A 57,040-nucleotide genomic window follows, 5' to 3' on the forward strand; every position below is an offset into this window, starting at 1 on the left:
GAATATACAAGTTTGGCAGAGTGCACTTTTGGGTCGTGGCTATCCCAAATACATGGAATTTCTGCGCCAAATAACGACCAAAATAACCGGAAAATTCGCGCGGAACCCCTATGAATTGTGTGCAAACCTTGCTGTTCCAGCGCGGAATCTGCCGGCCATATTGAAAATGGAAAATCTCTTCGACCGTATTTTTGATTTGAGTAGTATTGTAACCTCGAACAACCAGTCCATCGTCAGCCTGCGCGCAGAAAATAGAAGAAAGCATAAATAAAATTGCTACGATACGTCCAAGCATTCTATCCATGCTATCCCCGAACAATACCTACCAGTCCTACAGGAACAATCTGCGAATACTTTATCATCATGAAGCGTCCTCAGATAGGCCTGTCACGACCAATAGGCGGCGTAATATTGCAAGATCAGAACGCTCTTTATCTTGATAAGAATCAAAAATATCGTGCTTCGCGCTTACTTTCGGCTAGAGCGGTTCACTGAACTCCGGATCGAGAGGTGACACTGAAGGCGTCTTGTGATTCACCGTTTTCCTTGATGGAGACGGTGATGGCATGGGCATTGAGTGATGATCTTCGGGAGCGGGTTCTGGAAGCCGGAACTGGGGGAGCGTCAGCCCGTTCGATTGCGGCGCGGTTCGGTGTTGGGATTTCGACGGCGATCCGCTGGCTGCGTCGGGAACGCGAGAGCGGCGAGCGGACGCCCCGTCGGCAGGGCAAGCCTCGCGGGTCACGGCTGGACGCCCATGAAATCTTAAGTCTCTGAAAAACAGGGAAATTTGGTGGACCTGACGCGATTCGAACGCGTGACCTTTGCCTTCGGAGGGCAACGCTCTATCCAGCTGAGCTACAGGTCCATGTGGGTTCAGATAACTGCTTCGGCGAAAGATTGCCAGCCCTCTTTTTGAAAGTTCCGCTGCTCGGGTGGATGATCGGGAGAAGGTCATGGAAAAATTCCGGTCTGGACGGTGGCCTGCCATGCGGCGGCAGCGATATCGCCTCCCGATGGCAGGAGTCGGCCTGATTCTGTCAGCCATGCAATGACATCCTGTGCGGCTCCCCGGTGATCCCGGCTAAGAAGATGATGCGCGCCGGGCAGTTCGTCGATCCGGGTATCGTGCGGGAGTTTCCGGAGCAGGCGCGCCGTGAAAGGCGGCAGGACAAACTGGTCATGGCCACCAAAGACAATGAGCAGTGGCGTTCGGACGCTGGGAGCGGCGTCATAGGCGGCCCGCATCAGCAGGGTCAGGCCATAGAGCGGGTGGATTGTTGAACTGTGCAGGGTGAGAGGATCAAAATACATCCGGCGCAGGGCCTTGATGTTGTCGCTTGCAACCCGGTGACCGGGCACGGCCGATCCGTCGAGTTTCCAGTGCGGGGCCAGTATATCCATGCCCCTCAGAATGCTCTCCCAGGGCTGACCGATATCGAGCGCCGCAGGGGCAAGCAGGATCGTGCTGCTGATATGGGGCGTGTCTGTTGTGGCCAGCAGCAAGGCTATGGCGCCCCCCATGCTTTCCCCCATGACGTGAATGGAGGTGTCGGGATAACGGGCGTGCAGCCAGAGCACCTGTTCGCGGGCGTCCCGCACCAGCCTTGCCGTGCTGCTCCATCCGCCCCGGTCCGCTGTCTGTCCGAAACCGCGAATGTCAGGGGCGGCGAGTGTGAACCCTGCGGAGGTGAAGGTCGGGGCAGCGAGCTCCCACGCGTCCCGGCTGTCGCCGTATCCATGCAGGGCAAGAATGATGCCGCGCGGTTTTGGTGTGGTGGCCGGATAGAGGCGTAGCGGAATATGGGCGCCGTCCGACATGTCGAGTGTCAGCGTCGGCGGGATCAGGGCCGTTTCCTGCGGCGTTGGATGCAGGTCCGCCCTATGTGGCGCCGTGCAGCCCTGGAGTGCCAGCAGGCAGAGCACTGTGCAGGAAAGACGCGCGAGGCGGTTTGAAACGGAAGGGAATGAGCCTATCATCGCGCGGATTTTAGAACGTCCGCTCCTTCGGGGCGAGAAGGGAGACATTCGTGCAGCCAGAAAAGCCTGATTCGGGAAAGCCCCATCTGGTCCTGATCGACGGATCTGGTTTCATCTTCCGCGCGTTCCATGCCCTGCCGCCGATGAGCAGCCCGCAGGGCGTGCCGGTCAATGCGGTTTATGGCTTTACGAACATGCTGTCGCGTCTGCTGCGGGACCATGTGGGCACGCATCTGGCCGTGATTTTCGATGCTGGCCGCGTGACGTTCCGCAACGAGATCTACCCTCAGTACAAGGCGCACCGTCCGGAAGCCCCGGAAGACCTGCGCCCGCAGTTCGGTCTGATCCGCGAGGCCACGGCTGCCTTCAATGTGCCCTCGATCGAGCTTGAGGGCTGGGAGGCGGATGACCTGCTCGCCGCCTATGCCAAAGCGGCCGTGGAAGCGGGCGGATGCTGCACCATTATTTCGTCCGACAAAGATCTGATGCAGCTTGTGCGCCCCGGCGTCGAACTGATGGACCCGATGAAGCAGAAGCCGATCCGCGAGGCCGAGGTCGAGGCCAAGTTCGGCGTGCGGCCCGATCAGGTCGTGGATGTGCAGGCGCTGATGGGAGATTCGACGGACAATGTTCCCGGCGTTCCCGGTATCGGTCCGAAGGGCGCGGCGCAACTCGTCAACGAATACGGCACGCTGGAGCAGATCCTCGCCGCAGCCCCCGGCATGAAAGCCTCCAAGCGGCGCGACAATCTGATCGAACATGCCGATGCTGCGCGCATGTCCCGCAGGCTGGTGCTGCTGGACGATAACGCGCCGATGCCGCAGCCGATCAGCGAACTGGGATGTCGCGAGCCCGTGCGCGAGACGCTGCGGGACTGGCTGGAAGAAATGGGCTTCCATTCCACTATCCAGCGCATGGGCCTTGGTCTGGCCGCCAAACCGCGTCCGTTCACGCGCCAGATCGTCCGGCCCGAGGACAAGGCAACAGAACGGGATGAGGCTGCGGCCGTCACGATCCCCGACGCTTCTTATGGTCCGTATGAGACTGTGACGGACATGGACGCGCTGGATCGCTGGATCGCGGAGGCCCGGGCCGCGGGTGTGGTGGCCGTCGATACCGAGACGGACAGTCTCAATGCGCGTCAGGCCAATATGGTGGGGCTGTCGTTGTCGGTTGCGCCGGGGAAAGCCTGCTATGTGCCGTTCCTGCACGAGACCGTTCGCGACCTTTTAGAAGAAGATTCGATCGGAGAAGCCGCCGTCCGCCAGATGGATCGTACCGAGGCGCTGGAGCGTCTGAAGCCGCTGTTGCAGGATGCCTCCGTCCTGAAGGTGTTTCAGAACGCGAAATATGACCTGACCGTCTTTCGCGGTGCGGGCGTTCCCGAGATCACACCCATCGACGATACGATGCTGATGTCCTACGCCCAGTCCGCCGGTGAGCACGGGCAGGGCATGGATGAACTGTCGGAACTGCATCTGGGGCATACACCCGTCACCTATGATTCCGTGACGGGGACGGGGCGTAAGCGCATTCCGTTCGCGCAGGTGGCGATTGATACCGCGACCGCTTATGCCGCCGAGGACGCGGATGTGACGTTCCGTCTGTGGCAGGTGCTTCGTCCGCAGTTGCGCACCCGTCAGGCACTGGCGCTGTATGAGGAAATCGAGCGTCCGCTGAGCCGGATCCTGACGGATATGGAAGATGTCGGCATCAAGGTGGATGCGACCGAACTGCGCCGCATGTCCGTTGATTTTGCCGAGCGTATGGCGACGATCGAGCAGGACATCCATGAACAGGTGGGGCGGAGCTTCAATGTTGGTTCGCCCAAGCAGCTTGGCGAAATCCTGTTCGATGAAATGGGCCTGCCCGGCGGCAAGCGGACGAAAAGCGGAAGCTGGGGCACGGATTCCGGGGTTCTGGAAACGCTGGCCGAGCAGGGGCACGAGCTGCCCCAGAAGATCCTGGCCTGGCGTCAGTTGGCCAAGCTGAAATCCACCTATGCCGATGCGCTGGTCCAGCAGATGGATCAGGACACGCAGCGGGTTCATACGTCTTTCCAGATGGCCATCACCACGACGGGCCGCCTGTCTTCCAACGAGCCGAATCTTCAGAACATTCCCATTCGCACCGAAGAAGGCGCGCGCATCCGCAAGGCGTTCATCGCGGCCCCCGGCTGCGTTCTGCTCTCGGCGGATTACAGTCAGATCGAACTGCGTCTTCTGGCGCATGTCGCGAAGATCGAACCGCTGCTTGAGGCATTCCGTCTGGGGCAGGACATTCATGCCCGCACGGCGTCCGAAGTGTTCGGTATTCCGCTTGAAGGCATGGACCCGCTGACACGTCGCCGGGCCAAGGCTATCAATTTCGGCATCATTTACGGCATTTCAGCCTTTGGTCTGGCACAGCAGCTTCAGATTTCGGCAGGTGAGGCGCGGTCCTATATCGACGCCTATTTCGCCCGCTATCCCGGCATCCGTGCCTATATGGAACGGACCAAGGAAGAGGCGAAGAAATACGGTTATGTCACGACGCCGTTCGGGCGCCGCTGCTATGTGCCGGGTATTACCGAGAAGAACGGTGCCCGTCGTGCCTATGCCGAGCGGCAGGCCATCAACGCACCGCTTCAGGGCGGGGCGGCGGATATCATCAAGCGTGCCATGGTCCATCTGGCGCGGCGTCTGCCAGCCACGGGGCTGAAGGCGAAAATGGTTCTTCAGGTGCATGATGAACTGCTCTTCGAAGTCGAGGAGCAGGATGCAAAGGCGCTGGCGGATTTCGTTCGCACGGAAATGGAAGGAGCCGCCAAACTTGACGTGGCCCTTGAAGTAGAAACCGGTATCGGCCCAAGCTGGGCTGACGCACATTAAAGACAGGAAGGTCATGCAGACCAATCACGAACGCCGCAAGCGGGTCGGCAATCGCATCATCTGGGGCGTTCTCGCCGTGGCGGCCGTTCTGGGATATGTCGGCTTTCATCTGGCGTCCAATGGTGGTCCGGGCCTTCTGGTCCAGTCCAACGGCAATGAGGTCGGCGGCAGCTTTCGTCTGGACTCGCTGGGTGAGAGCACCGTCACTGAAGGCGATTTCCACAACACCTGGATGCTCGTCTGGTTCTTCGATGCCAACTGCCCCGAGGAAAAGTGCAAGCCCGTGCTGAAGAGCATGGAGCAGGCGCTGGTCACGCTGCGACCCGAAGGCATCCGCGTTTCGCCGCTGGCCGTGTCGCTCAATCCGTTCGACGAGGCTGATTCGCTCAAGGAATATGTCCTTCCCGTTGCGCCGCATGTCATGCCGTTCACGGGCACGCCGAACATGATCAAGGCCATGACGGCCGAATATCATGCGCCGCTCCAGAAGGAGGGGGACCATTTCGTTCCCGCGCCGCAGATCGTCATCATGGACCCGAATGCGCGGTATGCCGGCACCATTCCGGCTGACGGCAACGCCGAGGCGCTGATCGCGCGTCTGCGTGAACTGGCGAAGCGGCGCTGAATGACGCGGAGGGCGGTGCGTCTTGCGGCGGGGCTGTTTCTGGGGCTTGGCGCTTCTCAGGCACTTGCCGGAGAGCAGACCCCGCCTGACTGGAACGGCATCACGCTCGGCAGCCCCCATCGCGGAGGCACGCTGCATCTGACGGCGGATGGTCCGGGCGGGACGCTGGACCCGCAGATCAATTACGGCACCCAGTACATGCAGGTGTTCGTCAACATGTACGACCCGCTGCTGACCTTCCGTCTGGCACGGGGCACAGCGGGTCTGGAGGTCGTGCCGGACCTTGCCGATGCCCTGCCGCAGATCAGCGCGGACGGGCTGACATGGCGCCTGCATCTGCGGTCCGGGCTGCATTTTTCAAACGGGGCTCCGGTGCGTGTCGAAGACGTGGTGGCTTCTTTCCGCCGGATCTATCGTGCCGGGAGCCCGACTGCCGCCTCGTTCTATGGCGGCATCGAAGGGGCCGGGGACTGTCTGGCCAAGCCAGACCGCTGCACGCTGCCCGGCGTTGAAGGGAATCCGGAAACCGGCGAGATCGTCTTTCATCTGACGAAGCCGGATGGCGAATTCCTCTACAAGCTCGCATTCCCGCACGCCGTGATTCTGCCGGCTTCAACCCCGGTTCATGATATGGGCGGCACAACGGTTCCCGGGACCGGGCCGTATCGCATCACGCAGTATGACCCGGGACACGGGATGGTTCTGGAGCGCAATCCGTACTTCCACGTCTGGAACCCCCAGGCCCAGACCGACGGCTTCGTGGATCGCATCGAATACGATTTCGGCCTGTCGGACGAAGCGCAGATCACGGCGGTCGAGCAGGGGCGTTATGACTGGATGCTGGACGCCAAGCCTTCCGACCGGCTGGGAGAACTGGGCGCGAGTTACACGTCCCAGGTCCATATCGAGCCGTTGCTGGGCCTGTACTATCTGTCGATGAACACGCATGAAAAACCGTTTACGGATGTGCGTGTGCGTCGCGCCGTCAGTATGGCTGTCAGCAGGCATGCCATGACGATCCTGTTTGGAGGCAGCGCGATCGCGGAACCGCTGTGCCAGATGGTGCCGCACGGTATTCCCGGTGCCGATCTGGGGCTGGACTGCCCCCAGGATGTGGAGCGCGCGCGCCGCCTGATCCGGGAGGCAGGGGCCGAAGGCGCGTCCGTGACGCTGGTGGTGCCGAACCGGGCCATGGAACTCGGGATGGGAACCTATCTGCGCAATGCCCTGCAATCTGCCGGGCTGAACGCGCAGCTTCGGCCGATTACAGCCGGTCTTGCGGCGTCCTACGAACAGAACACCGCAAACCACGTCCAGATCGCCCTGTCGTACTGGTTCGCGGACTATCCCTCTGCTTCGACTTTCCTCGACGATCTGTTCGGTTGTGATAACTACCACCCGAACTCGGCGGTCTCGCCAAACTACACAGGGTTCTGCGACCAGCACGTCCAGGCCCTGTTCGAACAGGCGAAGGCCCAGACGGACCCGGCAAAAGCCGCCCCGATCTGGCAGGATGCGGGACGTGCCATCATGGACCAGATGCCGGGCGCGCCCATGATCCAGATGCGCACCGTGGATTTCGTCTCAAAACGGCTTGGAAACTATTACTCGACGCTTCTGAGCCACATGCTCTTTTCACATGTCTGGGTGCAGTGACACAGGGTTTGCTTGAAAACCGGTTTTGTCCCGAAGAAAAGCGGCCAGCCTGTCGGCATCATGACGGTTGATGCGGCTGCCTGTGAGATGTGCCACGCCAATGGCCGGAAAGCCCCAGATCTGCCCTTCCCGAGCGAGCACATCCGGCCGGCGCGAATGCTTTTTTCGCAAAACCGGCAGCCCTTGGGCCAAAACCTCAAAAGTCCCAAGACCAATGACGAGGATTATGCGGGGGCACAGGGCCTTCGCAATTGCTTCGCATTTCTCCAGTGAGAAGCGTTCAAGCTCTTTGCGGACTGGACGTGTAATCTGTTGCCAAGTAGCCATTGAAGACGCACGAAAGAAAACAAGATTTATCCCGGTGCATCGGTCCAGATCTTCGACGCTGAAGATTTTGCGGATTGCGCGCGCCAGCGGCCACGGCGCTGCTGCAAATTCAAACCGGGATGGTCATGAGGTATGCTGACCTTCGGCAAAACCGTCCAGCGCATCCTGAGTGCGCCCACCCGGCTGGAAGCCGATGAAAAGAATATCGGGACAGGGGCGCGGGGGACCGTAGAGAATACGGTAGCCCAGCGCAGCCTGTCCCATTTCGGGAGCAAGCCTTGCATACAAGGCTTCGGTGTCCCGGTAGATCTTCTGGGCCAGCAGTGCCGGTCCATGCGTCACAGTCCGATATCGCTGCGGAAGATCTTGTCGTCCCACTGGATTGCGGACGCGCCTTCATAGGCCAGCTTCCGGGCCTCTTCGGGCGTGGCGGCCTTCGCGCAGACCGTCAGGACACGACCGCCATCCGCGACCAGAACGCCATCCACCAGTTTCGTGCCCGCATGGAACACCGAAACACCCGGGACTGCTTCGGCCCGTTCAATCCCGCTGATGCGGCCACCTTTTTTCGGGGAATCCGGATAGCCGTTGGCGGCCAGTACCAGCGAGATCGAGTGTTCATCGGAGAATTCTGCGGCCGCATGTTCGAGACTGCCCTGCGCCAGTGCGGCGAGGATCGGCAGCAGGTCTGATTTCAGGCGGATCAGCAGGGCCTGCGCTTCCGGGTCACCGAAACGGACATTGTATTCGATCAGCTTCGGCCCTTCGCTCGTCAGCATCAGTCCGGCAAAGATCACGCCCCGGAATGGCGTGCCACGACGGAGCATTTCGGTCAGCATCGGGCGGACCATGATGTCGAGCGCCTTTTCCTGCATCTCGCGCCCGAAAGCCGGGGGGGGCGAGATCGCGCCCATGCCGCCGGTGTTCGGGCCGGTATCGCCGTCTCCGAGACGCTTGTGATCGCGCGCCGCACCGATCAGAACAGCCTTGTCATCCGAGCAGAACGCGAAGAGTGAGACTTCCTCGCCCACCAGACACTCCTCGATCACGAGCGGCATGCCGAGCCTGCGAATGGCGTCTTCGGCTTCTTCCACGCTCTGGGCTACGACGACGCCCTTGCCCCCGGCCAGACCATCTGCCTTGATGACGATGGGCGCGCCGCGACGACGCACGAACTCGATGGCCGGAGCTTCGTCTTCAAAGCGTTCCCAGCGTGCCGTCGGAATGTCGGCCGCGTCCGCCACGTCCTTCGTAAACGCCTTGCTGCCTTCCAGCAGGGCCGCAGCCCTTGTCGGGCCGGCGCACGGAATACCGGCTTCGGCGCAGGCATCCGCCAGACCGGCCACCAGCGGCGCTTCCGGACCGGGCACGATCAGGTCGATCTTCTGCTCCTGCGCGAACCGGACCAGACCTGGAACGTCATCGGCTTTCAGCGGAACGAGCGTCGCAACGGACGCCATGCCGGGATTGCCCGGAGCCGCATAAAGGGCAGTCAGGCTCGGCGAGCGCGCAAGACATGTAGCCAGGGCATGTTCACGCCCTCCGGACCCGACCAGCAAAACGCGCATTCCGCTTATCCTTTATTCTGCACTCATGGGCTTCGTTTGACGGCGTGCGTAGCATAGACTGGCGGCATGATGGAGAGTGATGGCGCGTCGATCCGCGGGAATGTTCCGCAATATTCGGTTTCCGAGATTTCCGGGGCGATCAAACGCACGCTGGAGAGCGGATTCGGCCGCGTGCGTGTGCGCGGTGAGGTCACGGAACTCAAGCGTTATCCGTCCGGGCATGTCTATCTGTCGCTCAAAGATGAAGGCGGAAAAATTGCCGGTGTGATCTGGCGGGGCAGTGTCTCACGCCTCGGTATGGCGCCCGAGAACGGCAACGAGGTCATCGCGACCGGACGTGTCTCGGCCTACGGTGAGCGCTCCAGCTACCAGCTTGTCATCGACCGCATGGAGTTCGCGGGCGAGGGGGCTCTGCTCGCCAATATCGAGCGACTGCGTCGCAAGCTTCTGGAAGAGGGTCTGTTCGAGCCCGAGCGCAAAAAAGTTATCCCGTTTCTGCCGTCTCTCGTGGGTGTCATCACGTCGCGCTCCGGTGCGGTGCTGCACGACATCATCACGACGATCAGCCGACGCTTCCCGCGGGATGTGCTGCTCTGGCCAGTTCCGGTGCAGGGTGAAGGCGCGGCCGCGCAGATCGCTGCGGCCATCGAAGGCATGTCCGTCCGTCGTCCGCGCGCGCCGGATGTACTGATCGTCGCGCGTGGCGGTGGCTCTCTTGAAGACCTGATGGCGTTCAATGACGAGCGCGTCCTGCGTGCCGTGGCGAATTGCCCGGTGCCGATTATTTCCGCTGTCGGACATGAAACCGACACGACGCTGATCGACCTCGTCTCGGACCGCCGCGCCCCCACACCGACCGCTGCCGCTGAAATGGCTGTGCCCCTGCGCTCGGAAATGATCGCGGATATGGCGCACCGCAATGCGCGGCTGACGGGTGCGCTTACCCGTATCATCCAGACGGCCCGCGCCCGGCTGGATCAGGCCACCGCCCGTCTGCCGGATCTGCCCGGGCTGCTGGATTCCGCCCGGATGCGTCTGGACGATCGTGGCCAGCGGCTCGATCTGGCGCTTCCGTCCTTCGTCATGCGCGCCCGCAACAGGCTCGATGCGCCGGGAATGCACCTGCCATCGCCGGAGCTTCTGATCGGGCGCAGTCGCGCGCGGTTGCAGGTTCTGCGTCTGCCCGCGCCAGAGCTTCTCGTCAGCCGCGCCCGTGCCCGCCTGACGGCGCCGACGACCCATCTTCCCAGTCCGGAACTGCTGATCGAGCGTCGCCGGGCTGCCCTGCGTCTGCTTTCGGGCGAACTGGATACGGCCTGGCAGCGCGCGCTTCAGATTTTCCAGCTCCGGACTGAACGCCAGCGCCTGTCGCCCGATATCCTCAGAAGTGCCATCCGCCTCCAGCGGGCCCGGCTTCAGGGGCTGGGCAGTCATCTTGAAGCCGTCTCGCCCCGCGCCATTCTCAGTCGCGGCTATGTCCTCGTGCAGGATGTGAACGGGCAGCCCGTCACGAGTGCCGAGGCCCGTCCCGTTGCGGATCGTGTCGTTCTGTCTTTCGCTGACGGTGATCGTGGGGCAAGACTGGACAGCCTGTCGCCGCAGGGCGATCTTGGATTGTAAATCTTTCATCCACCTGATCTGTGATCCGGAGTCTGCATGCGTTCGTTCTGGTTGAGTCTCGTTGCCCTGCCAATTCTTGCAGCCTGCGCCCAGCAGCCCGCGCGCCCCGTGCGTACTGCCGGTCCTGTTACTCACGCGAAGATCCCGCCGCAGGATTTTGCACCGGGACTGGTGGACGAAACCCCGGAGGACGGGAAGAAAAAGCTGTTCAATGACCCATCCGCTCCCCTGGACACGCCGCTTTGCGGAAGTGCGCTTCAGGAACAGGCCCGGACAGGTGCGGCCGTCTATCCGCAAAGTCTGGCGAGCACGAGTTCCTGTCCGCGCAATGCCTGCTTCCAGCCTCTAACCGGGACCTATATCGCAGCAACAGGGGCACAGAGCGTCTGCCGTTAGTCAGGCATTGTAACACCGAATAAAAAGGGCCGGTCGGAATATCCCGACCGGCCCTTTTCATGAAAGAGGAAAACGCTGAGCAATCAGCGCTTCCACCAGCCCACGCGACGCTTCGGCGGCGCGATTTCATCGATATTGACCGGCTGCAGAACATTGCCATCATCGGCCGTGGCTGCCTCGGGCTTGGCCTTGGCCGTCCGACGGGCCCTGGTCCGCTTTGGCTTGGGAGCCTCCTCCGCGACCGTTTCTTCGGCGATGACTTCCGCAGGAGTGGATGGAGCCTCGAGGGCAGGCTCAACGACAGGAGCCACAGCGTCCTCAGCCTTGGCCTTGGAGGCGCGGCGTGTCCGTGTGCGGCGCGGTTTCGGAGCCTCTTCCACTGCTTCCGCTTCGCTGGAAGAAGATGCAGGGCTGGCTTCGACGACCGGAGTTTCCACTGCTGTCTCGGCAGGAGTGGCTTCAGATGTCTTCACCCGTGCCGGACGACGACCCCGACCCCGGCGGGGCTTGAGAGCCTCTTCGGCAGCCGGTTCTTCCGTCACGACCGCCGTTTCGATAACGGGTGTCTGTTCGATCTCGATTTCCGCAGGCACGCTGATACCGGTTTGCAAAGCCTGCGTCGTTCCTTCGAACTCCGCCTGTTCAATCACATCGAAGATATCAAAGCTGCCGCCGAACGGATCAGCGGGGGTCGGACCAGTGTAACGACGGGTGACGGGACGCTCGTCGCGTTCCTCACGGCGGCGTGGCGAACGTTCTGCGGAAGCGCTGGAGCGCGGCTGTGCCACGTGACGGTCTTCGGAAACTGGCTCTGCGGACGACATGCCGTCACCTTCCGTCTCGCGAACCACGCGCTTGAAGCGGGTGCGGCGCCGACCGGGGATGATGCCGTTTTCTTCGGCGGGGTCGGCTGTCGCAGGCTCGCGTTCCTCGTGAACGGGCGCGTCGTGCTCCTGATGTGCGTCGGCGGACTGCATGTCACCAGTCTGTTCGCGCCGGCCGCCCCGACGGCGCCGACGGCGCCGACGGCGACCGCCATTGCCCTCTTCGTCGCTCTCTGAAGGCCCGACATCTTCGATGATTTCCGCATCGACAACCGGAGTCTCCGATCGCAGGGCCAGGGGGGCCTGCTCCTCGACGATTTCGATCGTACGCACCGTCTCAGGGGCCCGTTCCACAGTCCGCTCGGGCGCGGCGGTCTGGGGCTTCAGGCGTTCAATGCGCATGTCGGTGGCGGCCAGGTTCTCTTCGGTGCGGAAGATCACCTGCATGCGGTGATGGCGTTCGATATCGGCCAGCCAGGAGCGCTTGTGATTGAGGATGTAGAGCGCGATGTCGGAGCCCACATGCACTTCGATCTCGGCCGAACGCTGACGCGCGCCTTCCTCGTCGATGGCGCGCAGGACGTGCAGGGCCGAGCTTTCCGTGCCCCGGATGAAACCCGTGCCCTGACAGTGGGGGCAGGGCGTCAGTACGGCTTCGGCGATGGATGGTCGCAGACGCTGACGGGACATTTCGAGCAGGCCGAAATGCGAGATATGCCCGACCTGGATGCGGGCCCGGTCGGAGCGCAGGGCTTCCTTGAGGCGCTTCTCCACCTGAGCGTTGTGACGGCGGCTTTCCATGTCGATGAAATCGATCACGACCAGGCCGGCCAGATCGCGCAGACGAAGCTGACGGGCGACTTCCTCGGCGGCTTCGAGGTTCGTGCGCAGGGCCGTTTCCTCGATATTGCGCTGTGAAGTGGACTTGCCGGAGTTCACGTCCACGGCCACAAGGGCTTCGGTCTGGTTGATGACCAGATAGCCTCCCGAAGGCAGACGGGCCGTCGGCGAGAACATTGCGTCCAGATGGCCTTCGACATTATAGCGTGCGAACAGGCTCTGGCCACGGTTCTGCCAGAGCTTCACCTTGTTGGCGTTGCTTGGCATCAGCAGGCGCATGAACTCGCGCGCGCTCTTCCAGGCCGCTTCACCATCCACCAGGATGTCTTCGATGTCCTTGGAATACAGGTCACGGATGACGCGCTTGATGAGGCTTGCTTCCTCATAGACCAGCGTCGGCGCAACCGAGGACAGGGCGTGGGAGCGGATGTCGTCCCAGAGCTGGAGGAGATATTCGCAGTCGCGTGTCACTTCCGCGGCCGGACGGCCTGCGCCGGCGGTACGAACAATCATCGCCATGGATTTCGGCAGATCCAGCTCCGCGATCACGTCGCGCAGGCGGCGGCGGTCGGAATCGGACGTGATCTTGCGCGAGACGCCACCGCCACGCAGGGCGTTTGGCATCAGGACACAGTAGCGGCCGGCGAGGGAGATATAGGTGGTCAGGGCCGCGCCCTTGTTGCCACGCTCTTCCTTGACGACCTGCACCAGCAGTACCTGACGACGGCGGATGACTTCCTGGATCTTGTAATTGCGCAGGAAACGGGCCGTGCGGCGCGATGACGCGCTCTCCTCACCCGTGTCGTGCTCGCCGCCGACGGTCTCGGGGGCGCGACGGTCCTGGTTGTCGCCGTCCTCGCCGTCTTCGGCAACCGTTTCGGTCTCGGCATCATCGGAAGACTCACCGCGCTCGGCGATTTCCTCTTCCTGGAGCGCGAGGAGCTTTTCGCGGTCTGCGACAGGGATCTGGAAATAGTCGGGATGGATTTCGCTGAAGGCAAGGAAGCCGTGGCGATTGCCGCCATATTCAACGAAAGCGGCCTGAAGGCTCGGCTCTACGCGAATGACCTTGGCAAGATAGATATTGCCCTTGAGCTGCTTCTTGGTCGATGTCTCGACGTCGTAATCTTCGACGCGGTCACCATCCATGACCACAACACGCGTTTCTTCCGCATGTGTGGTGTCGATGAGCATACGCTTGGTCATGGAATACTGAACTCCACGACGCTCCACAATGGCTGCCTTGGCCGGGTGGAACGTCAGATCGTGTGGGGTGGAGGGAACGGCGCAGTCCGAACGCACAGCGGCGGGACACGTTGGGTCCCGTTCCGGTGAGGTCGTTCGCTGCAAGCACGCTGAGTGACATTCGTCCCCTGAACAGACGGCCGGTCCAGAGTCTGGAGCCGGATGAAAAACCTTGTCCGGACGACCCTGAGGGCCATACCGGAGTCCTTTGATCGTCACTTCGATCCGGTCAGGACAGCGTGAGGAAGGCAACTCGCGCATCTGTCAAACGACGGGACGTCATGACGGGAACAGGAAAAGGCGGGAGCGGCACGGGAAAGGCTTGAGCCCGTGGCCGGTCGGACCGTACTTTTACATGTCCCTGCGTCGCAGGATGACCGAAAGCGCTGCCTGTGGCAAGCGTGCCATTTCCCATCCCGGCGTCCTGCGCCTTCACGGCATTGGGAAAGGCGGTTTTCGGGACGTCTGTGCCATGTTCCTGACAGGGTCTGATGCTGTATGATCGCTTCTGCCATTCATCGCACGGATCGGGACACAGACAATGCTGACGCGACGTACATTGACCAGCGCCCTGAGCAGCGGTTTCTGCGCTGGTGTGTCGGGTGCTTCCCTTCTGGCGCCCCGGACTGCCCTGGCCCGCCACGCGACACATGCAAAACTTCATGCGCCGGCCATTCATAAAGGGGCAGCCCCTCCGAAACCACTGGTGATGCTGGATCCTGGGCATGGAGGCAAAGACCCGGGGGCGATCGGGATTTCCGGCACCTATGAAAAACATATTGCCGAAGCCGCAGCCTCGGAACTGAGCCGTCAGCTTCTGGCCTCGGGGCGTTACCGGGTGGCGATGACGCGCTCTGAAGACCGTTTCATTCCGCTGGAGGGGCGCGTCGAAATGGCGCAGCGACATCAGGCCCATCTCTTTATTTCCATGCATGCCGACGCTCTGCATGACAGGAATGTACGGGGCGCAAGCGTCTATACACTGTCAGGCGGGGCATCCGACGCCCAGACGGCGTCTCTCGCACGGACGGAGAACAGCGCGGACCGCTTCGCCGGACCCGCCTTTCACGGCATGTCGCCGGATGTACAGCAGATTCTGGCAAGCCTCGTCTCGGAAGAGACACGCCGGGGTTCCGCACATATGGCAGCCAGCGTAGTGAACTCGTTCCGAAACAGAATCGGGCTACTGACCCATCCGGCCCGCCATGCGGCGTTCGTGGTTCTGAAATCCTCGGAGATCCCCTCCGTTCTGGTGGAGATGGGTTTCATGTCCAACCGGCTGGACGAAGCGGCCCTGCGTCACGCCGTACATCGTACCCAGGTCGCCAGCGCAATGAAAACGGCCATAGACCGTTATTTTGCAACGAATGTGGGCGTCATGACAGGCTGACCCAATGTTTTTGCATTGGAGGCTTTATGTTCATGCGGGTTGCGCATGGCGCAAGAATCGGTCATTGAACGCAGCCATGACGTTTCTTTCGATCCTCTCGCTTCGACTTATCGGCCCCTGAACGCCTTATTCTAGGCGGACAGCGCTCCGTTGCGTTCAGGGGATAACAGACCGAAAGCCACCCTGAACCAGACGAGACGATCTCCATCATGACTTTCCATCACCCGTCCTTCGGTAGCGTCGCCGACGACCGCGTCATCATTTTCGATACCACGCTGCGCGACGGCGAGCAGTCCCCCGGCTTTTCGATGAACCTCGAAGAGAAGCTCCGCATGGCCCATGCGCTGAGTGCTCTGGGTGTGGACGTGATCGAGGCCGGGTTCCCCGTGGCGTCCGAAGGCGATTTCGAGAGCGTCCGCCGGATTGCCGAGGACGTTCGTGGATCGGTGATCTGCGGTCTGGCCCGTAGTGGCGGCAAGCGCGATATCGAATCCTGTGGCGAGGCGCTGAAGAAAGCTGAGCGTCCGCGTATTCACAACTTTATTTCCACATCTCCGCTGCACATGAAATACAAGCTGCGGATGGAGCCGGAGACGGTTCTGGACATTATTGCCTCGGGCAACCAGAAGGCCCGGCAGTACACGGATGATGTGGAATGGTCGGCCGAAGACGGTTCGCGAACCGATCCCGATTTTCTGTGCCGTTGCGTCGAAATGGCGATCCGCAATGGCGCGAACACGATCAACATCCCCGATACGGTCGGCTTTGCCACACCGGAAGAAATGCGCGCGATCTTCACCATGCTGCGTGAGCGCGTGCCGGGTGCGGATCAGGTGATTTTCTCCGCGCATAACCACAACGATCTGGGTCTCGGCGTCGCCAACACGCTGGCCTCTGTCGAAGGTGGCGCCCGTCAGATCGAATGCACGATCAACGGCATCGGCGAACGCGCGGGCAATGCGGCGCTTGAAGAAATCGTCATGGCTCTGCGGACCCGTCACGACCAGTACGGCAAGACGACCGGGATCGAGACGACGAAGCTGCTGGGCATGTCCCGTATGCTGGCGACGATCACGGGTTTTGACGTGCAGCCGAACAAGGCCATCGTCGGACGTAATGCATTCGCGCATGAAAGTGGTATCCATCAGGACGGGATCCTGAAAAACGCCGCGACCTACGAAATCATGACGCCGGAGAGCGTGGGCTGGAACAAGACCTCGCTGGTCATGGGCAAGCATTCCGGCCGCGCGGCGTTCCGTGACAAGCTGGCGCAGCTCGGCTACCCGCCGCTGGAGGACGAGGCCCTGAACGCCGCCTTCGCGCGTTTCAAGGATCTGGCCGACAGCAAGAAGGTCGTGTTCGATGACGATATCCGCGCGCTCGTTGATGATGAGAGCCGCGATCACGAGCGGGTCCATCTGATTTCGCTGGAGCTGGCGTCCGGCACGAAGCAGAAATCCCACGCCAAGCTCGAAATCAGCGTCGATGGCGCCATCCAGTATGCGGCCGTCAGCGGCAACGGACCGGTCGATGCGGCTTTCCGCGCCATTGGCGAAGCATTCCCGCATACGGCCGAACTGGCGCTGTTCTCGGTCGCCAATGTCACCGAAGGCACGGATGCCCAGGCGCGCACGACGGTCCGTTTGCAGGAAAACGGCAAGCTCGTGGACGGGCAGGGGGCTGATGCCGATACGGTGGTGTCTGCTGTCCGCGCCTATATCCATGCGCTGAACAAGCTGCTGACCAAGCGTGAGCGGACGGAGCCCGAAGCGCTGTCCTGATCCTTAGGAACGGGGCTCTTTCACGAAACAGGCATGCGGGGAGACCTGCATGCCTGTTTTTTTATGCGGATATAAACAACTAAATATAATAGTTTATATAAGAAGTAGACAAACATATAACGATCGGTATGGTCCCCTTATCTGTGGAATAAGGGATCGTCATGCCGCATTCATGGCTTTATACGCTTTCAGGACTGCTGGTTGGTTTTCTGGTGGGAATGACCGGTGTGGGCGGCGGTTCCCTGATGACACCGCTGCTGATCCTGCTTTTTGGCGTCAAACCTCAGTTAGCTGTGGGGACGGATCTTCTTTATGCCGCCATCACCAAGATCTTCGGCACGCTTCTTAATCGTCATCATGATGTTGTACGATGGAGAATCGTTTTTATTCAGATGGCCGGCAGCCTCCCCGCAGGATTCCTGTGCCTGATTTTTCTGCGTCACTTCGGTCCGAGTCCGTTTGTCTCAAAGCTGATTACCGAAGTGCTGGGCGTGGCGCTCCTGCTGACGGTTCCCGCCATCCTGTTCAAGCCATGGTTGCAGGCATGGTCCGTCGCTGCGGGGACACTCCGCCCACGGACGGTCGATGCGCTGACGGTTTTTCTGGGTGTCGTACTGGGCACGCTGGTGACGCTCTCGTCGGTGGGGGCAGGGGCCATCGGAATGGCGGCGCTGACGGTGCTTTATCCACGGGTGAGTACGAGGGAACTCGTGGCGACGGATATCGCTCATGCTGTTCCGCTGGCGCTTCTGGCCGGTGGCGGGCACTGGCTTCAGGGCGCGGTTGATACCGTTGTGCTGGTGGAGCTGCTCACGGGGTCTATTCCGGGCATTCTGCTTGGGACGCTGCTGGCGGGACGTCTGCCGGAGGATGCACAGAGATGGTTTGTGGGCATCCTCCTGGCGATCATCGGTCTGAGAATGATCTGAGACCGATGGTTTCAGACGTCAGGTCTCAGTAACCGTAACCGCCCTGATAGTTCTGGGCCGGCTGCTGCTGATAGCCACCCTGCTGGGAATATCCGCTGTTGGCCGGACACTGGCAGTTCGTGTTGGGCGGGCACTGGTACTGGGGCTGCATGTACTGCCCCTGCTGCCGCTGATAGGCGCCTTGCTGGCCGTTGTAATAGCCCTGCTGCTGGCCGTTGACATAACCGCTCTGATAGCCAGGACGGTTGGGCGTGGTGATCGCGCCCGCGCCCGCGCCCAGAACGCCGCCCGCCAAAGCGCCGATGGCCGCGCCACGGCCACCGCCGGCGAGAGCGCCGATGGCCGCGCCGGCGCCACCACCCAGAAGGCCGCCTCCCAGTGCGCGCGAGCCTGGGTTATAATTCCCTTCACATCCCCCCAGAGCCATGATCGTGGTGAATGCTCCGACCAGCGCCGTACCGCGCAGGGCAGAATGGGAAAAAGCGGTCCTCATAGTCCGAATCCTTGATCGTCTTTAACGGAAGAGAGCGCTGCTTATAGCTCAATATCCGTTGCGTGGGCGGTTGGGCGTTGTCGCTGCACCAACTGCCGCACCTGTGCCTGCTCCGGCAAGTGCCCCGATGGCCGCACCTGTGCCGCCGCCGGCCAGCGCGCCAATGGCCGCGCCGCCGGCACCGCCGATCAGGGCGCCCGATCCGGCGCGTGCGCCACTGTCATACGGGCTGCCACAGCCTGTAAGGGCCACACCGCAAAGCGCCAGAGCTGCCAGAAAGCGGGGTGTTGTGAAGGTTTTCATGACAAAATATCCTGTTTGACATTCCGCTCCACAGTCCGACGACCGGCACGCGGGAACGGTTTATCGAATCTAGATACATAGAACGTGACGGAAGGGTGGCAGGATCGGGGCGCACGATTATTTTTTTCCATGTCACCGATGGGATCTGTACGATTCATTAAGATGGGGTCATTAAGATCAGGCGCATTATATTGACACTCCGGGCCTTGCTGAACCTGTCGTGTCTGGTTAAGTCCACCCGCGGGGAGCCGCCCCGCAATCACGATCCGCCATCTGTCCCCCACACAGAGCCGCGCCAGGAGTTTTGGATGTTCTCTCGTCTGCTGGGTCTCATGTCTGCCGACATGGCCATCGACCTCGGCACTGCCAACACGCTCGTTTATGTCAAGGGGCGTGGTATTGTCCTCGATGAACCCTCGGTTGTGGCGATTGCCGAAGTGCGTGGCAAGAAACAGGTTCTTGCGGTTGGTAACGAAGCCAAGCAGATGGTCGGCCGTACGCCTGGAAACATCACGGCCATCCGTCCGCTGCGCGATGGTGTGATCGCGGATTTCGAAGTCGCGGAAGAAATGATCAAGCATTTCATCCGCAAGGTTCATAATCGCCGCGCTTTCGCCAGCCCGCAGATCATCATCTGCGTGCCCTCCGGCGCTACAGCGGTGGAACGCCGCGCAATTCAGGAAAGTGCCGAGAGCGCGGGTGCGCGCAAGGTGATGCTGATCGAGGAGCCCATGGCGGCAGCCATCGGCGCGGGCCTTCCGGTCACGGAACCTTCGGGCAGCATGATCGTGGATATCGGTGGCGGCACGACGGAAGTGGCCGTGATTTCGCTTGGCGGCATCGTCTATGCGCGTTCGGCGCGCGTGGGTGGGGACAAGATGGATGAAGCCATCATCTCCTATATCCGCAAGACCTATAATCTTCTGGTCGGCGAGAGTTCGGCAGAGCGTATCAAGATCGAACTCGGCTCGGCCATGATGCCGGATGATCCCGCGAACCCCGACGGTCCGCTGACGGAAATCAAGGGTCGTGACCTCATCAACGGTGTGCCGCGCGAAGTGATCGTCAGCCAGGCCCAGATTGCCGAGAGTCTGGCTGAACCTGTCATGCAGATCGTTGATGCCGTGACGACCGCGCTTGAGAACACGCCACCCGAACTGGCTGCCGACATCGTGGACAAGGGCATCGTCCTGTCCGGTGGCGGCGCGCTGCTGTATCGTCTGGACGAAGTGCTGCGTCTGTATACCGGTCTGCCCGTGACGGTTGCGGAGAACGCCCTGTCCTGTGTGGCCCTCGGAACGGGACGGGCGCTTGAGGAAATGCGTCGTCTGCGCAGTGTTTTGAGCAGCATGTACTGAGGACTTGGCTGACGCCGGATGTTATCCATCCATGCCCGGCAGGTGCTTGCAAAGGCGGTCCTGCCTCTCCTGATTCTGCTGGCGGTCGGGCTTGTCCTTCTCGGACTGGTTCGTCGTCCTGCCGTTGACGGGGTGCGTCTGATGGCGACGGATTTCATGGCACCGGCCTATCATGGACTGGTCTGGCCGCAGGAGCGGGTAAAAGTCTGGTTGACGGATCTGCGCGGCGCAACGGATCTGGCGAGGGAAAATGCCCGTCTGCGGGACGAAAACCGTGCCCTGCGGCACTGGTATGATGTTGCCGTGGCGCTCGCGGCGGAAAATGGCCGCCTCAAGAAAAGTCTGCACTGGATCCCCGAGACGGTGCCCCAGTATGTGACCGGTCGGGTGACGCGCGACGATGGCGGCCCCTATTCCCGCGCCGTTCTGCTGGACGTGGGCAGCGGGCATGATGTCCGGGTCGGGGATGTCGCGCTGGATGCCGCGGGGTTGCTGGGGCGTGTCACGGAGGTCGGGCCCCATACGGTCCGCGTCCTGATGATCAATGACGACGCGAGCCGCATTCCCGTTACGCTCGGAAGCTCGCATGGCGATGCGATCATGGCCGGGGATGATACGGCATCGCCGCGCCTGATTTTCTATCCGCAGGACCATCATCCTGTTGAAGGCGAGCGCGTGGAAACCCGCGGCCAGAGCACGATGCCGGCGGGGCTGCCTGTGGGCACGGTCCATTACAGTGCGCCCAACCGGCCGGTTGTGGTGCCGGATGCGGATCTGGACCGGCTGGATATCGTCCGCGTGTTCGATTACGGCGATGACGATTCGCAAGCCCCGGATGCCCCCGGACGCGTGCGCGTGAAGAAGCAGCCCCAGAACCCTCTGACTGGTCCCCTGCCGTTCTCATGGCTGCCCAGCCTGTCGGACATGTCGGGACGGGGAGGGCAGTAAGCGCCATGGTCGCCGAAAACTCCACGCCGCATCTGCATTCCGCCGTCGAGCCGAAACAGACTTTCCGCCGTGCGCTCGACAGGGTGGCCCGAACGGCTATGCCCTCTCTGTTCATCGTGTTTTCCGCGATCCTGCTGTCCGCGCCGTTCGGGATCCCCGGACAGGCGCAGCTCCAGTTCGGGATCGCGATGTGTACGGTCTGGTTCTGGACCTTCAGCCGTCCGCGCTCCATGCCGGCGCTGGCCGTTTTCCTGTGCGGACTGGTGGTGGAGATCTTCAGCTTCGGGCCGCCGGGAACCGTGCTGCTGTCCCTGCTGGTGATCTACGGTGTGGCGCATCACTGGCGTTATGGCCTGTCGCGTCTGGGCTTCATCGCGGGCTGGCTGATCTTCAGTGTTTTTGCCGCCCTTGCCTCCTTTTTCCAGTGGGCGCTCGTATGCCTGCATGCCCTGGCGCTCCTTTCTCCTGTACCCGGCCTCTTTCAGGCAGCGCTGACAATCGGTATCTATCCCAGTCTGACCGCGCTGTTTGTCTGGGGACGTCGCACATTTGCCAATCCCGATCAGGCCTGACAGCGTCTTTCGTGTTCCGCACGCCCTGTGCCCGTGCGGAGAGCCGCTTTCTTTTCCGGATTCTGAATTCCTGCGCTGATGTTTTTCCGAAACAACCCTTTCCGGCCGCGGATACGCCACAAGCACCAGGCTGAGCCCGTGCGATCGGGGCGTGGCGTCTTCACGCGCCGGGCGCTGCTGGTCATGGCGGTGCAGGCCGGGGTTCTGGGAGTGTTGGGGCGGAGGCTCTACACACTTCAGGTCGTGGACGGGGGGCATCTGCGCCAGCTTGCCGAGCGTAACCGGACCAGCAAACGCCTGCTCGCTCCGGCGCGAGGCACAATCCATGACCGTTTCGGTGTGGCGCTGGCAGATAACAAGGTGAGCTGGCGCGCGCTTCTGATGCCGGAAGAAACGACCGATATTCCGGCCGTCATCGAGCGTTTTTCCCAGATTGTACCGTTGGACGAGCATGACCGCGCGCGTATCGAGCGTGATCTGCGCCACGTCCACAAATACGTCCCCGTCACGCTGCACGAATTCCTGTCCTGGGACGACATGGCGCGCATTGAACTCAATGCGCCCTCGCTGCCGGGCGTATTGGTCGATGTCGGATCGACGCGGCTTTATCCGTTCAAGGACCTGACGGCCCATATTGTGGGCTATGTCGCCCCTCCCAACGAAGAGGACGTGGCCCGGGACACGACGCTCTCGCTTCCGGGCATGCGCGTCGGACGTGCCGGGATCGAGCAGACGCAGGAGGCCGTGCTGCGCGGAGAGCCAGGCTCCGTTGAGATGGAAGTCAACGCGGTCGGTCGTGTCATTGGCGAGATCGATCGCGTGGAAGGCCAGCAGGGCGAGGATGTCCGCCTGACGCTGGATTCCGTGCTCCAGCAGCAGGTGCTCAACCGCCTTGAAGATCGTGTGGCCAGTGCGGTGGTCATGGACTGCCGCAATGGCGAGGTGATGGCGATGGTCAGCACACCGTCCTTCGATCCGTCGCTGTTTGACTCCGGTGTCAGCCACGCGCAGTGGAATGAATGGGCGAATGACCCGCGCACGCCGCTGGTGGACAAGGCCGTGTCCGGTCTTTATCCGCCCGGTTCGACCTTCAAGCCCGCCGTGGCCCTTGCAGCCCTGAAATCCGGTTCCGTTACGGCGCAGGACCGTTTCAACTGTCCGGGATATTACGATCTCGGCGGGGTGCGCTTTCATTGCTGGAACCGCTGGGGCCATGGCCTCATCAACATGCGCGAAGGTCTGAAATATTCCTGCGATGTCTATTTCTACGAAGTGGCCCGCCGCTGCGGCATGGACCCGATCCAGGCCGTGGGCAATGCGATGGGGCTGGGCGTCAAGCTGGGGATCGAACTGCCGCATGTCCGCTCCGGTGTCATTCCTACGCCGGAATGGCGGCAGAAGCACGGTTTCCACTGGAACGGTGGCGACACGGTCAATGCCGGTATCGGGCAGGGCTTCGTGCAGGTCACGCCTCTGGAACTTGCGACCTATGCCTCCCGTATCGCATCGGGCCGAAACATTCAGCCGCATCTGAGGCGGCCGACCAGGGGCCAGCTTTCCGCCATGGCACCGGACGAAACGGTGCCAAAGGTCGATCTGTCACCGGCATTTCTGGATGTCGTGCGCGGCGGTATGTTTGCGGTCGTCAACGAACCGCATGGCACCGCCCCCAAGGCACGTCTGGATCTGCCGGGCATCCAGATGGCCGGAAAGACAGGCTCGGCGCAGGTCCGGCGCGTGTCGCGGGCACTGCGTGAATCCGGGCATTTCAATTCCATGAGCCTGCCGTGGGAATACCGTCCCCATGCGCTGTTCATCTGCTTTGCGCCATACGATAACCCGAAATATGCCGTCGCGGTGGTGGTGGAACATGGCAATGCAGGCGCGGACGAAGCCGCTCCGCTCGCCAAACTCATTATGACCGATACCCTGCTGCGCGATCCGGCCAGCGACGTCCGGCCTGCCGCTCCACAACCACCTGCGGAGACGCAAACGCCGTCCGTCCCTGTCGAAGCAAGCGCTTCCGCTCCCACGGATAGTCCCGTTGCAGACGATCAGTCGGAGCGGGGAGCGACGCAATGAAACGCAACGGCCTGAACACGTTCGGCTTTCTCAAGTCCGACCGGCGGCTCCTGCGGGCCGAACCCGATTTCCGCCCGATGGCACGTCTGCTTCAGGTCAACTGGCTGTATGTCCTGCTGGTCTGTGTGCTGGCGGGTGTGGGCTATATCGCGCTCTATTCCGCGGGCGGTGGCTCGGCAAAGCCGTTTGCCGGGCCGCAGATGGTGCGGTTCGGCTTTGGGCTGGTGATGATGATCGCTGTTTCGCTCGTCAGTCCGCGTATTTTGCGCATGGCGTCGGTCCCGCTCTATCTGCTCTCGGTCACGCTCCTCGCCCTCGTGCTGCGGATGGGGCATGTGGGGAAGGGGGCTGAGCGCTGGATCAATCTGGCGGGCATGCAGTTCCAGCCTTCCGAATTCGCCAAGATCGGCCTCGTCCTGATGCTGGCGACCTGGTTTCATCGCATTGGCAACGAGCGGATGGGCAATCCGCTGCGCCTGATCCCGCCCGCGCTCCTGACATTGCTGCCGGTTCTGCTGGTGCTCAAGGAGCCCAACCTCGGAACGGCCACCATCATCGGCCTCATCGGAGCGACGATGTTCTTCGCGGCCGGGATGCGGCTGTGGCAGATCGCGCTGCTCGTGGCGCCGCTGCCGTTCATGGGAAAGTTCATCTACAGCCATCTGCACGACTACCAGAAGGCCCGGATCGACACCTTCCTGCACCCCGAACATGACCCGCTCGGTGCGGGCTACAACATCATCCAGTCCAAGATCGCGCTCGGATCAGGCGGTGTGTGGGGCGAGGGATACCTGCATGGCAGTCAGGGACAGCTGAATTTCCTGCCGGAAAAACAGACGGACTTCATCTTCACCATGATCGGGGAAGAATGGGGTTTTGTCGGCGGGATCGCCGTCATCACCCTGCTCGGAACGCTCGTCATGGGGGGGATGCTCATTGCGATCCGCAGCCGCAATCAGTTCGGGCGCCTGCTGGGTCTGGGCATTGCGATGGATTTCTTCCTGTACTGCGCCGTGAACCTGTCGATGGTCATGGGGGCGATCCCGGTCGGGGGGGTGCCGCTGCCGCTGATTTCCTATGGTGGTTCGGCCATGCTGACGATGATGTTCGGCTTCGGCCTGCTCATGTCCGCCTGGGTTCACCGAAACGAGCGTGATCCGGGTCAGGAAGACGATGAGGACTGATCTTTCAGAGTTCAAGAAGAACCTTGGACGAGCTTTTCCGGTCCAGAGAAGCGTCAAAAGCGGCTTTATACTGAGTGAGTGGAAAGCTGTGGGTGACGAGACCATCCGCAATCCACGGATTATCCGCCAGGATCTTGAGCGCCTCCGCGAACTCTTCATCGAAGCGGAATGTTCCCCGGTAGTCGATTTCCCGTGCAATAATCTGTCCCAGGGGGGCGGGCACATCCCCTGGTGGAAAAATCCCTACCTGCACAAGGATCCCGCCTTTGCGCGTACGCGCGATGGCTGTGGGAAGGGCAGGAATGACACCTGTCGCTTCAAAGACGATGTCATATTCCGTGTCATGATTATCACGGGCCGTGTTGATGGTCGTGGTCGCACCCAGCTTGCGCGCAACATCCAGCGCAAAGTCCTGAAGATCGGTCGCGACGATTTCTGAAGCACCAGTCACTTTCAGTCCGGCGATGATCAGGGCGCCAATTGGGCCTGCGCCCTGGACCAGGATGCGTTTGTCTTTGACATCGCCAGCGCGGGTAATGGCATGCAGCGCCACGGAGAAAGGTTCGGCAAGGCTGGCGCGCTTGACGTCCAGACCCGCTGGCAGCGGATAAAGCTGGGATGCTTCGACGACCATGTCCCGCCGAAAACCACCATTCGTATGGGGAAGAAACGCCGCGCTGCCAAAAAAGCGCATGTTCTGGCAGAGATGTTTCGCGCCGCGTTCGCACTCAGGGCAGTGTCCACAGGGCCGGGCGGGATGAATGGCAACCGCATCCCCAATTCGGAAGCGCGTTTCGTCCGGGCCAACAGCTTCCACGATTCCGGAAATCTCGTGGCCCAGAATCATCGGCTCACGCAAAACGGAAGCCCCCGCGCCGCCATGCAGGAAATAATGCATGTCTGATCCACAGATGCCGCCCCAGGCGGGGCGCACCAGAACCTGTCCCGCTTTGAGCGGCGGGACGGAAACAGCCTCAAGCCGCAGATCGCCCTTTTCATGAATCACCAGAGCTTCAGTCGTCTGAGGAGTGGACATGCCGACCATGGCTGTGCCTCTTTCATCTGCGCAACGTAGGAAGAGATGTTCAGATATGAACCATCTTGTGCGCTAAAGGCAGTCACGTTTGGGAGACATGGAGGGCTGATTTGGAGAGTATCCGCATCCGGTCCGCTGGGGGACGCGCTCTATTCCATCGTGGGAAGCGTGGTGACGGACCCGGACCACCACGCTCCCATCGTCTCAGCCCTCGATCTGGCCGAAATCGGCGATCAGGGATGTTGTCTCGCGGAAGCGGGACAGCAGTTTGAGGCGGTTGGCCCGCACTTCCGGCTCGGGCGCATTGACCGTCACCGCTTCGAAGAACCGGTCCAGCGTCGGGCGCAGGGCCGCAATGGCCTGCATCGCATCAGTGAAACGCTCTTCTTTGAGAGCTGTTTCAATCGCGGGGACGGCCTGATCCAGACCCGTAGCGAGAGCGCGTTCCTCGTCCTGCGTATAGAGAGACGGATCGGGCGCGCCGGTATGCGGACCGTCCTTCTTGTCCTCGATGCGCAGGATGTTGGCGGCACGCTTGGCGGCGGCGAGCAGGTTGCGCCCGTCTTCCGTCTGGATCATCTCCGAGAGCGCCGAGGTCCGGGCCAGAAGTCGCACCAGATCGCCATCGAGACTACCGGCCAGCGTTGCGGCCAGCACGTCATGCCGTTCGCCCTCGCTGCGAAGCTGCACGCGCAGACGCTCGGCAATGAAGTCCGGCAGCTTGGCCAGTTCGCCACCCGTCCTGCCATTGGCGGCCTGTGCGAACAGTTCCGTCAGGTCCAGACGCAGCCCGTTGTCACGGATCGTGCGGATGATGCCGAGTGCTGCACGGCGCAGCGCATACGGATCGCCCGAACCACTCGGCAGTTCACCGATGGCAAAGAAGCCGGCCAGCAGGTCCAGCCGGTCCGCAAGAGCCACAGCGACCGAAACCGGCGCTTTGGCCGTCTCATCGGACTGGCCGCGTGGCAGGTAATGCTCGGCCACGGCACGGGACACGGCCTCGTCCTCGCCATCATGCGCGGCGTAATAGCCGCCCATGACGCCCTGAAGCTCGGGGAACTCGCCGACCATCCCGGTCGTCAGATCCGCCTTGGCCAGCAGACCCGCGCGTTCGGCCTGGGCGATCTGCGCGCCATCAAGCCCCATGGCCTGCGCTACGGTGCCCGCAAGCTTCGAGATCCGCTCGGCGCGTTCAGCCTGTGTGCCGAGTCTGGCATGGAACGTCACGGCCGCAAGAGCCGGAACCCGGTCGGCCAGTTTCGTCTTGCGGTCCAGATCCCAGAAATGCCGCGCATCGGCAAAACGGGCGCGAAGCACGCGCTCATTGCCCGCCGTGGTCAGCTTGCCGCCGTCCTTGAACGGCAGATTGCCGACGAATGCGAAGTACGGCGCGGCTTTGCCGTCCGGATTGCGCAGGGCGAAATAGCGCTGGTTGATCCGCATGGAGACCTGCATCACTTCCGCAGGCAGATCCATGAACGCCGCGTCGATTTTACCCAGCAGCGGCACCGGATATTCGACCAGCCCGCAGACTTCATCGACCAGCCCGTCATCCTGCACGACCGTAATGCCATGCTGGTCTGCCAGGCGCGCCACGCCGGTGCGCACCATGTCGCGGCGGCTGTCCATGTCCACGATGACCGAGCGCGTTTCAAGCTCGTCCTGCCACTGCGAGGCGGACAGGATCTCGAACGCGCCGGGTGCAAGGAAGCGATGGCCTTCGGAGAGGTTGGACGCCTTCAGACCATGCGCGTCATCTCCGTCACGGGCGAGGGCGAACGGTACGACATGCCCGTCCAGCAGGCACGCGATCCGGCGCAGTGGACGAACCCAGGTGAAGTTCGATCCCGCACCCCAGCGCATGGATTTCGGCCAGGGGAACTTCCATAGCAGATCCGGCACGGCCTCGGATACGCGGCTTTCCGCGCTCACCGGATCGAGCGACTTGTTCAGAACCCAGAAGCCGTTTTCCAGCGTCAGATCCGTCGGTGTGACGCCATGCTTGCGGGTGAAGCCTTCCAGCGCTTTTTCCGGCGCACCTTCGCGCGGGCCACGTTCGGATACGCTGCGGGCCGGGATTTCGGCATCGACGGTCAGAACCGCAGCAATGCGACGGGCGCCGAAGAACGTGCGCAGATCGCGCGGGTTCAGGCCATCCAGCGCCTTCGTCAGCAGCGAACCCAGATCATCGGCCGCGCGGGCCTGCATGCCGGAGGGGATTTCCTCGCTGAACAGTTCGATAAAGAGTTCAGCCATGGGACGTCTCCTCCTCACCGGCGAGCCAGGCGTCGCAGGCGGCTTTGGCAAGCGCTCGGACGCGCCCGATATAGGAGGCGCGCTCGGACACGGAAATCACGCCCCGCGCATCGAGCAGATTGAACAGATGCGAGGCCTTGAGGCACTGGTCATAGGCGGGCTGGGCGACGCCCGCCTCGGCCAGACGCAGGGACTCACGCTCGGCATCGTTGAAATGGGTCAGCAGCATCTGCGTGTCGGCGAGTTCGAAATTATGGCGCGAATAGTCCTGCTCGGCACGCAGGAACACGTCGCCATAGCTCAGGCCGTGGCCGTTGAAATCGAGGTCGTAGACGTTCTCGACGCCCTGCACATACATCGCCAGACGCTCAAGCCCGTAGGTCAGCTCCGTCGACGGCATGACGGTCGGAATGCCGCCAACCTGCTGGAAATAGGTGAACTGCGAGACTTCCATCCCGTCACACCAGACTTCCCAGCCCAGTCCCCAGGCGCCGATGGTCGGATTTTCCCAGTCATCTTCGACGAATCGGATATCGTGCAGTTCGGGGTCGATCCCGATGGCGCGATAGCTGTCGAGCAGAAGCTGCTGGCTGTCTTCCGGTGTTGGCTTGAGCAGCACCTGATACTGGTAATAGTGCTGAAGACGGTTCGGGTTCTCGCCATAGCGGCCATCAGACGGACGGCGGCAGGGCTGCACATAGGCGGCGGCCCACGGCTTGGGACCGAGCGCGCGAAGCGTGGTGTGAGGGGAGAGCGTGCCTGCTCCGAGTTCGGTATCGTAGGGCTGCAAAATGGCGCAGCCCTTCTCGGACCAGAATTGATGAAGGCGCAGGATCAGGTCCTGAAAGCAGAGCGGCCGGGTCGCAGACAATTCGATAGGCTCCGGTTGGCAGAAATCTGGCGCACCTTACAGGCACAGGCCCTCAACCGGAAGGGAGCGTCCTTTCGCCGATCTTGTAGACTGGGCGCGGGTGCATCATATGATTGACGCTCTGCAATTTCTTCATCTGGAAGGATGATGACGATGAACAACGAAGAACGCGATCTGATCGCCCGTTTCGTCGCCCGTGTCGGGGGAGGGCCGCAGGTCACGGGGCCTGGACAGCCACCGGCCGCGCCCCTGCCGCCGATCGACCCTGAAGCCGACCGCTTCATTGCCGACAACTTCCAGAAATATCCGGAAGCCCGCTATCGCATCACCCAGATGGCCGTGGTGCAGGAAGCGGCGCTTGCACAGGCGCAGAACCGTATCCGCCAGCTTGAGTTCCAGCTTCAGCAGGCCCAGCAGCAGCTTGCGCAGGTGCAGCAGTCGGGCGGTTCCAGGCCCGGGCTGTTCGGTGGTCTGTTCGGTGGCGGCAACCGTCCGCAGCAGTCGGCACCGCCGCCGGGCTGGGGTTCGCAGGCCACTCCGCCGCCGAACTTCATGCCGCAGCAGCAATATGCCTATCCGCCGGGCTATCAGCCGGGTATGTTCCAGCGCGGTGGTTCGGGCTTCCTTGGCTCGGCCCTGACGACAGCCGCGGGTGTGGCTGGCGGTATGATGGCCGCCAATGCGCTCGAAGGTCTGTTCTCCGATCATCATGGTGGTGGCGACGCTGCCGGTGGCTGGGGCGCGGGTGGTGACACCATCATCAACAACTATGGCGGTGATGCCTCGGCCTCCGATCCTTTCGGCGGCGCCGGGACCGATGCCGGCAGCTTCTCCGATTCCGACTTTGGCGGCGGTGATGCTGGCGGTGGCGGAGATTTCGGTGGCGGTGACGGCGGCGGCTTCGACGACATGTTCTGAGGCTGCCCCTCTCAGGCAGGCATCATTCAAAGCCCGTCCGGACCGCGTGTCCGGGCGGGTTTTTTGATGTTTGCCAACCCGGCGGCCTATGCTGCGTTCGCTTTCATGACTGTCCCCATTTCCCAGCCGGGAGGCCATATCCGATGTCCCAATCCGCCCCGAACGCCGATTTCCGCGATCTCTGCGCTTTTGATGCGCTTGAAGACGGGGCGATTACGCCGTTTTCCCTGGATGGCACGCCGGTGGTTCTCATCCGGGATGGGGAGAATGTGCATGGTTTCGCCGGAAAATGTCCTCATAAGGAGGCGCCGCTGGAGCAGGGGGCTTTTTGCAGGACGGAAAAAGGCAGCGTGCTGGTCTGTCCGTGGCACAAGGCGGTTTTTGATGCGACGGATGGCAGCCTCGTCGAACCACTGGCACTTGATCCCCTGCCGCAGTACCCGGTCCAGATCGTTGATGGCCGGGTTCTGGTCGGGCTGAGGGCGAAGCAGCGTCAGGCTCCGGAAAAACGGCAGGAAAACGAGAGCGTTCTGCTTCTCGGAGCCGGAGCCGCGGCCGTCAGCGCGGCGGTGACGCTTCGGGCAGAGGGATTTGCCGGCACCATCACGATGCTCAGCGAGGAAAAGGATCTTCCTTACGACCGCACGGCCCTGAGCAAGACCGTCCTCGTCAGCGAATCCGAAAAGGCACACGCGCCGCCGGTGCGCGACGAGGAGTTCTACAGCGAACGCGGCATTACCCGTGTCCGCGGACATGTGGCGTGGTTCGATCCGCAGACCCGCACGGCCAGACTACAGGACGGGACGGAACTGACGGCCGATCATGTCCTGATCGCCACGGGGGCCGTGACCAGAAAGCCGGATATTCCGGGCGTGGACATGAAGGGCGTCTACACGCTGCATCGTGAGGCGGATGCGGAACGGATCGGCGCCATTCTGGATCCCGATCTGGCGGTAACGATCGTGGGGGCAGGGTTCATCGGGCTCGAAACGGCTTCGTCCCTGCGTCAGCGCGGTGTGGGCGTGACCATCATCTCCGACAGCGAGATCCCGATGGAAAAGCAGTTCGGTCGGGAAATTGGTATCCGTCTGCGGCAGCTTCATGAAGAAAACGGCGTGGCATTTGTCTCGGATGCGCGGGTCACGAAAATCTATGCCGAGGACGGCAGGGATGGAACGGCGTCCGGTGTGGAACTCGACGACGGCACCCGTCTGCCTGCCGCTTTCGTGCTGCTGGGCGTGGGTGTGACACCCGCCACGGATTATGTGTCGGGTCTGGAGCGCGATGAGAGCGGTGCGATTGTCGTGAACGGTCAGATGCGCGTGACCAGAGGCGGCGAGGCCGGGGTCTGTTTCGGCGTATATGCGGCCGGGGATGCCTCCGCCGTTTTCCATGACGGCGCACCGCGGCGAATCGAGCACTGGCGTCATGCTGAAGTGCAGGGGCGGATCGCCGCGCTCGCGATGATGGGACATGACACCCCGAACGTGCCGATGCCGTGGTTCTGGACGCAGCAGTTCGGTAAGAAGATCGAGCTTCTGGGATGGGGCGAGAGCTTTGATAACGTGACGCTGGAAGGCGATATCCGCGGTTTCAGGTTCCTCGCGACCTATCTCAAAGACGGCAGGCCGATCGCGTTGGCCGGGGCCGGGCATGCCGCCGACATGGCGCGGGCTGCGGTCGATTTCGATGGTTTCATGCAGGAAAAGACCTGAACGCGCCTCCGAGGTCGCAGAAAACTTGACATAAGAGGGCCGTCCCGGCTTCCTGCGCCCACTTATCCGCACAGGACGTTGAAGAGGCCCGACATGCATCCATACCGCACCCATGACTGTAGCGCCCTGCGTGAGGAGAATGCCGGGCAGATTGTCCGTCTTTCCGGCTGGGTGCACAGCAAGCGCGATCATGGCGGCCTGCTGTTCATCGACCTGCGGGACCATTACGGCGTCACGCAGATCGTCATTCCCGCCGGCACGGACCTGCTGGAAAAGGCCGAGCGCCTGCGCGTCGAGAGCGTCATTACCGTGACCGGCAAGGTCGTGGTGCGTCACGGCTCCCAGCGCAACCCGAACCTGCCGACCGGTGACGTCGAGGTTCTGGCCGATGCCCTTGAGGTCCGCTCCAGCGCTGAAGTGCTGCCGTTCCAGGTGGCGGGAAACGAGAACTATCCCGAAGACCTGCGCCTGAAGTACCGCTACATCGACCTGCGCCGCGACAAGATGCACCAGAACATCATGCTCCGCAGCAAGGTCATCACGAGCCTGCGCCGCCGCATGATCGAGCAGGGTTTTACCGAGTTCCAGACCCCGATCCTGACGGCTTCGTCCCCCGAAGGCGCGCGGGACTTCCTCGTCCCGGCGCGTCTGCATCCGGGCAAGTTCTACGCCCTGCCGCAGGCTCCGCAGCAGTTCAAGCAACTCGCCATGGTTGCGGGTTTCGACCGCTACTTCCAGATCGCCCCCTGCTTCCGCGATGAAGCCTCCCGTGCCGACCGTAGTCCGGGCGAGTTCTATCAGCTCGATTTCGAGATGTCCTTCGTCACGCAGGAAGACGTCTTCACGGTGCTCGAACCCGTCCTCGCCGGCGTATTCAACGAGTTCACGCCCGAAGGCTGGAAGATCACGGACGGCGCATTCCCGCGCATTCCGTATGCCGACGCCATGCGTGACTACGGCTCCGACAAGCCGGATCTGCGGAACCCGCTAATCATCAAGGATGTGACGGAAGCGTTCCGCGATTCCGGTTTCGGTCTGTTCGCCAAGATCGCGGCCTCGGGTGGCCAGATCCGCGCCATTCCGGCTCCGGGTGCGGGTGATCGTCCGCGCGGCTTCTTCGACAAGCTGAACAGTTGGGCCCGTGAAAACGGTGCCGGTGGTCTGGGCTACATCATCTTCGAAGAAGAAGGCGGCAAGGGGCCGATCGCCAAGAACCTCGAAGCCGATCGCGTCGAGAGCATCCGTGAAATCTGTGGCCTGAAGGCTGGTGACGCCGTGTTCTTCGCCGCAGGCAAGGGGGACGAAGTTGCCAGGTTCTCCGGCGTCGTCCGCACCAAGGTCGCAACCGAGCTGGACCTGATCGAGAAGAACGCGTTCCGCTTCTGCTGGGTCGTGGACTTCCCGATGTATGAGCTGAACGAGGAAACCGGGAAGGTCGACTTCTCGCACAACCCGTTCTCCATGCCGCAGGGTGGTCTTGAGGCGCTGAACACGCAGGACCCGCTGACGATCAACGCCTATCAGTACGACATCGTCTGCAACGGCGTGGAGCTGTCTTCGGGCGCCATTCGGAACCATCTGCCGGATGTCATGCTGCGTGCGTTTGAAATCGCAGGCTACGGCCCCGAAGTCGTGGAAGAGCGTTTCGGCGGCATGCTGAACGCCTTCCGTTACGGTGCTCCGCCGCATGGTGGTGCAGCGCCGGGCGTGGACCGTATCGTGATGCTGCTGGCCGATGAGCCGAACATCCGTGAAGTCATTCTCTTCCCGCTGAACCAGAGCGGCGAAGACCTGATGATGGAAGCGCCGGCCCCGGTCGAGCCGGCTCGTCTGAAGGAACTGCATCTGGCTCTGGACCTGCCGAAGCCCAAGCCGACCGCCAGCAAGTAAGCCTGACGCAGTCTTATCTGCTGTTTCAGAACCGGCATCTTCCTTTCGGGAGATGCCGGTTTTTTCATATCGTCTGCAACACTTCGTCATTTCTCTCGTTGGAGAAACAGATTCCAATCTTCAAGGCAGACACTCCAATGGCCGACGACAAGAAGAACGCCTTCCTGACAGACGTGCAGACGCTGCGCGCAAACGCAAAGAAATCTCTCGATGACGGTGCGGTGACCGCCACCTATAAGGGTGACGTCAAAACGACGATCGACATCCTTCAGGCCGTTGTGGCGACTGAACTGGTCTGCGTCCTGCGCTACACGATGCATGCCATTTCCGTTGAAGGTCTGACCAGCGAGAGCGTCGGAGCAGAGTTCAACGAACACGCGGCCTCCGAGCGCAAGCACATGCTGGCGGCTGCGAACCGCATCGATCAGCTTGGCGGCGTACCCAACTTCAATCCGGAAGGTCTGGCCACGCGTTCCGCGACCGAATACGGCAATGGCGGTAACCTGGTCGAAATGGTGAAGCAGGATCTGATCGCCGAGCGCGTCGTGATCGAGCATTATCAGGAACTGATCCGCTATTTCGGCGACAATGACCCCACGACCCGCATCATGCTCGAAGGCTTCCTGGCCGACGAGGAAGATCATGCCACCGATCTGCATGACCTGCTGGTCGCTCATGAAGGCAAGCCCTTCCTGAACTGATCGCGGTCCACCGGATACCTGAAAAAGGGGCGCTTCCTGCCACGGGAAGGGCCTTTTTTTGCGGTTATGCGGAGATCAGGAAATCCGGAAACATAAAATTATGCATTGCCCGGATTCCGCCACAGATGCGCCTCAGGCGTGCCAACACAAGCCGTGCATCATCTTTCCGTGACAAGGCGTCATGGAAAGGAGAGCATTGATGCTGAAACATCTGTCAGGGATCTTGGCTGTTTCCGCCCTGTTTGCAGGTACGATGGCGATTGCGCCAATGACGGGAACAGCCCATGCACAGTTCGTGCCCTATAGCGGCCCTTACCGCCAGCCGCCTCCGCCCCCGCATGTTCTGCCTGAACCTGTCCCGCCCCATCATGGCGACATGCGCTGGATTCCGGGGCACTGGCGCTGGAACGGGAACGGCTACCAGTGGCAGCCGGGCCATCTGACGCGACGATTCAATCTCCGTCACGCCTGATACGGGCAGGGGCCGGAGCCGTGTCTCCGGCCCCCTTGTGCTGTCAGACCGTGACCAGGACCGGAACGTGATCGGAGGCCTTTTCCTTCGCGCGCTCGTCCCTGTCGATCACGAAGGATTTCAGCCGTTGCGTCAGGCGGGGAGACAGCAGCGCATGGTCGATCCGCAGCCCTGAGTTCCGCTGGAACGCTGCCGCCTGATAGTCCCAGTACGTATAATGCCGACCGGTGGGATGCAGGGCGCGCAGGGCATCCGTCAGCCCCATCCATTCCAGCCTGCGGAAAGCCGCCCGCGTCTCGGGGCGCACCAGCGCGTCATCCGGGGAGAGGGCGCCGGGAGCCAGATCCTCGTCCGTCGGGCAGACATTGAAGTCGCCGATGAACGCGAAGGGCTTTTCCGCATCGAGCAGAACGCGCGCGCGTTCCGCCAGAGCATCGAAAAACGCCAGCTTGGTCGTGTAACCGTCTTCCCCGCCGGAATTGCCGTTGGGCAGATACAGATTGCCGATCGTGATATCGTCGAGTTCCGCCTCGATATAGCGGGCGGACGGATGATCGAAGCCCGGAAGCGTATGGTGTGTTACCGTGAAAGGCCGGCGTCCGATCAGGGCCACGCCATTATAGGCTTTCTGCCCCGACGTCGCGACATGTAGCCCGGCTTCTGCGAACACGGCCGGAAACTGGCTGTCCTCGCATTTGATTTCCTGAAGGCACAGCAGGTCACAGTCCGGATGACGCTCCAGCCAGTCCTGAACATGATGGGCGCGGGCGCGGATGGAATTGATGTTCCAGCTTGCGAAGGTGAAGGGCGTGGCATTCATCGGATCAGGCCAGCGAGAAGCTGGTGCCGCAGCCACAGGACGATGCGGCATTGGGGTTCGTGACCGTGAAATGCGCGCCCATCAGCTTGTCCACGAATTCCAGTTCGGCGTTTTCCAGCAGATCAAGGCTGGTCGTATCCACGAACACTTTCGCCCCATCACGTTCGATGACGACATCATCCGCGGCCTGATCGCGTTCCAGCTTGAACTGATACTGAAACCCGTTGCACCCTCCGGCCAGAACCGCAACGCGCAGCGCGAGCCCCTCAGGTTCGGGTTGGGCTGCGATGATCTCCTTGATGCGGGCGGCGGCGCTGGCGGAGATGCTGAAAGGCACGGTGTCGGACATGGGCGTGTGTTCCCGGAATCTGAAAAGGCGGCTGGACCCTGCTGGAGCAGCAAGACGGCTGCGGTCCTGATTATATGGTCAGAGCGGCGTCGAGGGCAAAGGTCCAGTGGTTGCACGCACGCCGGGCTGGCGTAGAATGAAACCGTGATCCGGCCGGAAACGGCGCTTTACCGGCCATGAGGCTTCGGGGCAGGGGTCACAGCCAGGCAGCTCACACACAGGACATGTCTTGATGGTAGCGATCTACGCGGTAAAGGACTCCGGCTTCCCCTCAGGCTACAGGGGACGGCTCTATCCCGAAGTGGAAAGCCCCGTCCGCTCCCCCTGGCAGAGAGACCGTGACCGCGTGCTCCATTCCGCCGGGTTCCGCACCCTGCAATACAAGACACAGGTCTTCATCAACCATGAAGGCGATTTTTTCCGCACGCGCCTGACGCATTCGCTCGAAGTCGCGCAGATCGCCCGCTCCATTGCCCGCAATCTGGACCTCAATGAGGACCTGACGGAGACCGTGGCGCTTGCTCACGATCTCGGCCACACGCCGTTCGGCCATGCCGGGGAAGACGCCCTCGCGCTCGCGATGAAGGACTGGGGCGGCTTCGACCACAACACCCAGTCCCTGCGCCTCGTGACCGCGCTCGAAGCCCGGTACCACGCTTTTGATGGTCTGAACCTGACATGGGAAGCGCTGGAGGGGCTGGCCAAACATAACGGCCCGGTCAAACGCCCGACACCCTATTTCGCGGAATACGACGCCAAGCACCATCTGGATCTGCAAAGCCATGCTTCGGCTGAAGCGCAGGTTGCCGCCATGTCGGACGATATCGCCTATCACGGCCATGATCTCGATGACGGTCTGCGCGCCGGGCTGCTGTCCTTCGAGGATATCGAAGACCTGCCGCTGGTCGGGGATGCTTTGCGCCGGTCGCGCGACATGGAGCGGCAGATCGGGCGTGAGGCGTCCGATCAGGCGCAGCGCGTGCGTCACGAAACCATCCGCGTCGTCATCAACCAGCTCGCCACCGATCTGACGGATCAGACACGCCGGAATCTTGAGGCGCTCAACCCGCAATCGGCTGACGATATCCGCCATGCCGGATATCCGGTCGTGGCGTTCAGTCCGGAAATGCGCGAGGCCAACAAGGCCATCCGCAAGTTCCTCTATGCCCGCATGTACCGGCACTGGCGCGTCAACCGCATGGCGCGCAAGGCCAGGATCGCGGTCCGGGAAATCTTCGACATCCTGTCCGAAGATCCCGGCCTTCTGCCTGATCCGCTGCGGGGGCGGGCGAAAGCCGCCGATGACGTACAGCGCAGGCGTCTGGTGGCCGATTATATTGCCGGAATGACCGATCGTTTCGCGATGGAAGAACATCGACGGTTGACGGACCTCTCCGTGCTGGGCTGATAGAGCCTCTGATTTGAAGACGCGTTACAGGAATCGAGCTGAAATGGCCGCTGACACCACGACCCTTACGACTGACTGTCTCTTTGCCCGCACCCGGGTCCAGGTGTGCGATGCTCTGCGATCGGTCGTCCCCGGCCTGCCGGAAGAGGTGGTGCAGCGCGTCGATCTGACCCCCACCCGTGACCCGTCCCACGGCGATATGGCCACAAATGCTGCGATGCTGGCCGCCAAGCCCGCACGTCGCAAGCCTGCCGATATTGCTGCCGAACTGGTCGCGAAGCTCTCCGAACTTCCGGAGATCGCGAAGGCCGAAGCCGCCGGTCCGGGCTTCGTGAACCTGACGCTCAAGCCCGAAGTCCTTCAGGGCGTGGCCGTCTCCGTGCTGAAGGCGGGCGATCGCTACGGCCGCTCCACGATGGGGCAGGGGACGCGCGTGAACGTGGAATACGTCTCCGCCAACCCGACCGGCCCGATGCATGTCGGTCATTGCCGTGGTGCGGTGGTCGGCGATGCGCTGGCAAACCTGCTCGAAGCCGCAGGCAGCCCGGTGACGCGCGAATACTATATCAACGATGCCGGCACGCAGGTCGTCGCCCTGACCTGGGCCACATACTGGCGATATCTTCAGGTGATCGGCACGGAAATTTCCGCAGACGATTTCAGCCCGCTGACCCCGAACGGCCTGCAATATCAGGGCGAATACCTGATCCCGGTCGCGCAAAGCATTGCTGAGACGCATGGTCGCGCGCTCGCCAATGCCGAAGGTGGCCCCGCTGATCCGTCCGTCTGGTTCGAAACCGTGCGCCGTGCAGCCCTCACACAGATGATGGCGGCCATCCGCGAGGATCTGGAAGCGCTCGGCATTTCGCACGAAGTCTTCGCCAGCGAAGCCGAAACGCTGGCCAGTGGCCGTGTGGATGCCGCAATCGCAAAGCTCGACAGCAAGGGCCTGCTTTATGAAGGCGTGCTGGAGCCGCCCAAGGGCAAGATGCCGGAAGACTGGGAAGCCCGTCCGCAGACGCTCTTCCGCTCCACCGAATTCGGCGACGATCAGGACCGCGCGCTCCGCAAATCCGACGGCACCAACACCTATTTCGCCAACGATATCGGCTATCACGCCCAGAAGGCCGAGAAGGCCGACGTCCTGATCGACGTCCTCGGCGCCGATCATGGCGGCTATGTTTCCCGCATGCGCGCCGCCATATCCGCCCTGACGGATGGCAAGACCGGCTTTGAAGTCGTGATGTGCCAGATCGTGCGCGTCGTGAAGAACGGCGAGCCGGTGAAGATGTCCAAGCGCGCTGGAACGTTCGTGACGCTGCGCGATCTGCTGGACGAAGTCGGCCGCGACGCCGTGCGCTTTACGATGCTGACCCGCAAGGCCGATGCGCAGATGGAGTTCGATCTGGATGCTGTCGTCGCCCAGACGCGCGACAATCCGGTGTTCTACGTCCAGTACGCCCATGCTCGCTGCCGCTCGGTCCTGCGCTCGGCCGAGATGATGTTTGGCGCGGAGTCCGTGACGCCGGAAGCATTGTGTGAAGCCGATCTGACCAACCTGTCTTCGGACGTCGAACTGGCTGTCCTGCGCCGTCTGGCCGCGTTCCCGCGTAGTGTCGAAGCTGCTGCGACAGCGCGTGAGCCGCACCGGATCGCGACCTATTGCATTGATCTGGCTTCTGATTTCCACGCCCTGTGGAACCGGGGCCGCGAAGACACCACCCTGCGTTTCCTGCACGAGAACGACCGCGCAACCAGCCTCGCCAAGCTGGCGCTGGTTTCGGCTATTGCGGGAACACTGCGCTGTGCTCTCACCATTCTCGGCGTCGTGCCGGTGGAGGAAATGCGATGACCCCGGAAAACGATCAGGATCGCAATCGCCCCGATCCGGGCGATTACGCCCGTACTCCGAAACAGCCTGCGGGTCCGGCTTCCGGACCACGCCCGCAGGCACGCTTCGACCGCGAGCGGCTGAGCAACGATTATGACGACGAGCCCCCGCCGCGCCGTCGCCCCGCCGCTGCCGGGGGAGCCTCCGGAACCGGGCGTCTGACATCCGTGCTGGGCAACGATCCCGCCACGCGCAAGCTGGTTGGTGGCGCGGTCGGTATCGGCGTCGTGCTGATGCTGGCAGTTGGCGGCTGGTCGCTCATGGGCAGCCATCACGGTGGCATCCCCATCATCGGTCCGCCACCGGGCCCCGTGAAGGACCGTCCGGCCGATCCGGGCGGGATGCAGATCATGAGCGGCGACGATGGCGAAACCGACATGACCGGCAACGGCGAGGCACATCTTGCACCCGGCCCCGAGCAGCCCGATACGAAGGCGCTGGCCCGTCAGTACGGTGTCCCTCCTGGCACACCGGCCCCGGAGGCGCCTGCCCAGGGAACGGCTGCCCCGAAAGCGGATGCCCCGGCACAGGAAGTGGCCACTCTGGACAAGGCTTCGACGGCCCAGACGCCTGCGATCCCGCCTGAAGCGGCTGCCCCCGCCGATACGGGACAGATGTCTCCGGGAACCGCGCTGCCGGCCACGGTTCCGGAAAAGCCGCAGAATTCGAACGCCACATCTGCGGAAGCTCCGAAGCCGGCCCCTGTCAAGGAAGCGCCGAAAAAGGAAGACGCGCCGGTCCATCATGCGCCGCGACCGGTGGAGAAGCCGCTGCCCGCGCCTGTGCCCAATCCCGATGCTGTCGCATCGCCCAAAACTGCCGCTCCGGCTGCGGAGAAAACCGAGACGGCCGGTGGCTCGCATGAAGTGCAGCTCGGCGCGCTCGACAGTGAAGCCGCGGCCCGCAAGGAATGGGACAGTCTGCGCCATCAGGCTCCGGCCCTGCTCGCCGGGCACACGCCGTTGTTTGAAAAGACCACGCGTGGCGACCATACATTCGTGCGTCTGCGGATCGGCGGATTTGCGGATCTGAAAGCTGCGCGGGCTTACTGTGTGAAGCTGCACGCACAATCCGTCGCCTGTACGCCAGCCCAGTTCTGAGAGCTGGCGTTTGAGCGACACACTGCATCTGACGCTTGACGGGTTTGAGGGGCCGCTCGATCTGCTCCTCGATCTGGCCCGCAGGCAGAAGGTGGATCTGGCGAAAATCTCCATCCTGCAACTGGTGGAGCAGTATCTGGCCGTCGTGGACAAGGCCCGTGCGGAAGCGCGGAGCCTGCGGCTGGAACTGGCGGCGGACTGGCTGGTTATGGCGGCGTGGCTCGCCTGGCTGAAATCCAAGCTGCTCCTGCCTGCCGAAAACGAGGACCCGGACGCCGAAGACGCCATCGAGCTGCTTCAGGAACGCCTGATCGAACTCGAACGGATGCGCGCCGCTGCCCGCTGGCTGGCGGAACAGCCCCGTCTGGGTCTGGACGTGTTCCGGCGCGGGCAGGGCGAGGACCATACCGAAATCGACCGCTCTGGCCTGCGTGTGGACATGCCTGCGCTGATTACGGCCTACCTTTCCGCCCGCCGCAGAACGGGGCGCAGGCGCGTCTATGCCCCGCGTGCCCGCCGGTACTGGAGCGTGCAGGATGCGCTGTCCCGCCTCAAGCGCCTGCTCGGGACCGATCATGTTGTCGGCTGGCAGACCCTGACGTCCCTGTTGCCGGACCCGGACGAACTGGACGGTGAAGAAGGGCCTTACGGGCGCAATGCTGCTCTCGCAGGCACGCTGCTCGCAGGACTGGAAATGGCGAAGGGCGGGGCGCTTGAGCTGCGCCAGCCCGAAGCGTTCGGGGAAATCGAATGGCGGGCGGCCACGCCCTCATGACGAATTTTGCAATGCTCGACCGCGCCTGTCTTCTTGTGGAGGCGTTCGTTTTCGCCAGCCCTGAGCCCGTAAAGCCTGCGGCCATTGCCGAGCTTCTGACTGCACAATCCATCCCCGTGCCCGTCGAAGAGGCGCTTGAGGCTGTGCGGAGCCGCTACGCTGATCATGCGGTGGAAATGGTGCTGGTCGCGGGGGGATGGCAGTTCCACACCCGGTCGGAATTCGCGTCCGCCCTGACCAAAGTCGTGGAAAAGCCCCGTCGCCTGAGTCGCGGCGCGATGGAAACGCTGGCCATCATCGCCTATCACCAGCCCTGCACCCGCGCGGAAATCGAGGCTATCCGTGGCGTCTCGCTCGGGCAGGCGGTGCTCGACGCCCTTCTGGAAGACAGTCTGATTGCCCCCAAAGGCCGCAAAGAAGTTCCCGGACGTCCGGTTCTGTGGGGCACCACGGCCAATTTTCTGGAAAGTTTCGGTCTGCCGGATCTGTGGGGGCTGCCCCGCCGGGAAGACTTCCTGCTGGACCGCGCGCCCACGGAAGCAGAAGACGATGCAAACGATGCTTCTGGCGTAGGCGGAACGGAACAGACAGGCTAGGAATGATGCATGTTTGACTTCAGTTTCTCGGAAATCGCGCTGTTCGTGATGGTGGCGATGGTCTTCATCCGCCCGAAGGACCTGCCGGTTGCCATCCGCACCCTTTCGAACGGGCTGAAGGCGATGCGGCGCATGGCGGCTGAATTCCAGTCCCATGTGGACGAGATGGTCCGTGAAGCCGACCTCTCCGAAGCGCGCGACCAGTTCCGGGACCTGAAGAACTTCAACCTGCGCGACCGTGTCACGAAGGCCATCGACGGCGACAATTCCATCCGCCGCAGTCTGGAACTCGACACGCCCGCAAAAGCGTCCGCCGCCGATCTGCCGAAAGTTCCGCCGGCACCACCGCTTCCGCCGCCGCCACTGACCGATCTGGAAACGGTGCCCTATAATGCCCGTCCGCAGTTCGAGCCGGCCGTGGATCTGCCTGTCGAACCTGAACCCGAACCCAACGACGATGTCGTGGACGCTCCGTCCATTCTGCCACCCAGCACGGCAAGACGGCTCCTGCATGAGCGCTCCCGCTGGCGGGCGCCTGACATCCTGCCGCCCGTCCGCGCCATTCATGCCGGCCGGCGCGTTCCCATTGCGAGCGGAAAGGACGGCGAATGACCGATACCGACAGCATCAATGATACGCCGATGCCGCTCCTCGAGCATCTCGTGGAGCTGCGCAAACGGCTGATCTGGTCCATCGTGACCTTCGTGATCGCGTTTGCCATCTGCTATCATTTTTCGGGCGAGATCTACCGGTTTCTGGCAGCCCCGCTCGGCAACATCATGCGCAAGAACGGGGAACAGCCGCACCTGATCTATACCGCGCTGTACGAGGCCTTCTTCACCTATATCCGCGTGGCCGTTTTCGGTGCGACCTGCCTGTCCTTTCCCATGATCGCCATCCAGGCCTGGATTTTCATCGCGCCCGGCCTGTATCGCAGCGAGAAACGGGCCTTTGCCCCGTTCCTGATCGCAACGCCCGTCATGTTCCTGATCGGCGCGGCACTCGCCTATTACGTGGTGTTTCCCTACGCATGGCAGTTCTTCCTGTCGTTCCAGACACCGCAGAGCACCAATGGCGGCATGCAGATCGAGCTTCAGGCCAAGGTCTCGGAATATCTGACGCTGGTCACGAAAATGATCCTGGCGTTCGGAGTCTGTTTCGAACTGCCCGTCGTCCTGACCTTGCTGGTGCGTGTTGGCCTGCTGAGCGTGGCGCAGCTCAAGCGCTTCCGCCGCTATGCCGTTGTTGCGTCCTTTGCGGTGGCCGCCGTGATCGCCCCACCTGATGCGATTACGATGCTGAGCCTCGCCATTCCCCTCGTCGCCCTGTACGAGGTATCCATCCTCACGGCCCGGTTCGTTGAACCGAAACCCATGGCCGCTGATGAAGACTGATGACCAGACCCGCCGGAGCCCTGAACCATGCATGACCTGAAAGCCCTGCGCGCCGACCCGGCCGCTTTTGACGCTGCTCTCGCACGTCGGGGCCTGTCACCCGTGGGGCAGCAGCTTGTCAGTGACGATGAAGAACGCCGCGCCGCACTGGCCGCGCTTCAGGAAGCGCAGGGTGCGCGTAAGGCGCTGGCCAGGGAAATCGGCCTGCTCAAGCGCCAGAAGCTCGACACTGCCGAGATCGAAGCGAAGGCCGTGGCCCTGCGCGACCAGATTGCGGGTCTGGAAGAGCGTGCCAACACGATCCAGACCCGCATCGATGATGTGCTGAAATCCCTGCCGAACCGCCTCGATACCTCCGTGCCGGATGGAAAGAGCGAGGATGAGAACGTCGTCGTCCACGTCCGTGGCGAGAAGCGCGAATTTGCTTTCGAGGCGAAACAGCATTTCGAACTCGGCGAAGCACTGGGTCTGATGGACTTCCCGACCGCCGCCAAGCTGTCCGGCACGCGCTTCGTCGTCCTGCGCGGCGCACTTGCCCGTCTGGAACGCGCGCTCGGCCAGTTCATGCTCGACACCCACACGACCGAGTTCGGCTACAGCGAAACCAGCGTGCCGCTTCTGGTCAATGACGACGCCATGTACGGCACCGACAAGCTGCCCAAGTTTGCCGAGGACTCGTTCCGCACCGAAGATGGTCGCTGGCTGATCCCGACCGCCGAAGTTCCGCTGACGGCCTCTGTCATGGGCGACATCCTCCCGGCCGATGCCCTGCCGATCCGCCTGACCGCGCTGTCCCAGTGCTTCCGCTCAGAAGCCGGTTCGGCCGGGCGCGACGTCCGCGGCATGCTGCGCCAGCACCAGTTCACGAAATGCGAGCTGGTCTCCGTCGTGAAGCCTGAAGACAGCGAGGCCGAGCACGAGCGCATGACGCAGGCCGCCGAGACGGTTCTGGAGCGTCTGGGCATCACCTTCCGTCGGATGCTGCTCTGCGCGGGCGATACCGGTTTCGGTGCGGCCAGGACGTTCGATCTGGAGGCCTGGCTTCCGGGGCAGAAAGCCTGGCGCGAAATTTCTTCGTGCTCGAATACGCGCGATTTTCAGGCACGTCGCATGAATGCGCGCTATCGTGCCGAGACTGGACCGGCCTTCGTCAACACGCTTAACGGATCCGGTCTTGCTGTCGGTCGGACGATGATCGCTGTTATGGAAACATATCAGAACGAAGATGGCAGCATCGATATTCCAGAGGTTCTGCGTTCTTACATGGGCGGGCTGAACCGCATCGGCTGAGGACTTTCAGGCATGATCACGATCCGTCGTTTCGCGTTGGCTCTTCTGGCCGCAGGCTCCGTTCTCGCCTCATGCCCCGCCGAGGCGGACAGCATGCGCACCCTGCGCGGTGAGGCGCTGTACCGTGAGCGCATGGCCCTGCCGCCGGGCGCCGTTCTGAGCGTCTGGATCGAGGATACAGGTGCCACGCATGGTGCCCCCCTGGTCATGGCCGAGCAGCGCGAAGAGATCCATCGTGGCGTGCCCATTCCCTATACATTGACCTATCCGGCTTTGCCGCCGGGGGGACATTACGTGCTGAATGCCGAAATCACGGTCGAAGGACGCAGGCTCTTTGCCACACCGGACGGTGGCACGCCTCTGGATCATCCCCGGCTCCTGCTGCGGCATGTAGCGGGCGCGGCCATCCGCGCGCCTTACGGGGCATGGCGGATCCAGAGCGTCGGCAGTCTTCATTTCGACAATACCGCCGAAGCGCCTGGCCTAACCCTGCAACAGGACGGCACGGTTTACGGTACGGATGGCTGCAACCGTCTGATGGGGCATTTTACCCTCTCGGGGCAGACGCTTCATTTCCTGCCGCTTGCCATGACCCGCAAGGCCTGCCTGCCGGCCCTGATGGCGCAGGAGCAGCAGATCGGGGCTTTCCTGCCGAGCGTAACCTCATGGTCGCGTGACAGTGACAGTCATCTTGTGCTGCATGGAACCGGCTCCTCCGGTACGATGGTTCTCGTTCCGCAGGATGCCCAATAAGCCCTCCCGCCAGACAGCCAATGCCGTATTTTAAAAAAAACTTTTGATCTTTCACGGTTTTTTTTGAAAGGGCAGGGGGGTATCGGGCCTCTTTCCTCACAAACGGAAACGGGACTAATGTGATCCCGGCTTCCTCCATATTCCAGATGGATCGAGCAGAAAGATCTTCTCCCGTGTCATTGCGGGAGTCCTCTGACCGGCAGAGGTTTTTTGTCGCATGGCGTGACACGCTATTGCTATCAGGCCGGAGGCTTGGGAATGAAAACAACGATCCAGCTTGGGCTGGGACAGAAATGGACGGCATCGGCCACTGCAGAGCAGGGTGCAGGTGAGGTCAGGGAGATCATGACTCTGGGTGCCGGCCGGGTGGGTTTCCGGGTGGAAAACCAGTCGCTGGCTCTGACGCAGGTTTCCGAGGCGGCGTACAGGGCATGGATCAGAGAGACGGAGGCCGTATTGACCAGAGACGCCATCCCAGCGGCGCAGCTTTCTCCGGGGCGGGAACTCGGGCGTCGTATCCGGCTTCTTCGGGAGATGGCGGGCCTGAGCCAGCAGCAGCTTGCGGACAAAGTCGGGATTTCGCGCTCGGCCGTGGCATTCTGGGAAACGGGCCGCTCGGGACATGTCGGCAAGCATCTGGGCAGTCTCGCGCAGGTGCTGGGCGTCGAACCTGAAGTGCTGCTGACAGGAATGGCCTACAAGGCCATTCAGGCGACTCTCACCCCTGACGAAAACACTATGCTCACGCTCTACCGGCAGCTTGATCCTCTCATCAAGCTTCAGGCCCAGAAATGGATCGAGCGCCGCGTGCGCAACAAAACAGGCGAAGAACAGGACGCAAAGCCTGTCACTCAGCCTAAAAGAGCCTGATCTCCCGGCCTGACAGATGTCAGGCCGGTCTGCGTTTTAGGACGGACGCTTGCGCGGTCCCCCCGGCCGCCGGTTTCCTTTCGCGGGGAAACTGCGGCCACCCGGCTTTTTGGGGCCGGAAAAACCCGCCCTGTTGCCGGGTCTGTCGTTATGGCCGCTGCGGCCAAGGCGGCCCCCGATGCGCTGCTGCTTCTGGCTCTCGCGCATCCGGCTCTGCGTCCGCAGGACCTGTTCAATCCAGTCATTGAGAATGGACGTGTTGATTTCCGCGTCCTGACGGGCCGGATAGGCGTCCGGGAACCGCAGAGCCAGCCACCGCCAGGCCACCAGCCGCTTGTGCCTCTTCTCCGCCCGCTCCAGTTCCTCGCGCCCCGCCTGTTCCGGATGCGGCAGACGCCCTGTTCCCGGCGGCGGGACCGGACGTCCGGCGGCATGGTCCGCCGCCCACTGGACCAGACGCTGGATGCCATTGTCCCGCTCGTCAATCGGGCACATGGCATAGGTCCAGCGTGTCGAAAGGTCGAGGTTTTCCACACCTTCCAGAGCGGCTGCAATTTCCAGCGCCTGTTCCATGTCGGCGAGGCGGTAGTTCGGGTCATCCGCGCGTAGAACGGCGTGTTTGATGCGGGTCAGGACACCGTAGAGACTGTCGCTGTCGATCTCTTCGGCCACAGCCCGGACAATGTCCGAGTCCGGTTGCACGAGAGGGCGGAGTTCCTTGATCTCTTCGGGCGGGGCGCTGAGCATCTTTCTGACAAAACTCGGGCTGCCAGCACCGGCCAGCACGCAGACCAGCCCGCTTTCATGTTTGCCGTAACGCCCGGCGCGACCGCCGATCTGCTTGACTTCCTGCGAGACCAGATCGCGCGTCTGCCGGCCGTCGAACTTGCGTAGCGCGCTGAACACGACACGGCGAATGGAGAGGTTCAGCCCCATGCCGATGGCATCTGTCGCAATGAGAATATCGGCCTCGCCACTGTTGAAGCGGGCGGCTTCGGCGCGCCGGACTTCCGGACTCAGGGCACCATAGACCACGGCAACCCGACGCCCGCGCGCCATGAGTTCGGCCCGCAGGTCCAGGACTTCGCGGCGGGAGAAGGCGATGACGGCATCGCTGGGCTTCAGCTCATCGAGATGCAGCGTTTCACCCGCCTTGAGCGGGCTTTTGCGTTCGAGATGGATCTCGTCCACCGGGTCGTCGCAAAGCTCGGCAATGCGCTTGACGAGAGGGATGCAGTCCGGCGCGCCAAGAATGAAGACGTGCCGGGCCGGGACACCCATGATGGCAGCCGTCCAGGCAGCGCCACGGTCCGGGTCGGCCAGCATCTGCGCTTCGTCGATGATCGCCACATCCACCGGATTGTGGAACGGGCACATCTCGACCGTCGCCGCCAGATGGCGCGCACCCGGCATTTCGATCCGCTCTTCACCCGTGGACAGCGATGCCGGAACGCCGCGTGAGAGCAGGGACTCGCGGAATTCGTGCGCCAGAAGCCGCAGCGGTGCGAGCGCCAGACCGCTCTCGGCATTCGCCAGCGCATTGAGCGCGGTATAGGATTTTCCAGAGTTCGTCGGACCCGTCACCAGCGTGATGCGACGCTTCAGCGCACGTGCCGTGCGGAAATGCCCGGCAAACCGGTCCAGCGCGGCCACGCGGGCAATGGCGGCATTACCGGCCTTGTTGCCCAGATCCAGAACTTCCGGCCGGTCCTTGGTTCCGCTGCGCCATTGCGGCAGGAAGGTCCGGAGGCGCTTGAGCTCTGCCGGGTCAAAGAAGAACAGCTCAATCCCGTCCGGTCGGGTTTCGCGGCGGGCAATGGGAATCCGGTTTTCGGCGATCCAGCGCAGGGCTTCGCGACGCGAACAGTGCAGGACATTCGGCAGCTCGTCGAAGCTGACCAGCCCTTCTTCCCACTGGCGCAGACGCTCAAGCTCACGCGCCCTGCGTTCTTCCGCACGGGCCTGAATATCGGCCTGTTCGCGGGCACGGCGTTCTTCGGCAATCCGCAGATCGTCCTCGAAGCCGAGATCGACGCTGCCGAATGCAGCCGCGATGCTCTGGGACAGCTTTTCAAGCTGGCCGCTCGACAGGATCACGCCCGTATCGGCGAGATCGGCGCGGACATCCTCCAGCACGGCGCGCGGGGAGTCGCCCATTTCCTGCCAGCGCGTCATCAGGACATCGTCGAGCGTCCGGCGCAGGGCAGGCATGTCGGCACGTGGATCATGGATGCGGGCCGCGGCTTCCTGCGTATCCGGCTTGCCGACCCAGACCTCGCCAGCCCTGCGGCACACATTCATGAGTTGGGACGCCCAGGTCTTGCGGCGCACGACGCACAGCGCCTCGATCAGCCCGTCATGGGAAAGGGTTGCTTCTGGCCCTTCAAGCCTGCGCGCGACCTGCCGCAGCAGGGCAGGGCGCTCGCGCGGCGTGATGTCGAGCGCGGGCCCGAATTCGGCTTCGGCCCGCTGAAGGGCGCGTTCGGCCGGAGAAAAAGAGTCGGCAAGAGTGGCGTCCGGCATGGAGTCGTCTGTCATAAGAGTCTTGTGCGTCATTCCGGCATGCGCTTCAACGCGCATGGGTTTCCCGAGCGGTGACGATTGGGCTAAAAGACCCGACCATTATCAGGTCCGTGACCTGTTATCCGTTCCGAACCGGAGACAGAACCAGACATGTCCAACCCGACTTTTGCCGCCCCGACTCCGACTATTGACGAGCCTCTGACCGGCCTGGTGCCGTTTGAAGGCCATCCGAAGCAGTACCGCCTGGCTGAACCGAGCAAGGAATACGCCCATCTGTATCCCGCGAAGGTGCTGACGGTCCATCACTGGACGGACCGCCTGTTCAGCTTCACCACGACGCGCGATCCGGGCTTACGTTTCGAAAACGGCCAGTTCGCGATGATCGGCATCGAGGTCGAAGGCAAGCCGCTTCTGCGCGCCTATTCGATCGCGTCCGCCAACTATGAAGACCATATGGAGTTTCTTTCCATCGCGGTGCCCGATGGTCCGCTGACCTCGCGTCTGCGTCATGTCAAGGTGGGTGATACGGTCCTGATCGGTCGCAAGCCGGTTGGCACGCTGCTGCTCGACAACCTCAAGCCGGGCCGCAACCTGTATTTCCTCTCCACGGGGACGGGTCTGGCGCCGTTCATGAGCCTCATCAAAGATCCCGAGGCGTACGAGCGCTATGAGAACGTGATCCTCAGCCACACCGTCCGTATTTCGGGCGAGCTGGCCTATGAGAACCATATCCGTCACGAACTGCCGGAGCACGAGTTCCTGGGTGAGTTCGTCAAGGACAAGCTGCGCTATTACCCGGCCGTGACGCGTGAAGACTATGCCGTGACCGATCGCATCACCAAGCTGATCGAGACGGGCAAGATCTTCGAGGATCTGGGTATCGACAAGCTCGATCCCGAGCATGACCGCGTCATGATTTGCGGTTCGCCGGAAATGCTGGCCGACACCGAAGCCCTTCTTGAGCGTATGGGTTTCGTGGAAGGCAATATGAGCCATCAGGGTTCGTATGTCGTTGAAAAGGCCTTTGCCGAGCGCTGAGGTCTCAAAGGCACGAAAGGCCGGGATGATGCAGGATTTTGATCTGTTCGTTATTGGTGCCGGTTCGGGCGGGGTGCGCTGTGCGCGCATTGCCGCCCAGAACGGAGCGCGCGTCGCGCTTGCGGAGCGCCGACACTGGGGCGGAACCTGTGTCAATCTCGGTTGCGTGCCCAAGAAACTGATGGTTTATGCGGCCGATTATGGCCGCGAGATCGCCGATGCCCCGTCCTATGGCTGGGACGTCAAACCGGTCGCGCATGACTGGTCCACGCTGATCAGCGCGAAGGACCGCGAGATCGGGCGCCTGAACCGCATCTATGTCTCGATGCTGGAAAAGGCCGGGGTCACGCTGTTTACGGGCGATGCCAGTTTCGTGGACTCTCATACGGTCGAGATCGGCCCGTCCGAGCTGGCGCCGGATGCGTCCGTCCAGCGTATCCGGGCAAAGAACATCGTCATCGCCACGGGCTCCACGCCCACGCGCCTGAACATTCCCGGCGCCGAACATGCGATCGTCTCGGACGACGCCTTCCATCTGGCGGATCGCCCCGAGCGCGTCGCCGTGATCGGCAGCGGCTATATCGGTATCGAATTCGCCGGGATTTTCGCGGGACTGGGTTCGAAGGTTGATCTGGTCTTCCGCCAGCAGCTTCCCCTGCGCGGCTTTGACCATGAAATGCGCGTCCATCTTTCCGAACTGCTGCCGCTGAACGGCATCAAGGCGTATCCTGGACACTGTCCCGAGCGGATCGAAAAGGTTGCAGACGGCTATCGTCTGCATCTTGAGGGGGGCGATGTTATCGAGACGGACTGCGTGTTCATGGCGACGGGCCGCCACCCCAATCTGGCGCCGTTGAAGCTGGACAATGCGGGCGTCGCCACATGGGACGGCCGTATTCCGGCCAGGCCCGACGATGCGACGACCAACGTACCCGGCATCTATGCCATCGGTGACGTGACGGACACCTACAACCTCACGCCGACCGCCATCGCCGAAGGTCATATCCTCGCGGAACGGCTGTTTGGTGAACCGGGCCGGGAATGGTCCTTCGCTACGACGCCCAAGGCCGTATTTTTTTCCCAGCCACTCGCAACGGTTGGTCTGACGGAAGAAGAGGCGGCAGAAAATCACGATCTGGACATCTACACGTCCAGCTTCACGCCGATGCGCCAGACGCTTTCGGGCCGCAAGGGCAAGACCCTGATGAAGCTCGTCGTGGACGCAAAGAGCAGGGTCGTGCTTGGTGCTCATATGATCGGCCCGGATGCGCCTGAAATCATTCAGGGCCTCGCCATTGCGATCACAGCAAAGCTGACCAAGCGGGATTTCGATCGTACGATCGGCCTGCATCCCACGAGCGCGGAAGAATTCGTGACCATGCGCGACGCCACCCGTCACGTTCCCCGAAAAACAGGCTGACCCATCATGACGGCGCGTAACGGTCTTACGGAGGCCCCGCAGACGGGCCGTCACATATTTTCTGAAGGTCCGTCCCGGGCATGAATCTTGGCTGGCTGTTTGCCCCGTCCATTACGTCCGTCATGTTTGCGCTCCGCACCACGATTGCAGCCCTTCTGGCGCTGGCGATCGCGCTGTGGATGGAACTCGGTGAGCCGCAATGGGCCGCCATGACCGTCTGGATCGTCGCGCAGAATTCGCGCGGCGAAAGTATTTCCAAGGGACGGTGGCGTCTGGTTGGCACCGTCATCGGGATGGTGATGGCCATCGTGCTGATGGCGGCCTTTCCGCAATATCCGTGGCTGTTTCTGCCGGCTCTGGCGCTCTGGGTGGGGCTTTGCGCGGGTCTTGCCACCCTGACGCACAACTTCCGCGGCTATGCGCTCGTACTCGCGGGCTATACCTGCACCATCATCGCGCTGGGCGCGGTAAAAGAACCGGATCACGTTTTCAATATCGCCATGGCCCGTGGGACATATATTTTCCTGGGCGTGATCTGCGAGACGGCCATGGGCATGATCGCCCTGCCTAACGTCGCAGGTCGTGCGCGTGAGGAACTGCGCAAGCGTCTTCAGGGTATTCTGACCCGTGCCATTCCCGCCCTGACGGCCGTGCTTCGCCAGAAGACAGGCGCGACAGACGATCTGTCTGCCCTGCTGGGTTCGCTTCAGGCCTCCAGCGACCAGATCGAATTCAGTCGGATCGAGATCCGCAGCGAGGGCAACGAGGTCGAGCACGCCTATGTCACGCTCGGTCTTGTCGCGCGCGTCCTGTCGCGCGGGCTGGGTCTGCGGACCCGCATGACGTCTGTCACGCATCAGCCCGAAGCCCTGCGGCCTTTCCTTGAGGAAATGGCGTCCGCCCTGGATGGAATGCCCGAGCGTCTGCTTACGGACCGCCGGGGTATTGCGGCACTGGTTCAGGCTGAGGCCCTGCTGGCGGAATGTCGTGGGCGCATGCAGACGATCCTCCCCCGCGATGACGAGGATTCGCTCAATGAGGGAATCATCCTCACGGGCGTTGAGGTCATGCTCTCCGATCTGTGCGAGACCCTGCGCTCTTACCGGGCGAGTGTGGATGGAGCTCCGGTATCCGAACGCCATCGTCTGACCCGCAATCCGGACTGGCGCGCCTCGATGCGCAATGGTGTCCGCACGACCGTGGCCCTGCTGTTCGGCGCCTATGTGTGGGAAGTTACGGCCTGGCCTCAGGGAAGCGTGTTCCTGACATTCATCGCTGTCGTCTGCGCCCGGTTCGCGACGTTTGAAAACACCGTGCTGCTGAGTGCGGCATTCTTTTACGGTGCTGTCGCCGCGGCGGTGGCCAGCGTCATTCCGGTTTTCATCGTCATGCCCGTGACGGCCAATTATCCGTTCTTCTGCCTTGTGGCAGGCTTCTTCATGATGCTGGGCGGGCTGGCGTCCCGCAATCCGTCCACCGCCGTCATGGCGGCGTCCTATGGCACATTCTTCCCATTCCTGCTGGGCATGGACAACCAGGGACGCATCAACGAACTCGGCTGGTTTAACACCACCATCGCCCTCCTGCTGGGGCTTGGTGCCGGTGTGGTGATTTTCCGCGCCGTGCTGCCCTTCACCCCGGCACGGGCGGGAGAGGTCCTGCGCTATCAGCTCAAGCGGAGCCTGCGACGGCTCGCGCTGCCGGGGGTGGTGATGGACGAATATGTCTGGATCAACGAGGGCACGCAGAGCATGGAACGCGCCGTGCGTTTTGCCGGCTCTCTGTCCGGTGACCGGGCGGAGGCCATGCTGCGCGGAACATTGTCGGTTCTGACGGTCGGGCGTAACGTGTTGATGCTCCGCAAGCTTGCCGAGCATGGAAGCCTGCCGGACACGGCGGTGATGGCGGTGGACGGGCTGGTCCGCAACCTGCTGCGTCGCAAGCTGCCCCTGACCCATACGACCGCCACGATCGACCCCACCCTGGACGAACTTTATGCGCTGGAGCGTCAGTCACAGGATCCGTCGATCCGGCATGATCTGGTGCTGGCCATCGGCTCCCTGCTGATCGTGCGTACCGAGATGCCGGTCAGCAGGGCCTTTCTCAAGGGTGCGTTCTGACGCTCTTCAGGATGTGGCGAGGAACCGCAGCAGGTCCTCGTTCACCCGCTCGGCATGCGTCATGAACAGCCCGTGCGGGGCGCCGTCATAGGAAATCCACGTTGATCCCGGAATGGCCGCGGCGGCCTTCTCGCCGGCGATTCCTGCCGGGACAGCAGAGTCGGCCGTCCCGTGGATTACCAGTGTCGGGACCGTAAAGGCCTGAAGATCAGGGCGGAAATCCGTCATGCCCCAGGCATCCACGCAGTCCAGCGTCGCCATCAGGCTCGCCATGGACGCCAGCAGGAACGACCAGTCCAGCACGCCCTGGCTGACCGGATGATGCATCAGGCTGACACCGTAGAAATCGGGAATGAAATCTTTCAGGAAGCCGAAACGGTCCTGACGGATCTTCTGCTTGATCCCGTCGAACACGGAAATGTCCACGCCCTTGGGATTGTCTGGGGTTTTGAGCAGGAAGGGGACGACGGAAGACAGCAGGACCGTCTTGGAAATGCGTGACCGGCCATGGCGGCTCAGATATCGGGCGACTTCACCACCACCCATCGAGAAACCGACCAGCGTGGCATCCCACAGATCAATCTGCTCAAGGATGACCGCCAGATCATCCGCCAGCGTGTCGTAATCGTAGCAGTTGATCGGATGGCCCGACTGGCCAAAGCCGCGGCGGTCATAGGTGATGACACGATAACCCGCCTCCACCAGTGCCAGCGTCTGTTTTTCCCACATGTCCCCGGTAAGGGGCCATCCGTGGATCAGGACGACGGGCTTGCCTGCACCAATGTCCTTGATGTGGAGGCTCGTGCCATCAGTGGCGGTGATATACGGCATGGTTCTGATCCTCGTAGGAGTTCATACGAGGATCAGAACTTGTCGTCGGGACTTTGGTTGCGTCTTACCAGCCGTTTCCACGCGGGGCGACATAGCCGTTACCGGTTGCATCACCAAGCTGGCCGGACTGCGTGTTGTTGCTGCCTTGATAGGATGATCCGAACTTGGACAGGTTCGCACCAGTTACGGAATCGCGCTCCACACCGGCTTCGTGGTCCGGATCGGGACCATGCTCGAAATCGGTGGACGGCGTGTCGGAATAGCCCGGCGGCGGCTTGCGGTGACCGTGTGCCCGGAAATGTTCACCACCGGTCGTAGCCTGCGACTGGGCATCGGTCTGACCCTGGGCCTGTCCTGACTGCGCGGGCAATGTCGTGCCGGATGCGTAAGGCTGGCCGAAAGTCGCGGTCTGGGCCTGTGCCGCCCCTCCCAGCAGAGCGGTCGCCAGCAGGGCGTGGCAGAAGAAACGGGAAGAGGACAACATGTGATCCGGTCCTTGGTCGATCATGACAACAAGGCTGCCTTCCGGATGAAACGCGACGTCAGGCTCTGACATCCCCGGCAAGGCGGCATATCAGTCTATAATCGGCCCGCTTTCTCCCGTGTTCAAGACTTCTTTTCTTCTGGAACCGTTTCAGAGTCGCCCCATATCAAAAGACATGACGATATCAGTGCGGGATCAGTACGGGTTTTTCCGGTTCGGGGCGATGACTGATGGATGATCTTCTGACGTCCGTTCGTCCGCGAACCATCCTTGCCGAAGGTGCCGTGTGGCTGCCCGGCTTTGTCCTGTCCGAAGCGCAGGCGCTCCACCAGGCCATTGCGCAGGTCTCCGCACAGGCGCCTTTCCGCCATTTCCGCACCCGGATGGGTCCGATGTCGGCTGCGATGACATCGTGTGGCGCCTGTGGCTGGGTCGCCGATCCGTCCGGCTACCGCTATTCCCGAACCGATCCACAGACCGGTCAATCCTGGCCCGCCATGCCAGACGCACTTCGTCACCTTGCCGTCCTCGCGGCAGCCGAAGCGGGGTATGCGGCCTTCGATCCCGCGTCCTGCCTCATCAACCGCTACGGGCCCGGAGCGAAAATGGGCCTGCATGAGGACAGGGACGAGGGGATGCCAGAGGCCCCTGTTGTGTCGGTTTCCCTTGGCGTACCGGCCCGTTTTTCGTTCGGTGGCTTACGCCGGACGGACCCGAAACGCATCATCGAACTGCTCGATGGCGATGTGGTGGTGTGGGGTGGGGGCTCGCGGTTTGCGTGGCATGGGGTTTCGCCCATCCGCGAAACATTCCATCAGCAGACAGGTGCCATGCGATACAATCTGACGTTTCGCGCTATCAACGCCGCGCTTTTTCGGCCATAACCAGCGCCCCGCAACTTCTGCATTCACACTCATCCGGAGGGCATTTGATGCACCCCTCGAGCCAGACCCCGACGTCCACCAACACGATGTCCTGGTCTCCTGCAAGCTGGCGTTCCCGTCCCATCGTCCAGGCTCCATCCTATACGGATGAAGCGGCGCTTGCTGCTGTTGAAGCTCGTCTGCATCGATATCCACCGCTGGTTTTCGCGGGGGAGGCCCGTCGTCTCAAGACCCGTCTGGCCGCGGCGTCGCGTGGCGAGGCCTTCGTCCTTCAGGGCGGCGCCTGTGCCGAGAGCTTTGACGAATTCACCGCTGATATCGTGCGCGACACGTTCCGCGTCCTGCTCCAGATGGCGGTCGTGCTGACATTCGCCGCCAAGGTTCCGGTCGTGAAGATCGGGCGCATGGCCGGGCAGTATGCCAAGCCGCGCTCGTCCAATACCGAGACGGTCGATGGTGTGACGTTGCCCTGCTATCGCGGTGACATCATCAACGGCCCGGAGTTCACGCCCGAAGCCCGTATTCCCGATCCGCGCCGCATGGAGACCGGATATTTCCAGTCCGCCGGCGTGATGAACCTGCTCCGTGCTTTCGCGCATGGCGGTTACGCGAACCTGCATCAGGTCCATAGCTGGAATCTCGGCTTCGTGGAGCGCTCTCCGCTCGCCGCGCGCTATCAGGATCTGGCTCATCGTATCGACGAGACGCTTTCGTTCCTGCGGGCCTGCGGTTTTGACGGCTCGGCGTCGCAGATCGACGAGACGGAGTTCTACACGTCCCACGAAGCTCTGCTCCTGCCTTATGAGCAGGCCCTGACCCGCGTGGACAGCACGAGCGGCGATTACTACGACTGCTCGGCCCATTTCCTGTGGATCGGTGACCGCACCCGTCAGCCGGACGGCGCGCATGTCGAGTTCCTGCGCGGTGTGCAGAACCCGATCGGCATCAAGGTCGGGCCGACCACGACGGTGGCGGATCTCGAAAAGCTGCTCGAAATTCTCAATCCCGAGGATGAAGCCGGCCGCATCACGCTGATCTCGCGCATAGGCAAGGACAAGGTCCGCGATCACCTGCCGCCGTTGCTCGATGCCGTGAACCGCACCGGCCGCACCGTGACCTGGCTGTGCGATCCCATGCACGGCAACACCACGACCACGGCCAGCAAGATCAAGACGCGCTCCTTCGACAATATCCTGGGCGAGGTTCTCGGCTTCTTCGACGTGTTCGAGGCCGCAGGCCGTCGTCCGGGTGGCATCCATCTTGAAATGACGGGTCAGGACGTCACGGAATGCATTGGTGGCGCACAGTGTCTGACCGAGGCCGATCTGGGCGACCGCTATGAAACATTCTGTGATCCGCGCCTTAATGCGGAACAGTCACTTGAAATGGCCTTCCTTCTTGCTCAGGAATTGACGGGACGAGCAGGAAAGAAAGAATGACCGCTTCCGATCCCCAGAATACTCCTCAGGCCGCGCTCCGGCGCGCGCTTGGCACTCTCGGCCCGCTGGACGAGAAAACCATCGAAGCGCGGACGGACGCCTATTTCGGGCGAACGCGGCACATCGTGGAGCATTTCGGGGATTCCCGCGTCACCTATGCGGTGTTCATCCGTCGCCCGGTGATCGCGGCCTGCGGGCTGGT

50 protein-coding genes, 1 tRNA gene and 2 pseudogenes (1 of these 53 cut by a window edge) are annotated in these 57,040 nt (G+C 62.2%); 36 read left to right on the top strand and 17 right to left on the bottom strand.

All coding sequences use genetic code 11. From position 1 onward, the window contains the following. Positions 1–295: pseudogene (locus tag GFJ39_RS06670) on the bottom strand (hypothetical protein); the annotation flags it as partial. Between the two features lie 266 nt (positions 296–561). Here GFJ39_RS06670 and GFJ39_RS06675 point away from each other — a divergent pair. Next, a pseudogene (locus tag GFJ39_RS06675) lies at positions 562–762 on the top strand (IS630 transposase-related protein); the annotation flags it as partial. Between the two features lie 29 nt (positions 763–791). On the opposite strand, the gene GFJ39_RS06680 reads toward GFJ39_RS06675, so the two are convergent. Both GFJ39_RS06680 and GFJ39_RS06685 read right to left on the bottom strand, forming a co-directional pair. Then, positions 792–868 (bottom strand) — tRNA-Arg (locus GFJ39_RS06680). A gap of 86 nt (positions 869–954) precedes the next feature. Continuing rightward, complete coding sequence (locus GFJ39_RS06685) at positions 955–1,980, bottom strand: alpha/beta hydrolase (RefSeq protein WP_153430606.1); 1,026 nt, start codon at positions 1,978–1,980, stop codon at positions 955–957. A gap of 50 nt (positions 1,981–2,030) precedes the next feature. Between GFJ39_RS06685 and polA the strand changes: the two genes are divergently transcribed. The 3 genes from polA to GFJ39_RS06700 are packed head-to-tail and all read left to right on the top strand — an operon-like array spanning position 2,031 to position 7,131. Then, positions 2,031–4,850, top strand: a complete 2,820-nt coding sequence (gene polA, locus GFJ39_RS06690) for a DNA polymerase I (protein WP_325062859.1) — start codon at positions 2,031–2,033, stop codon at positions 4,848–4,850. Positions 4,851–4,863: 13 nt separating this feature from the next. After that, complete coding sequence (locus GFJ39_RS06695) at positions 4,864–5,475, top strand: SCO family protein (RefSeq protein WP_153430607.1); 612 nt, start codon at positions 4,864–4,866, stop codon at positions 5,473–5,475. After that, positions 5,476–7,131, top strand: coding sequence for an ABC transporter substrate-binding protein (locus GFJ39_RS06700; protein WP_153430608.1), 1,656 nt, complete (start codon positions 5,476–5,478; stop codon positions 7,129–7,131). On the opposite strand, the gene GFJ39_RS06705 is transcribed toward GFJ39_RS06700, so the two are convergent. The 3 genes from GFJ39_RS06705 to purD form a co-directional block, all read right to left on the bottom strand. Continuing rightward, entirely contained in the window at positions 7,111–7,458 is a 348-nt protein-coding gene (locus tag GFJ39_RS06705; protein ID WP_153430609.1) for a beta/alpha barrel domain-containing protein, read from the bottom strand. The genes GFJ39_RS06700 and GFJ39_RS06705 overlap by 21 nt on opposite strands. Positions 7,459–7,581: 123 nt before the next feature. Further along, on the bottom strand, positions 7,582–7,800 hold the full coding sequence (locus tag GFJ39_RS06710; RefSeq protein ID WP_153430610.1) for a hypothetical protein: 219 nt from the start codon (positions 7,798–7,800) through the stop codon (positions 7,582–7,584). Next, complete coding sequence (gene purD, locus GFJ39_RS06715; protein WP_153430611.1) at positions 7,797–9,026, bottom strand: phosphoribosylamine--glycine ligase; 1,230 nt, start codon at positions 9,024–9,026, stop codon at positions 7,797–7,799. Before purD ends, GFJ39_RS06710 begins: the two co-directional genes overlap by 4 nt. A gap of 66 nt (positions 9,027–9,092) precedes the next feature. Between purD and xseA the strand changes: the two genes are divergently transcribed. After that, on the top strand, positions 9,093–10,646 hold the full coding sequence (gene xseA / locus GFJ39_RS06720) for an exodeoxyribonuclease VII large subunit (protein WP_153430612.1): 1,554 nt from the start codon (positions 9,093–9,095) through the stop codon (positions 10,644–10,646). A 36-nt stretch (positions 10,647–10,682) separates the two neighbouring features. Next, the gene (locus tag GFJ39_RS06725) at positions 10,683–11,042 is read left to right on the top strand and encodes a hypothetical protein (RefSeq protein WP_153430613.1); all 360 of its coding nucleotides are present in this window, start codon (positions 10,683–10,685) and stop codon (positions 11,040–11,042) included. An 83-nt stretch (positions 11,043–11,125) separates the two neighbouring features. Here GFJ39_RS06725 and GFJ39_RS06730 read toward each other — a convergent pair whose 3' ends face one another. Next, on the bottom strand, positions 11,126–13,912 hold the full coding sequence (locus GFJ39_RS06730) for an Rne/Rng family ribonuclease (RefSeq protein ID WP_153430614.1): 2,787 nt from the start codon (positions 13,910–13,912) through the stop codon (positions 11,126–11,128). 394 nt (positions 13,913–14,306) lie between these two features. On the opposite strand from GFJ39_RS06730, the gene GFJ39_RS06735 reads away from it, so the two are divergent. The 4 genes from GFJ39_RS06735 to GFJ39_RS06750 all read left to right on the top strand — a co-directional run bounded on the left by GFJ39_RS06735 (position 14,307) and on the right by GFJ39_RS06750 (position 18,051). After that, positions 14,307–14,453, top strand: coding sequence for a hypothetical protein (locus GFJ39_RS06735; RefSeq protein WP_153430615.1), 147 nt, complete (start codon positions 14,307–14,309; stop codon positions 14,451–14,453). 39 nt (positions 14,454–14,492) lie between these two features. After that, positions 14,493–15,341, top strand: coding sequence for an N-acetylmuramoyl-L-alanine amidase family protein (locus GFJ39_RS06740; RefSeq protein ID WP_153430616.1), 849 nt, complete (start codon positions 14,493–14,495; stop codon positions 15,339–15,341). Between the two features lie 209 nt (positions 15,342–15,550). After that, positions 15,551–17,122 carry a 2-isopropylmalate synthase gene (locus GFJ39_RS06745; RefSeq protein WP_153430617.1) on the top strand — a complete coding sequence of 524 codons (1,572 nt, stop codon included), beginning with the start codon at positions 15,551–15,553 and terminating at the stop codon, positions 17,120–17,122. Between the two features lie 161 nt (positions 17,123–17,283). Continuing rightward, positions 17,284–18,051 carry a sulfite exporter TauE/SafE family protein gene (locus GFJ39_RS06750; protein WP_153430618.1) on the top strand — a complete coding sequence of 256 codons (768 nt, stop codon included), beginning with the start codon at positions 17,284–17,286 and terminating at the stop codon, positions 18,049–18,051. A 25-nt stretch (positions 18,052–18,076) separates the two neighbouring features. On the opposite strand, the gene GFJ39_RS06755 is transcribed toward GFJ39_RS06750, so the two are convergent. Then, entirely contained in the window at positions 18,077–18,544 is a 468-nt protein-coding gene (locus GFJ39_RS06755) for a hypothetical protein (RefSeq protein ID WP_153430619.1), read from the bottom strand. Positions 18,545–18,592: 48 nt separating this feature from the next. Continuing rightward, complete coding sequence (locus GFJ39_RS06760; RefSeq protein ID WP_011253256.1) at positions 18,593–18,847, bottom strand: hypothetical protein; 255 nt, start codon at positions 18,845–18,847, stop codon at positions 18,593–18,595. A 308-nt stretch (positions 18,848–19,155) separates the two neighbouring features. Between GFJ39_RS06760 and GFJ39_RS06765 the strand changes: the two genes are divergently transcribed. From GFJ39_RS06765 to rodA, 5 genes are all read left to right on the top strand, one after another. Further along, positions 19,156–20,205 (top strand): rod shape-determining protein, encoded by a 1,050-nt coding sequence (locus GFJ39_RS06765; protein WP_011253257.1) that lies wholly within the window; start codon positions 19,156–19,158, stop codon positions 20,203–20,205. Positions 20,206–20,223: 18 nt separating this feature from the next. Then, complete coding sequence (gene mreC / locus GFJ39_RS06770; RefSeq protein WP_153430620.1) at positions 20,224–21,153, top strand: rod shape-determining protein MreC; 930 nt, start codon at positions 20,224–20,226, stop codon at positions 21,151–21,153. A gap of 5 nt (positions 21,154–21,158) precedes the next feature. Beyond that, positions 21,159–21,725 (top strand): hypothetical protein, encoded by a 567-nt coding sequence (locus GFJ39_RS06775; RefSeq protein WP_153430621.1) that lies wholly within the window; start codon positions 21,159–21,161, stop codon positions 21,723–21,725. A 78-nt stretch (positions 21,726–21,803) separates the two neighbouring features. Further along, the gene (gene mrdA / locus GFJ39_RS06780; RefSeq protein WP_153430622.1) at positions 21,804–23,807 is read left to right on the top strand and encodes a penicillin-binding protein 2; all 2,004 of its coding nucleotides are present in this window, start codon (positions 21,804–21,806) and stop codon (positions 23,805–23,807) included. Further along, the gene (gene rodA / locus GFJ39_RS06785; protein WP_153430623.1) at positions 23,804–24,991 is read left to right on the top strand and encodes a rod shape-determining protein RodA; all 1,188 of its coding nucleotides are present in this window, start codon (positions 23,804–23,806) and stop codon (positions 24,989–24,991) included. The genes mrdA and rodA overlap by 4 nt, the downstream gene beginning before the upstream one ends. Before the next feature lie 4 nt (positions 24,992–24,995). Here rodA and GFJ39_RS06790 read toward each other — a convergent pair whose 3' ends face one another. From GFJ39_RS06790 to GFJ39_RS06800, 3 genes are all read right to left on the bottom strand, one after another. Next, positions 24,996–26,036 carry an L-idonate 5-dehydrogenase gene (locus tag GFJ39_RS06790; protein WP_153430624.1) on the bottom strand — a complete coding sequence of 347 codons (1,041 nt, stop codon included), beginning with the start codon at positions 26,034–26,036 and terminating at the stop codon, positions 24,996–24,998. 195 nt (positions 26,037–26,231) lie between these two features. After that, positions 26,232–28,286 carry a glycine--tRNA ligase subunit beta gene (gene glyS / locus GFJ39_RS06795; RefSeq protein ID WP_153430625.1) on the bottom strand — a complete coding sequence of 685 codons (2,055 nt, stop codon included), beginning with the start codon at positions 28,284–28,286 and terminating at the stop codon, positions 26,232–26,234. Then, on the bottom strand, positions 28,279–29,157 hold the full coding sequence (locus tag GFJ39_RS06800) for a glycine--tRNA ligase subunit alpha (RefSeq protein ID WP_153430626.1): 879 nt from the start codon (positions 29,155–29,157) through the stop codon (positions 28,279–28,281). The genes glyS and GFJ39_RS06800 overlap by 8 nt, the downstream gene beginning before the upstream one ends. A gap of 153 nt (positions 29,158–29,310) precedes the next feature. Between GFJ39_RS06800 and GFJ39_RS06805 the strand changes: the two genes are divergently transcribed. The 5 genes from GFJ39_RS06805 to GFJ39_RS06825 all read left to right on the top strand — a co-directional run bounded on the left by GFJ39_RS06805 (position 29,311) and on the right by GFJ39_RS06825 (position 34,853). Beyond that, on the top strand, positions 29,311–30,075 hold the full coding sequence (locus GFJ39_RS06805; RefSeq protein ID WP_153430627.1) for a DUF2076 domain-containing protein: 765 nt from the start codon (positions 29,311–29,313) through the stop codon (positions 30,073–30,075). 143 nt (positions 30,076–30,218) lie between these two features. Next, positions 30,219–31,790: an FAD-dependent oxidoreductase gene (locus GFJ39_RS06810; protein WP_153430628.1), complete on the top strand. Its 1,572-nt coding sequence runs from the start codon at positions 30,219–30,221 to the stop codon at positions 31,788–31,790. Positions 31,791–31,883: 93 nt separating this feature from the next. Beyond that, positions 31,884–33,680 (top strand): aspartate--tRNA ligase, encoded by a 1,797-nt coding sequence (gene aspS / locus GFJ39_RS06815; protein ID WP_153430629.1) that lies wholly within the window; start codon positions 31,884–31,886, stop codon positions 33,678–33,680. A gap of 137 nt (positions 33,681–33,817) precedes the next feature. After that, complete coding sequence (locus GFJ39_RS06820; protein WP_062456268.1) at positions 33,818–34,381, top strand: ferritin-like domain-containing protein; 564 nt, start codon at positions 33,818–33,820, stop codon at positions 34,379–34,381. A 199-nt stretch (positions 34,382–34,580) separates the two neighbouring features. Continuing rightward, positions 34,581–34,853 carry a YXWGXW repeat-containing protein gene (locus GFJ39_RS06825; protein WP_153430630.1) on the top strand — a complete coding sequence of 91 codons (273 nt, stop codon included), beginning with the start codon at positions 34,581–34,583 and terminating at the stop codon, positions 34,851–34,853. A gap of 43 nt (positions 34,854–34,896) precedes the next feature. On the opposite strand, the gene xth is transcribed toward GFJ39_RS06825, so the two are convergent. After that, complete coding sequence (xth, locus tag GFJ39_RS06830; protein WP_153430631.1) at positions 34,897–35,673, bottom strand: exodeoxyribonuclease III; 777 nt, start codon at positions 35,671–35,673, stop codon at positions 34,897–34,899. A 4-nt stretch (positions 35,674–35,677) separates the two neighbouring features. Beyond that, positions 35,678–36,022, bottom strand: a complete 345-nt coding sequence (locus tag GFJ39_RS06835) for a HesB/IscA family protein (RefSeq protein ID WP_153430632.1) — start codon at positions 36,020–36,022, stop codon at positions 35,678–35,680. A 232-nt stretch (positions 36,023–36,254) separates the two neighbouring features. Between GFJ39_RS06835 and GFJ39_RS06840 the strand changes: the two genes are divergently transcribed. From GFJ39_RS06840 to GFJ39_RS06885, 10 genes are all read left to right on the top strand, one after another. Beyond that, positions 36,255–37,430 (top strand): deoxyguanosinetriphosphate triphosphohydrolase, encoded by a 1,176-nt coding sequence (locus GFJ39_RS06840; RefSeq protein WP_153430633.1) that lies wholly within the window; start codon positions 36,255–36,257, stop codon positions 37,428–37,430. 43 nt (positions 37,431–37,473) lie between these two features. Beyond that, positions 37,474–39,282: an arginine--tRNA ligase gene (gene argS / locus GFJ39_RS06845; RefSeq protein ID WP_153430634.1), complete on the top strand. Its 1,809-nt coding sequence runs from the start codon at positions 37,474–37,476 to the stop codon at positions 39,280–39,282. After that, a complete protein-coding gene (locus GFJ39_RS06850) occupies positions 39,279–40,421 on the top strand; it encodes an SPOR domain-containing protein (RefSeq protein WP_153430635.1) in 1,143 nt (380 codons plus the stop codon). Before argS ends, GFJ39_RS06850 begins: the two co-directional genes overlap by 4 nt. Positions 40,422–40,431: 10 nt before the next feature. Then, positions 40,432–41,196: a segregation and condensation protein A gene (locus GFJ39_RS06855; RefSeq protein WP_153430636.1), complete on the top strand. Its 765-nt coding sequence runs from the start codon at positions 40,432–40,434 to the stop codon at positions 41,194–41,196. After that, a complete protein-coding gene (scpB, locus tag GFJ39_RS06860) occupies positions 41,193–41,792 on the top strand; it encodes an SMC-Scp complex subunit ScpB (protein WP_407645871.1) in 600 nt (199 codons plus the stop codon). The genes GFJ39_RS06855 and scpB overlap by 4 nt, the downstream gene beginning before the upstream one ends. 9 nt (positions 41,793–41,801) lie before the next feature. Then, the gene (locus tag GFJ39_RS06865; protein WP_153430638.1) at positions 41,802–42,404 is read left to right on the top strand and encodes a twin-arginine translocase subunit TatB; all 603 of its coding nucleotides are present in this window, start codon (positions 41,802–41,804) and stop codon (positions 42,402–42,404) included. Further along, on the top strand, positions 42,401–43,186 hold the full coding sequence (tatC, locus tag GFJ39_RS06870) for a twin-arginine translocase subunit TatC (RefSeq protein WP_153430639.1): 786 nt from the start codon (positions 42,401–42,403) through the stop codon (positions 43,184–43,186). Before GFJ39_RS06865 ends, tatC begins: the two co-directional genes overlap by 4 nt. Positions 43,187–43,213: 27 nt before the next feature. Further along, entirely contained in the window at positions 43,214–44,476 is a 1,263-nt protein-coding gene (gene serS / locus GFJ39_RS06875; protein WP_153430640.1) for a serine--tRNA ligase, read from the top strand. Between the two features lie 12 nt (positions 44,477–44,488). Further along, a complete protein-coding gene (locus GFJ39_RS06880) occupies positions 44,489–45,229 on the top strand; it encodes an META domain-containing protein (protein ID WP_153430641.1) in 741 nt (246 codons plus the stop codon). A gap of 258 nt (positions 45,230–45,487) precedes the next feature. Next, entirely contained in the window at positions 45,488–46,099 is a 612-nt protein-coding gene (locus tag GFJ39_RS06885) for a helix-turn-helix domain-containing protein (protein WP_153430642.1), read from the top strand. Between the two features lie 36 nt (positions 46,100–46,135). Here GFJ39_RS06885 and GFJ39_RS06890 read toward each other — a convergent pair whose 3' ends face one another. Then, positions 46,136–48,637: a helicase-related protein gene (locus tag GFJ39_RS06890; RefSeq protein ID WP_194285311.1), complete on the bottom strand. Its 2,502-nt coding sequence runs from the start codon at positions 48,635–48,637 to the stop codon at positions 46,136–46,138. Positions 48,638–48,772: 135 nt separating this feature from the next. On the opposite strand from GFJ39_RS06890, the gene GFJ39_RS06895 reads away from it, so the two are divergent. From GFJ39_RS06895 to GFJ39_RS06905, 3 genes are all read left to right on the top strand, one after another. After that, positions 48,773–49,660 (top strand): ferredoxin--NADP reductase, encoded by an 888-nt coding sequence (locus tag GFJ39_RS06895; RefSeq protein ID WP_153430643.1) that lies wholly within the window; start codon positions 48,773–48,775, stop codon positions 49,658–49,660. Positions 49,661–49,685: 25 nt separating this feature from the next. Then, on the top strand, positions 49,686–51,080 hold the full coding sequence (gene gorA, locus GFJ39_RS06900) for a glutathione-disulfide reductase (protein WP_194285312.1): 1,395 nt from the start codon (positions 49,686–49,688) through the stop codon (positions 51,078–51,080). A gap of 80 nt (positions 51,081–51,160) precedes the next feature. Continuing rightward, positions 51,161–53,200 carry an FUSC family protein gene (locus tag GFJ39_RS06905; RefSeq protein WP_153430644.1) on the top strand — a complete coding sequence of 680 codons (2,040 nt, stop codon included), beginning with the start codon at positions 51,161–51,163 and terminating at the stop codon, positions 53,198–53,200. Between the two features lie 6 nt (positions 53,201–53,206). Here the strand turns inward: GFJ39_RS06905 and GFJ39_RS06910 are convergent, their stop codons facing one another. Next, positions 53,207–54,031, bottom strand: a complete 825-nt coding sequence (locus tag GFJ39_RS06910) for an alpha/beta fold hydrolase (RefSeq protein WP_153430645.1) — start codon at positions 54,029–54,031, stop codon at positions 53,207–53,209. A gap of 64 nt (positions 54,032–54,095) precedes the next feature. After that, positions 54,096–54,515, bottom strand: coding sequence for a hypothetical protein (locus GFJ39_RS06915; RefSeq protein WP_194285313.1), 420 nt, complete (start codon positions 54,513–54,515; stop codon positions 54,096–54,098). Between the two features lie 230 nt (positions 54,516–54,745). Between GFJ39_RS06915 and alkB the strand changes: the two genes are divergently transcribed. The 3 genes in view from alkB to GFJ39_RS06930 are tightly spaced (at most 47 nt apart) and all read left to right on the top strand, a layout consistent with a single transcriptional unit that may run on beyond the window. Beyond that, positions 54,746–55,399, top strand: coding sequence for a DNA oxidative demethylase AlkB (alkB, locus tag GFJ39_RS06920; protein WP_153430647.1), 654 nt, complete (start codon positions 54,746–54,748; stop codon positions 55,397–55,399). A 47-nt stretch (positions 55,400–55,446) separates the two neighbouring features. Further along, positions 55,447–56,838 carry a class II 3-deoxy-7-phosphoheptulonate synthase gene (locus GFJ39_RS06925; RefSeq protein ID WP_153430671.1) on the top strand — a complete coding sequence of 464 codons (1,392 nt, stop codon included), beginning with the start codon at positions 55,447–55,449 and terminating at the stop codon, positions 56,836–56,838. Continuing rightward, positions 56,835–57,040, top strand: partial view of a nicotinate phosphoribosyltransferase gene (locus tag GFJ39_RS06930; protein ID WP_153430648.1) — the 5' portion only. 997 nt of this gene lie beyond the right edge of the window; only the first 206 of its 1,203 coding nucleotides appear in the window; it begins with the start codon at positions 56,835–56,837; its stop codon lies off the right edge, out of view. Before GFJ39_RS06925 ends, GFJ39_RS06930 begins: the two co-directional genes overlap by 4 nt.

The organism is Gluconobacter aidae (assembly GCF_009547075.1).
GTDB lineage: Bacteria > Pseudomonadota > Alphaproteobacteria > Acetobacterales > Acetobacteraceae > Gluconobacter > Gluconobacter aidae.

Excerpts from the sequence above, each read along its gene's own strand:
- GFJ39_RS06775 (WP_153430621.1), top strand. The coding sequence starts at position 21,159 with ATGGTCGCCGAAAACTCCACGCCGCATCTGCATTCCGCCGTCGAGCCG.
- GFJ39_RS06915 (WP_194285313.1), bottom strand. The coding sequence starts at position 54,515 with ATGTTGTCCTCTTCCCGTTTCTTCTGCCACGCCCTGCTGGCGACCGCT.
- mrdA (WP_153430622.1), top strand. The coding sequence starts at position 21,804 with ATGTTTTTCCGAAACAACCCTTTCCGGCCGCGGATACGCCACAAGCAC.
- xth (WP_153430631.1), bottom strand. The coding sequence starts at position 35,673 with ATGAATGCCACGCCCTTCACCTTCGCAAGCTGGAACATCAATTCCATC.
- GFJ39_RS06835 (WP_153430632.1), bottom strand. The coding sequence starts at position 36,022 with ATGTCCGACACCGTGCCTTTCAGCATCTCCGCCAGCGCCGCCGCCCGC.
- GFJ39_RS06745 (WP_153430617.1), top strand. The coding sequence starts at position 15,551 with ATGACTTTCCATCACCCGTCCTTCGGTAGCGTCGCCGACGACCGCGTC.
- glyS (WP_153430625.1), bottom strand. The coding sequence starts at position 28,286 with ATGGCTGAACTCTTTATCGAACTGTTCAGCGAGGAAATCCCCTCCGGC.
- serS (WP_153430640.1), top strand. The coding sequence starts at position 43,214 with ATGCATGACCTGAAAGCCCTGCGCGCCGACCCGGCCGCTTTTGACGCT.
- GFJ39_RS06805 (WP_153430627.1), top strand. The coding sequence starts at position 29,311 with ATGAACAACGAAGAACGCGATCTGATCGCCCGTTTCGTCGCCCGTGTC.
- GFJ39_RS06765 (WP_011253257.1), top strand. The coding sequence starts at position 19,156 with ATGTTCTCTCGTCTGCTGGGTCTCATGTCTGCCGACATGGCCATCGAC.
- GFJ39_RS06750 (WP_153430618.1), top strand. The coding sequence starts at position 17,284 with ATGCCGCATTCATGGCTTTATACGCTTTCAGGACTGCTGGTTGGTTTT.
- GFJ39_RS06820 (WP_062456268.1), top strand. The coding sequence starts at position 33,818 with ATGGCCGACGACAAGAAGAACGCCTTCCTGACAGACGTGCAGACGCTG.
- scpB (WP_407645871.1), top strand. The coding sequence starts at position 41,193 with ATGACGAATTTTGCAATGCTCGACCGCGCCTGTCTTCTTGTGGAGGCG.
- rodA (WP_153430623.1), top strand. The coding sequence starts at position 23,804 with ATGAAACGCAACGGCCTGAACACGTTCGGCTTTCTCAAGTCCGACCGG.
- GFJ39_RS06740 (WP_153430616.1), top strand. The coding sequence starts at position 14,493 with ATGCTGACGCGACGTACATTGACCAGCGCCCTGAGCAGCGGTTTCTGC.
- GFJ39_RS06840 (WP_153430633.1), top strand. The coding sequence starts at position 36,255 with ATGGTAGCGATCTACGCGGTAAAGGACTCCGGCTTCCCCTCAGGCTAC.
- GFJ39_RS06790 (WP_153430624.1), bottom strand. The coding sequence starts at position 26,036 with ATGGTCGGCATGTCCACTCCTCAGACGACTGAAGCTCTGGTGATTCAT.
- GFJ39_RS06735 (WP_153430615.1), top strand. The coding sequence starts at position 14,307 with ATGTCCCTGCGTCGCAGGATGACCGAAAGCGCTGCCTGTGGCAAGCGT.
- GFJ39_RS06730 (WP_153430614.1), bottom strand. The coding sequence starts at position 13,912 with ATGACCAAGCGTATGCTCATCGACACCACACATGCGGAAGAAACGCGT.
- GFJ39_RS06925 (WP_153430671.1), top strand. The coding sequence starts at position 55,447 with ATGCACCCCTCGAGCCAGACCCCGACGTCCACCAACACGATGTCCTGG.
- GFJ39_RS06685 (WP_153430606.1), bottom strand. The coding sequence starts at position 1,980 with ATGATAGGCTCATTCCCTTCCGTTTCAAACCGCCTCGCGCGTCTTTCC.
- alkB (WP_153430647.1), top strand. The coding sequence starts at position 54,746 with ATGGATGATCTTCTGACGTCCGTTCGTCCGCGAACCATCCTTGCCGAA.
- GFJ39_RS06725 (WP_153430613.1), top strand. The coding sequence starts at position 10,683 with ATGCGTTCGTTCTGGTTGAGTCTCGTTGCCCTGCCAATTCTTGCAGCC.
- xseA (WP_153430612.1), top strand. The coding sequence starts at position 9,093 with ATGATGGAGAGTGATGGCGCGTCGATCCGCGGGAATGTTCCGCAATAT.
- GFJ39_RS06865 (WP_153430638.1), top strand. The coding sequence starts at position 41,802 with ATGTTTGACTTCAGTTTCTCGGAAATCGCGCTGTTCGTGATGGTGGCG.
- GFJ39_RS06760 (WP_011253256.1), bottom strand. The coding sequence starts at position 18,847 with ATGAAAACCTTCACAACACCCCGCTTTCTGGCAGCTCTGGCGCTTTGC.
- gorA (WP_194285312.1), top strand. The coding sequence starts at position 49,686 with ATGATGCAGGATTTTGATCTGTTCGTTATTGGTGCCGGTTCGGGCGGG.
- GFJ39_RS06880 (WP_153430641.1), top strand. The coding sequence starts at position 44,489 with ATGATCACGATCCGTCGTTTCGCGTTGGCTCTTCTGGCCGCAGGCTCC.
- GFJ39_RS06755 (WP_153430619.1), bottom strand. The coding sequence starts at position 18,544 with ATGAGGACCGCTTTTTCCCATTCTGCCCTGCGCGGTACGGCGCTGGTC.
- GFJ39_RS06705 (WP_153430609.1), bottom strand. The coding sequence starts at position 7,458 with ATGGCTACTTGGCAACAGATTACACGTCCAGTCCGCAAAGAGCTTGAA.
- aspS (WP_153430629.1), top strand. The coding sequence starts at position 31,884 with ATGCATCCATACCGCACCCATGACTGTAGCGCCCTGCGTGAGGAGAAT.
- GFJ39_RS06890 (WP_194285311.1), bottom strand. The coding sequence starts at position 48,637 with ATGACAGACGACTCCATGCCGGACGCCACTCTTGCCGACTCTTTTTCT.
- GFJ39_RS06825 (WP_153430630.1), top strand. The coding sequence starts at position 34,581 with ATGCTGAAACATCTGTCAGGGATCTTGGCTGTTTCCGCCCTGTTTGCA.
- GFJ39_RS06905 (WP_153430644.1), top strand. The coding sequence starts at position 51,161 with ATGAATCTTGGCTGGCTGTTTGCCCCGTCCATTACGTCCGTCATGTTT.
- tatC (WP_153430639.1), top strand. The coding sequence starts at position 42,401 with ATGACCGATACCGACAGCATCAATGATACGCCGATGCCGCTCCTCGAG.
- GFJ39_RS06895 (WP_153430643.1), top strand. The coding sequence starts at position 48,773 with ATGTCCAACCCGACTTTTGCCGCCCCGACTCCGACTATTGACGAGCCT.
- GFJ39_RS06910 (WP_153430645.1), bottom strand. The coding sequence starts at position 54,031 with ATGCCGTATATCACCGCCACTGATGGCACGAGCCTCCACATCAAGGAC.
- GFJ39_RS06700 (WP_153430608.1), top strand. The coding sequence starts at position 5,476 with ATGACGCGGAGGGCGGTGCGTCTTGCGGCGGGGCTGTTTCTGGGGCTT.
- GFJ39_RS06695 (WP_153430607.1), top strand. The coding sequence starts at position 4,864 with ATGCAGACCAATCACGAACGCCGCAAGCGGGTCGGCAATCGCATCATC.
- GFJ39_RS06850 (WP_153430635.1), top strand. The coding sequence starts at position 39,279 with ATGACCCCGGAAAACGATCAGGATCGCAATCGCCCCGATCCGGGCGAT.
- GFJ39_RS06885 (WP_153430642.1), top strand. The coding sequence starts at position 45,488 with ATGAAAACAACGATCCAGCTTGGGCTGGGACAGAAATGGACGGCATCG.
- mreC (WP_153430620.1), top strand. The coding sequence starts at position 20,224 with ATGTTATCCATCCATGCCCGGCAGGTGCTTGCAAAGGCGGTCCTGCCT.
- argS (WP_153430634.1), top strand. The coding sequence starts at position 37,474 with ATGGCCGCTGACACCACGACCCTTACGACTGACTGTCTCTTTGCCCGC.
- GFJ39_RS06810 (WP_153430628.1), top strand. The coding sequence starts at position 30,219 with ATGTCCCAATCCGCCCCGAACGCCGATTTCCGCGATCTCTGCGCTTTT.
- purD (WP_153430611.1), bottom strand. The coding sequence starts at position 9,026 with ATGCGCGTTTTGCTGGTCGGGTCCGGAGGGCGTGAACATGCCCTGGCT.